Source organism: Acinetobacter sp. ACNIH2 (genome assembly GCF_002934965.1).
Classification (GTDB): Bacteria; Pseudomonadota; Gammaproteobacteria; order Pseudomonadales; family Moraxellaceae; genus Acinetobacter; species Acinetobacter tandoii.
This window is the reverse complement of sequence record NZ_CP026415.1, coordinates 57,672-115,342: the sequence shown is the minus strand read 5'-3', so window position 1 is coordinate 115,342 and position 57,671 is coordinate 57,672. Positions and strand designations below refer to the sequence as shown.

Here is a 57,671-nt window from a genome sequence, read left to right as displayed (position 1 = left end):
ACGTAATATCACTTGACCATGCTTGATTTGGTCTAGTCATTGAGAATTGTTGCTCCAGCAGGTTTTCATAGATCGCTCGATTATGGTCACTATTCGTAGTCCTTTTAAAACGCTTGTGTCGCTTACAATACAGGTGGTTCAGCGCTTTTATCTGACGTACAGCGTACATACTCATTTTTATGCCCTGAGCTTGTAAGTATTTGGTTAATCGAATATAACCATAGCTCTGCCTTGTCTCCTCATGGGCTATTTTCACCAATATCGTCTGTTGATTTCGTTGAATCGTTCTTTTGCTCACGCCTCTCTTGAGCCAATCATAAAAACATGAAACTGAAACATGAAGTAATCGAGCCATTAAGGTAATTGGAAAAGAATATCTTTTTTGTTTCATATAGGCGTACCTTACTGACTTTCTTTGGCAAAGTACGCTGCTGCCTTTTTAAAAATTCACGTTCCATTTCAGCTATTTTGAGCTGTTGTTTGAGTTTTTTATTTTCTTCGAGTAGAGCGTTTAGATCAGGTGAATACTGTTTTGTACCTGCTAAAGTTCCAGCCTTTGCTTTGGTATTCCAATTTGAAAGAGTTTGCATTGAAATGCTAAGTTGTCTAGCTGTTTCCGAGACATTGCCTTGATTGGCTTCAATTAATTTGATGGCTTCAGCTTTAAATTCTGTGGTGTAAGTCTTGTGTTTCTTGCTCATGGTAAACTCCTGATGAGTGTGTTTAGTTTACCAAGTTAAAACCTCCTGTTTTTTCAGCACACATCAGGTACAAGTTAGAGTGAAAAATAGGCTTAAGCAGCACAATATAACTGATGCAGGGTTTGCATAATCGTCAGGATTCTGGGGTCAGATACTTGATAGAAAATCTGTTTACCTTCACGACGAGTGCTGACCATATTATTTTTACGCAGTACAGTCAGTTGTTGGGACAGTGTTGGTTGATGAATATCAGTGCTTTCCTCAATTTTCTGTACATTGAGTTCGCCTTCTACCAAGACACATAAAATTTTTAGGCGGTCAGGATTTGATAAGACTTTTAAGTAGTTTGTGACTATATCGACTTCCGAAAAATCAATTTTAGCCTGATTAGTTCCAGTATTCATTACGATCTCCTTCAGTCCTGCATAGTTAAAAATCATTTATGAAAGAATATCACAGAGTGCTTGATTAATATTATATATTATATATTATATATAAATATATTGTAAAGTTAAGTAGACTCGCTATGCATGATTTCCTGATTGCTTTTCTCGGCGGTTTGATGCTCGGTGTATCGGTCGTTGGTTACCTGTATGTGCATGGTCGTATCGCAGGCATCAGTGGCTTAATCGGACAGGTGCTGAATCCTAAAATGATGTTTAAAACATCTGCGATTTGGTTCATGGCGGGTTTAATCACTGTGCCATTTATCTATGGACTGTTTGTTCAGCCAGAAATTGAATTGAATGCGAGTCCGCTGATGCTGGTGGTTGCGGGTCTCTTGGTCGGCTTTGGTACCCGCTTAGGTTCAGGCTGTACCAGCGGTCATGGCATTTGCGGGATGAGTCGTTTGTCTAAACGTTCCATCGTGGCCACCATGAGTTTCATGTTTGCTGGTTTTGTCACTGTTTATATTGTTCGTCACGTGACTGGAGCATTTTAAAATGAAAAATATTTTAGCTTTTATTTTTGGTGCTCTTTTTTCTGTCGGACTGATGGTTTCAGGCATGTCCAATCCGGAAAAAGTGCTGGATTTCCTGGATCTGTTTGGTGACTGGGATGCAAGTCTGGCCTTTGTGATGATGGGTGCAATTGCCGTGGCATTTATTCCCTTTCAAAAAGCCATGCGTTCTGCAGCACCGAAAACCGTATTTAACGAACCTATTGTATTGCCCACCAGTCAAAAACTTGATCCACGCTTAATCATTGGCAGCCTGTTGTTTGGTATCGGCTGGGGGATTGCTGGGGTATGTCCAGCACCAAGTTTCACCTTGATTGGCCTGGGGCATTACCAGGTCTTCTATTTTATTATCGCGATGTTGATTGGCGTATTGCTGCACCGTAAATGGGCTGGAGAATAACGATGACAAAACACCCACTGGTACAGGATTTTTTTGACGAGGCGACCAATACCTTCAGTTACGTGGTATCCGATCCAATAACAAAGCGCTGTGCCATCATTGACAGTGTGCTGGATTATGATGCGGCATCTGCAACCACTTCAACCACACAGGCAGATCGTATCATTGCCTATGTCAAAGCACAGACTTTAGACGTGGAATGGATTTTGGAAACCCATGTTCATGCAGATCACTTGACTGCAGCCCAGTATTTGAAACAGGAACTGGGCGGAAAAATTGCAATCAGCCAGAAAATCGCTGTGGTGCAGCAGACCTTTGCTGCAATTTATAATCTGGATCTCAAGCAGGTGAATGCTAGTCAGCCATTTGATCATTTATTTGAAGATGGTGAGCATTTCAAAATCGGTGAGCTGGATGTCTATAACATAGCAACACCGGGGCATACGCCTGCTTGCTTGAGCTATGTGGTTGAAGATGCCGTCTTTGTCGGCGACACGCTGTTTATGCCGGACTATGGTACGGCACGTTGTGATTTTCCAAAGGGCAGTGCAGAAACGCTTTTTGATTCGGTACACAGCCTGTATCAGCTACCAGAAGATACTCGGGTCTTCTTGTGTCATGACTATCTGCCTGAGTCACGTCATGCGTATCAGTGTGAAACCACTGTTCAGATGCAGAAACAGCATAATATTCATGTGCATAGCGGGATCAGTAAAGCCGATTTTGTCGCAATGCGTCAGCAGCGTGATGCGGGACTTAGTATGCCGAAGCTGATCCTGCCTTCCATTCAGATCAATATGAAAGGTGGACAGTTTCCAACGCCAGAAGAGAATGGGGTTTCTTATTTAAAACTTCCGCTCAATTACTTCAAATAGACATGTTTCAAGATTAAACAAAAAGTTTGGTCTTTTGTTTAATTGCATTAGCAAAGAGAGGAACAGTGGCTATGTGGGTGTTAATACTGGAAGGGTTGGCCATCGGTGGCTTGCTGGGTTTAACCGGTGCTGGTGGCGGTATCCTGGCTGTACCGGCACTGATGGCGAGTCAGGGCTGGACCGTGGCACAGGCTGCGCCTGTGGGCTTGCTGGCAGTGACTCTGTCTGCCTTGGTCGGAACGTTCGAGGGTTTATTCAAGCGTATTGTACGTTATCGCGCTGCGCTCTGGATCGCCCTGATCAGTATTCCTTCAGCACGCTATGGCGTAAATCTGGCTGGTATTGTTTCTCCGGTCTGGCTGACGATGGCTTTCAGTCTAGTCATGTTGATTGTGGCTTACCGGATCTTCTTTAACAAAGTTAATGACCATGAGAATCCACCGTGTAAGGTCAATCAAACGACCGGTCGCCTGATCTGGAATGTGAAAACGGCCTCGTTCCTCGCCGGTATTGGCGTAGTGGCGGGTTTGCTGACTGGCTTGCTCGGGGTGGGCGGCGGTTTTGTGATTGTCCCGGCACTGCGTAAATTCACCGACCTCGATATGCGCAGTATCGTCGCGACTTCCCTGATGATTATTTTCCTGATTGGCGGTGTCAGTATTACTGCACACGTGCTGGATGGTTTTCAATATCCTGTTTCGGTCACACTGACTTTTGTTCTGGCTTGTATTGTGGGAATGTTGATTGGACGCAGTCTGATGCACCGGATTGAAAGTAACCGGGTACAGAAAATTTTTGCCACGACTGTGATTGGGGTAGCTGTGTATTTAATCTATTCAGCACTCATGGGCTAGTCCCGTGAAGTGCTCTCCGGACGGAGATAGAAAGTCTGCTTCTGGATGACAGATGAATAGCCTGTTTTTCTGTCATTTGAATGAATATCCAACCGGTGTAGAGTCTGAAATGGCTTTAACAAATAGATGGTTTGCAATAGCAGTGATCACTGCAACAGTGCTGAAACAGCCGCGGTGGTAGCTACAACAAAGCGCTTTTAAGCTGCTGAACTGGCATTTATAACAAATGAAGCTGATTTTGATGAGCGAGGAAGAATGAAAATGATGAAAACTGCAGAGCAATTGATCCGGAATGCGAAAAGCCGGATTCAGGAAGTGAGCGTAGATGAATTGTTTGAGGCAATGAAAAACCATAAAACCATACTGATTGATGTCAGAGAACCAGATGAATTTCAGGCAGCAGCAATAGATCGAGCAATCAATTATCCTCGTGGTGTTTTAGAAATGAGGATTCACCAGCATCCTTTAGCCAGCCATCATTGTGATACCTTGCAAGCACTGGAACATCTTAAAGATCAGCCGATCTATTTGATCTGTGGCACGGGTGGACGTTCCGCATTGGCAACCGATACCTTACAGAATATGGGATTTACCCAGGTGAAGTCGGTTCAAGGTGGCTATCAGGCTTGGCTGGAACAGGGCTACCCGGTAGAAAAATAAGCTGTTGAATATAAAAACTTGATTGTTGATTTTTAATTTGAGAAAAAGTTATGAAATACAAAGAATTAACCAAAAATATTTCAGGCAGTTTAAGAACTCTAAGCCAGGATTCACCGGATTTAATGAAAAGTTTTAATCAGCTGTCCCAGACTGCTATGCGTGATGGCGTAATTGATCCGAAAACCAAGGAGCTGATTGCCTTGGCGATTGGTGTGGCGGCACGTTGTGATGGCTGTATCGGTTTTCATGTCAGAACGCTGGTCAAAATGGGCATGACCCTGCAGGAACTGGAAGAAGTGCTAGGCGTTGCAGTCTATATGGGTGGTGGACCTTCATTGATGTATGCCGCAAATGCCCTGGAGGCATTTAAAGAGTTTTCCAGCTGATTTGATTGTAGTAAATGGAGAGATGAAATGAGTCAGCACTGGAATGAATTGTATGCCCAGACGCAGGACCTATACGGCACAGCAGCAAACCTGTTTATCCAGGAGATTGCAGAAAAAATCCGGATAGAAGGTAAAACACTGGCAATTGCTGAAGGAGAAGGACGGAATATCCTGTACCTGGCTGAGCAGGCAAGACAGCATAATTATCCTTTTTCGGCGGAAGTTTGGGATTATTCCGATGTTGCTTTGAAGCATCTGTCCAGCAAAGCCGAAGCCACAGGGATAAATCTTGAACTCAGACATGTTGATTTAACAGCAGCTAAATGGCCGTCCGAGCGTTATCAAAACGTGATTTGTGTATTTGGTCATTTCGATACAGAAACACAAACAAAGGTTTTAGAAGGCATAAGAGAATCTTTGCTAAACGGTGGATGGTTTATCGGTGAGCTGTATTCCAAGGAGCAGATCAACTATAAAACTGGTGGCCCTAAAAATATCGAATATTTATACTATCCGTGGGATATTTTGCAGGTTTTCAAGCAGGATCATATCCATCATTTTTATGTTGGAGAGCAAGAAAGACAGGAGGGAGAATTACATTGTGGTAAATGCCATGTTATTCAATTTGCGATACAAGTGAAGAAGTAAAAACAAGTGAATTCTTAAATGTGATGCAAATATTCAGCATTGCAGCACTTTAAAAAAAGAGATTTTATTATGTCAAATCGGTTCAAAAATAAAGTTGCCCTAGTTACTGGTGCGGGTTCTGGAATTGGGAAAAGCACAGCTATGCTTTTAGCGAAGCAGGGTGCAAGTGTCGTAGTCTCGGATATTAACTTTGAAGCAGCACAGAAAGTTGCTGAGGAAATTGTATCTTTAGGTGGTAAAGCGGCTGCGAATAAAGCCAATACGGCTGAACCTGAAGACATGAAAGCAGCGGTTGAATTTTCAATTAGCACGTATGGTGCCCTTCATTTAGCTTTTAACAATGCTGGAATATTGGGTGATGTTCAGCCAATTGCAGATTTAAGTATTGAAGCTTGGCGTCATGTGATTGATATTAATTTGAATGCGGTCTTTTATGGCTTACATTATCAAATCCCTGCAATATTGGCAGCCGGCGGTGGTGCAATTGTGAATACAGCATCAATTTTAGGTTTAGTTGGGACTGAAAATATTTCTGGTTATGTTGCAGCTAAGCATGGTGTAACCGGGCTTACTAAAACAGCCTCGCTAGAATATGCTAAAAAGGGTATTCGTATTAATTCAGTACATCCTGGTTATATTAAAACGCCTTTAATTGGTGAGTTTGATGAAGCTGAACTGATAAAATTGCATCCAGTTGGTCGTTTAGGAAATCCGGAAGAAGTTGCACAGGTCGTTGCTTTCTTACTCTCTGATGATGCATCTTTTGTAACGGGCAGCCAGTATGTAGTAGATGGTTCATATACTTCACAATAGTTAATTTTAGGAAAGGCTTTCATTTGATTAAGAAGGTTTTCCTTTTGGAATTTATTAGAAGCATCTGTTTTACAAATAAAAAATGCCTGATGAAATTCGTCAGGCATTTATATGAAATATAGTGTCAATTTGTTCAAACCTAGGCAATTTAATGTTTTGATCAAATATCAGTTAAGTAAGATGTATTTTATCAGCGAAAGTTCCCATTAACTTTTAATGGAAACTTTAACTCTGGTTTCAGATTTTATTCAAGCGTACACAGAAAATAATCTAAAGCATTTAACGAAAGCATATAGGTAGGCGAGTTAAACTAAACTGTTAATAAAGTTATCAGGATCAATTTCGCCAGTCACAATAACATGTACGCCAATATTTTTGAGTTTTTCTCGTAATCTGTCCCCCATCCCTGTAGTTACGAAAATATCCATAGGTAACAGTTTTTCTAGCACCTCACCCGACTGAGAAAATGATGCTTCTTTCTCCACCTCAATGAGCTGTTTGTCCATAACTTTCCCATCTTTGAGCTCATATTTCCAGAATTTTCGGCATTTTCCAGCATGCGGAGTAATGTGACGTCGGTTCTGTGATGTAATTACAATTATCATAAAGATTTCTCCCAAATGATACAGCCACTCTTTATAGGCATGTATCGGTTCATGATGATTCATAAGTTAAGCTTGTAGCGACAGAAGCTATTCAAAAACATAACTAATACTATTCAAGCAAGATTTTCTAAAACAAAATGAGGTGACTTGATAAAAAGTTTTAGCAAAGCTTGGGCTGCGCTTGAGGGATTACGAACTCCACGTTCCCAGCTTTCTAGGGTACGGGAAGAAATACACAGCTTGGCCGCCAGTTCTGTCTGTGAAATATTGAGAGCTTGCCGGATCCTTACAATTTGTTGTGCTAAATCCAGACAACAGCTGTTATTAAAATCACTTTTTAGGTGATGTGCCTGATCATGCTGAAGTAGATTCATCATTGTGTCCTCCTTATCGATATACTAAAAAGTTGTAATAACACTTTGAAAAATTAGAAAGTCATTGAGACTGTGATAGTTGGACTTCAAAAAGATTTAGATACAGACAAATCAAAAGTCATATTCACTATTACGGATAGGATTACGGTGACTGAAGATGTCGATTGTGAGCTGCCTACATATTCTGGATAGATGAATATTTTCGACCATATCGCAAACTAGGAAGACTGCTCAGCGATATCACATCTGCTGATTTAATGGATGAATGTTAGAGGAGGAGCACGGCTCTGAGGAATAAGGAACCAGGGAGTAGGTGGGGACAGCATATGCAAGACAACTGTACTGAAGAACAGTAACAAGGTCTGATTTCTGACCAGTACCAGTCTGAGTTTAGTATCCAGTAGCGGTAAGGTATAGCTATACACCAAGCAAAACTGACAGTCATCCTGCTGTTGATGTTCATGTCGATCCTGCACATGTGCGAGGATATGTGCATTGCTTTGGTCTGCTCTACTGGCTTGATTGCTATGCGGGTGTGATGTTGCGAAGCTATGTTGTGGGTGAGCGCTAGTAACTTCTAGATCTAATGCTACAGCAACAGTTTTACATACCAGAAAAACACTATGTTTTTCTGGAAATAAAGGCTGCAGGAATACAACGATCTGTAACAAGATTGCTGATAGCCCCAACAATCTTCCCAACATCATGAGCACTTCATTAAGTTGACAAAAACAACTAAACATGCGAAAAGACATTTTTGGTTAACCGATGTTTGCACATGCCACGGATTGTTACCGTCCCACTCAGCTTAGAACAGCGTGCACAACTAATTCTCCTGACCAAGCATGCAGCACATTGGCGTGAAAGACAACGTGCCCAAACCATTCTCTGGCTTTCCGAAGGTAAAACTGTTGCCGAAGTTGCTGCGTTACAAGAGCGTATCCCAGAAACCATAAGGCTACAACGCCGACATTGGGAGCTACATCAGTTTGAATCGATTCAAGAAGGTCATCGCTCAGGCCGTCCCAATACACTGACCTCAAACTATCAGGCTCAAATCTTAGAGTGGGTCAACACAAGTCCACTCAATGCAGAACAAATCCGAGTCAAACTGCATGAAAAACACGGTGTATCCGTGTCTGTTGAAACTCTTCGCAAGTTTTTGCGAGATTCAGGCATGGTCTTCAAACGCACCCGCCACAGCTTGAAAAAAAAGAGACCCGACCGCATTTGGACAAGCGCAACAGCAGATTGAAGCATTACGTGAGCAAGCGGCACGTGGTGAAATTGTATTGGGCTATGTGGACGAAACAGGATTTTCGGCTACGCCAGATAATCGTTATGCATGGACAAAGATAGGCGATGTTCATGCGGTTGATGCTGTAAGACTAAAGCGAGTTAATGTGATGGGTTGTCTGCTGTCAACGGGTCATCTGATCACCAGTTGCCTACAGGAGTCCGTTAACAGTCGCTGGTTTTATGCCTATTTGATGGGTGTAGCAGCACAGGTGAAACGCAGCTATCAAGTTCCTTTGGTGTTGATTGTTGACAATGCCTCGATTCATCGCAGCAAACAGATGGTAGATTGGCGCAAGCTTCTTGTACAAGAGTATTCAACGACTTTGTATTTTCTACCTGCGTATAGTCCTGAGCTGAATAGAATTGAGATGGTTTGGAAGCAGATGAAGTATAACTGGCGGGATTTTAAGGTGATGAAGGCAGATCAAATAGAGCGTTGGGTTGGGCAGATTTCAAAGGGTTTTGGTAATGAATACATGTTTACTTTTTAGTTGATACTTACACTTTTATGAACATTACATAAGTTATAATATAACAAAATATAAAATTTATAATTGAAAAAATAGATGATTAAATCGATTTAAATCTGCTACTCAACATAATTTTATTTTTTCTTTATATAACAGGAAACGTAAGATTCTAAAGCCAATGAGGTCTTACACAGTAAGGTTATATTAAAGAATCGATTATTGAAAAATCATCATATTCTATGAAACAGATTTGAAGTTTAACCTGAGATTGACTTATATTAATTTTACTGCTGATTTTTATTTTAAACTCTTATAAATATAGGTCACGGATAACCACTGTTCTAATAGAGGAAAATCATGTTTAACATTCTGATGTATCTACCTTGGGGCAAGGTGCCTGAAACTACCTGTCAGGAATTATGGCAGAAACGGGAAATTGTACAGATTGTTGATGTCCGAAGTGCTCAAGAGTTTAAACATAGTCATATAGAAGGTGCTGTCAATTTACCTATTACACAGTTGAACGAATCTACAATACAGTCATTAGGGCTTGATCCGGATCAGCCTGTGGTGACCATTTGTCTATCGGCACACCGGAGTATTCCTGCAACACGCAGATTGGCCAAGATGGGTTATTCAGTCACACAGTTAAAAGGTGGTATGAAATCCTGGTGGAAAAACAACCTACCTTGCATCAAAAACTAAGTTTTAAATGTGCTCTGTGAGCTTCTAAATTTTAAAAAGGAGTAAGACTATGTCGACTCAACCAAATGTAAAAGATTTTTTTGATCCTAAAACAAATACATTCAGTTATGTAGTTTCAGATCCAGCCACAAAACAATGTGCGATTATCGACAGTGTTCTCGATTATGACTCTGCTTCAGCAGTGACATCTACCACGCATGCCGATCAAATCATCGCGTATGTCAAAGAGCAGGGCTTACAGGTTGAGTGGATTTTGGAAACGCATGTACATGCACATCATTTAACAGCAGCACAGTATTTAAAACAGCAACTCGGTGGAAAAACAGCGATGAGCGAACGAATTTCACTGGTACAGGACACCTTTAGCTAAATCTATAACATTGATATCAAACAATTCAATGCTTACCAGACATTTGATCATGTATTTCAGGATCACGAAGAATTTCATATTGGCAACCTGAAAGCCTATAATATTCCTACTCCTGGCCATACACCTGCATGCTTGAGTTATGTGATTGGGGATGCTGTTTTTGTGGGTGATACCTTGTTTATGCCTGATTATGGAACGGCACGATGTGATTTTCCTAAGGGCAGTGCTGCGACTTTATTTGATTCTGTACAGACCCTCTATCAGTTGCCTGAAGACACTCGTGTTTTCCTATGTCATGACTATTTACCGGAATCACGTCATGACTACATCTGTGAAACGGATATCAAAACTCAGAAACAGTTTAATATTCATATTGGCACAGAAAAAGCGGAGTTTGTTGCAATGCGCCAAAAACGTGATGCAACCTTGAGAATGCCTGAGCTGATTCTGCCATCCATTCAGATTAATATGAATGCGGGACGCTTTCCCCAACCAGAACAAAATGGCGTATCTTACTTAAAATTGCCTCTCAATTATTTCAAGTAAGCAAAGTCTTCTTCTGAACACTCTTTGTACAATACATAACTTTCTCCTGCATCAACTGTAAGAGAAAGTTATTTTATTATCTTAAGTGTTTAATTTAATCAACTTTTTATTTATTTTTTTTGCTTTTCAAAAACGAATATATATTATATATTTATAGAATGAAAAGCTGAGTAAATAAGTAGGAATTTATCTTTAAATTTCATCTTTTTATCCAGCGTATCCCTCTTATTCGATGCCAGTCGAGAGAAAACTTGCTGAAGCGAAGTGGAATCTTTATTGCATTTGCAGCCATACTTTTGCAAATTGCAGTATATTTACAGCCTCTGCTGCCGGAAAAATTTCATATTGCTCCGGTCTGTATGTCGATCACCCATAATCTTCTTTCGCCTGCTGATCATCATCATATCCACTCGGTTCATCATGAGCTGCTACAGGATTTGATGCTTCAACATTCCCACGATCACAATGAACATAACCATCAATGCCAATATTGTAAGGTCTATGGTGATTTGGTGCTGCCATTTAAGTTGGGGATTGATGAAGTTCTGGACCGGATTCAAGTCAGATTAAATTTCTATCAGACTGTTTTCCGGCATGTCTATTTCAGCTTACAGAAGCTGTATTTGCTGCCGCAGGGCAGAGCGCCTCCTTTGGCTCTTTAAGACACGATTTGTCACATCAAACAGTTGATCTGTTTGTACCACACAACATCTTAAAGAGTTTTAATCATGAAAATTAATACTTTGTTGCCTGTTAGCAGCATTATGAGTTATCTCAGCCTTAAAAAAGTAATGTGGGCATGCAAACGTGAAGGCTTACGTATTTACAATACTGTAAATATGTGGACACACTTAAATTTAAATATACATAAAACGATATTTCAGAGTGTTTTGCTGAAATCTTTTCACCCATTAATAGAAGGATAAGGTGACAACATGGACTTAGGGTTAACCGCGCTAGAACTGGCGCGTATCCAGTTTGCATTTACCGTATCGTTTCATATCATTTTTCCTGCCATTTCTATTGGTTTGGCCAGTTTTCTGGCTGTTCTGGAATGGCGTTGGCTTAAAACTAACGATCCAGTATACCGAGACTTATTTAAGTTCTGGATCAAAGTCTTTGCCCTGTCCTTTGGTATGGGCGTGGTCTCTGGCGTGGTGATGAGCTATCAGTTTGGTACCAACTGGAGTGAGTTTTCACGGATTTCCGGCAGTGTGACTGGACCATTATTAGCTTATGAGGTTTTAAGTGCTTTCTTCCTTGAAGCTGGTTTTCTGGGGATTATGCTATTTGGTTGGGGCAGAGTGGGACCCAAAACCCATTTTTTCGCAACGCTGATGGTGGCTGTCGGTACCTGTATATCCATGTTCTGGATTCTGTCCTCAAACAGTTGGATGCAGACGCCACAAGGCTTCACCATTGAAAATGGGATCATCATCCCGCAAGACTGGTTTGCGATTGTCTTTAATCCATCTTTCCCTTATCGATTGGCACATATGGCAATGGCTTCCTTTCTGGTCTCTGCTTTGCTAGTAGCTGCCACAGCCGCATTTCATTTATTAAAAGGCCGTCGTGATGCCTTGGTGAAAAAATCATTTTCCATGGCCATGTGGATGATTCTCGCATTGGCACCATTGCAAATGTTTGTCGGAGATCTACATGGCTTGAATACCCTAGAACACCAACCGGCCAAACTGGCAGCTATGGAAGGACACTGGGAAACCAATAAAGATCATGGCATGCCACTGTATTTATTTGGTATTCCAGATATGGAAGCTGAAGAAACCAAGTATGCGATCGGAATTCCGAATCTAGGTAGCCTGATCATGACACATACCTTAGATGGTGAAGTCAAAGGCTTAAAGGAATTTGCACCTGAAGACCGTCCAAACTCGCTGGTCGTGTTCTGGAGTTTCCGGATTATGGTCGGACTTGGTGTACTGATGATTTTAATGGCGGTGCTAGGTGCATGGCTAAGAAAAACTGACAAGTTCTATGACTCGGTATGGTTGCATAGATTTGCGCTATACATGGGACCTTCAGGATTTATCGCTTTACTTGCAGGTTGGTTTACCACTGAAGTCGGTCGTCAACCATGGGTTGTTTATGGTGTATTGCGTACCAAAGATACACTTTCTCCAGTTTCAGCGGAACAGGTAGGTTTAACCCTTATTATTTTTGTGATGGTCTACTTTATTGTGTTTGGAGTCGGCATTTTCTACATGTTGAAATTGATGCGCAAAGGTCCAGAATTTATACATTCGGCACCACATAGTGAGCAGGCAGTTATACAGGCATCAAAACGTCCATTAAGTACGATTGATGATGAGAACGACCTAAATAAAGAAAATCCTAAACAGGATCAGGAGAACCAAAAATGATCGATTTATCATTGATTTGGATTCTAATTATTGGATTAGGTGTGCTGATCTATGTCGTGCTAGATGGTTTTGACCTCGGCATCGGTATTCTATTTCCCTTTATTTCCGATCGTCAGGAACGTGATGTCATGATGAATACCGTCGCGCCAGTCTGGGATGGCAATGAAACATGGATGGTACTTGGAGGTGCGGGATTATTTGCAGCATTTCCCTTAGTGTATTCCACTGTACTGTCCGCCCTGTATATGCCGATTATTCTGATGGTGATCGCGTTGATCTTCCGTGGTGTTGCGTTCGAGTTCCGATTTAAGGCCAATAAAACTAAACATCTATGGGATCAAGCTTTTATATGGGGTTCCATTCTGAGTTCATTTTTACAAGGCGTAATTTTAGGTGCCTATATTCAGGGAATTGAAACCACCAATGGGATATATACTGGCGGTGGTCTTGACTGGTTAACACCTTTTTCACTCTTTACTGGTATTAGTGTTGTTGTTCTGTATGCAACGCTAGGATGTGGCTGGTTGATCTTTAAAACCGAAAAAATGCTGCAGAACCGCATGTTTGAATTGATGCCAAAACTGCTGATTTCATTACTGATGATTTTTGTTTGTGTCAGCATCTATACGCCTTTGGCTCATCCTCAAATTGCAGAACGCTGGTTCAGCCAACCACAACTCTTTTATTTTAGTCCAGTGCCAGTATTGGTTCTGCTGTTTACTTTCCTGGCAATCAAAGCCTGTAAGCAGCGCAAAGAGTTCCTGCCATTCATTTATACCTTGGCTTTGGTAATTTTGGCCTATACGGGCTTTCTAATCAGTCTATGGCCTTACGTCATTCCACCATCAGTCACCATTTGGGAGGCTGCGGCACCTGCTAGTAGTCAATTGTTTGCCCTCATTGGAGCGTTGATCTTAATTCCGATCATTCTTATTTATACAGGATTATCCTATTGGATTTTCCGAGATAAAGTGCGTGTGGGTGATGAGGGTTATCATTAAGGAGGCAGAATGAAAATTTCTGAATTGAAATGGTTTATTGGCTTATGGCTGGCTGGTTTTTTAAGTTTGGCATTGGTCGCAGGACTATTTAGATTTCTGTTAAAATTGGCTTATTAAGTTTTAAACACAGGTCAGTGAGGTTTTCCTTACTGACCTATTTTCTATAGAGGTTCAGTTTTTTAGATGTTAAAAGTTGCTGGATCTGAATAAGTTTGATGAGAGATTTGGACTAAAAATAAATGAGGAGTAAATGATGAAAAACCATCTTTTTTGTGTAGGCATTGAATTTAAAAAAGCATTGGATCCATCGGAATCCTATGCGTATGTGACAGCTTATTTAGGCGCAAAAAACATTGATGAAGCAATTCAACGGGTAGAAAAACAGCTGGAGCAAGAAGGAAATGAAATCCTATTTGTCCGCGGCTGCTGGGTCGTCGATTCAGACTGTGATGATGGTTTCTGTCCAACAGATGAGAGTAGGACGCTAGCAAACAATGATTTGCTTTTTAATGACCAGATCAAGTTTGGAAAATTACAAGAATGGTCAATCAATAATAACTACGAATACTAATTTCGTAAGTGATGCATCAGTTGGTTTTTTCTTTCTGATGCTGTAGTACTGTTTTCAATTTAATATATTAATCTAGGCTCTTAGCACATACTAACCAAGCATCAAAAAAGTGATTTAATGAGATAAATTTGTATATAATTTAATCTGCTTGTAAATAAAAATATAACAGGCTAAAAGAACCTATACAAAAAATCAGCATCAGGATTGATCAATTATAGTGCTTTGGTCGGCTATAAAAAATTTTGTTTTTTAAGCAAAATCAACTAGGGTGTGTTGACACTTTTAGCTTAAAAAATAGCGAAGTAGTAAAATCAAATCGCCAAACCCAATTTTACTATTCGCTATGCCTCGTACCATGCTGACAGATCAACACTGGCAAAAGTTGAAAGCTATTCTGCGTAATTTATCCATTCACCACAACTCAAATTTACGCAATTTTATTGAAGCTATTCTCTATAGAATTAGAACAGGCTGTCCGTGGCGAGATATTCCTTCTTGTTTTGGTCATTCAAACTCTATTTTCAAACGTTTTAATCGTTGGTCAAGCAGCGGTAAGTTACTTAGATTATTCAAATTGCTAGCCTCATGCCCCGATATGTGATCCTAGCCAAAATAATGGACAGCACGTCCCTCTAAAGATAACGTAACTTTAATCTTTGGAGATTCAAGAAATGGCTAAACGTTTTAGTCCTGAATTTAAACAGCAAGCGATTGATTATGCACTTTCAAACTCCCACGAGCCTATAGCTGCAATCGCCCATAAATTAGGTGTGGGTTATTCAACCTTAGATAAATGGATTCGTGAAGCCAACCCAGTAGGTTCAAGCAAACGTCAACTTTCACCAGAACAACAGCGGATCTTAGAATTAGAGAAAGAAGTCAAACAGCTCAGGGAAGCCAATGACATCTTAAAAAAAGCGCATGTGTACTTTCTGACAGATCATGCCAAGAAAAGTACACGGTAATTCAAGATCTGGATGTGAATGAAGTCACTGTATCTTCTGCCTGTAAATGCCTGGGTGTCAGCACTTCAGGCTATTGTGCCTGGCGAAAACGCCAGGCCAATCTAGCGCAGAAATATAATGATTTAAAAGCCGTATATTGGCAGCATCATGCACGATTGGGTGCACCTTCATTGGTACATGACATGCATGATTTAGGTTACAGCATGAGCGAACGAACCGTTGGAAGAATGCTTAAAAAGCTTGGTTTACGTAGCAGGATTGCACGTAAATACAAGCATACGACTGATTCAAACCATCGTTTGCCTACAGCGCCTAACTTGTTGGATCGTCAATTTACGGTCAATGAACCCAATAAGATCTGGACAACGGATATTACCTATATCCGTACTAAGCAAGGTTGGCTGTATTTATGTGTGATGCTGGATCTATTCAGCCGTCGTATTGTCGGTTGGCAAACCAGCCATCGAATAGACCGTCAATTGGTGTGTGATGCGTTTCATTATGCAATGGCTCGTCAGGGGTATCCAATGGGTGTCATGGTGCATTCACTTGCGAAGCAGTGCTTCTCAGGCTCACAGTACTGTAGTCGTGATTTTAGGGCGCTATTATTTACGAATAACTGCGTTCAAAGTATGTCACGCAGCCTTGCGCAGTACACTGCTCATGTTGGGATAATGCAGTGACCGAAAGCTTCTTTCATACATTGAAAGGTCATGTGGTCCATGGCAGTGTGTTTGCCACTCGAAAAGAAGCGAATACTGTCTTGTTTGACTATATTGAGATTTATTACAATCGGGTCAGAAGGCATTCCGCAAACGGCTGGTTAAGCCCAGAAGCCTTTGAACAGAAATATTTTAAGAATTTAGAGGGATTTGTTGTCCACGATACTGTCTAGGATCAATGGAGTGGATTTTTATTGATGGCTCTCATGTACGTGCTCATCAACATTCTGCTGGCATAGCGAATCAATCTATTTCTAAAAGTGTAGGAGGAAACTCCTCAAAAATACATTTGATTGTTGATGCACATGGCAATCCTATTGATTTCATAATTACCGATGGAACCACACATGATGTTAAAGTTGCACCTGATTTAACACATCAACATTAGATTTAAAAGAGACAAAAGTGGTATGCGCAGATAAAGGCTATGATTCAGAACCACTGCGTGAACAGATCAGGAAAACAGGGACTAAAGCGAATATACCAAAGAAAACGAATAGCCAATCTAACAATGACCATATGGACTGGTATTTATATAAAATCAGGCATTTAGTTGAAAATATGTTTTGTAGATTAAAGCAATTTAGAGGAATAGCTACTCGATATGACAAGCTCAAAAGAAATTATCAAAGTTCTGTTGCTTTAGCCTGTATATTTTTATGGCTACCTTTATAGGGTTAATTATGAACAGTAAGTGTCAACAGACCCTAGATAAAATACTTTAAATTTCTACGCTTTTAGAAACTACGACCCTCTCCTTTTTCTTCATACGTTATTCCCTCACGAATATGATATAGTCGCTGGAAAGTCGGAATAATTTTATCGTCATGTGTAACAACAATAATTGCTGTTTGAAATTTTTCCGCCATTTCGTGCAACAAACGAATTACAGTCATGGCACGAACGCTGTCTAAAGGTGCCGTTGGCTCATCTGCCAAAATGACAGGTGGCTTATTAATCAAGCCGCGTGCAATAGCTACACGTTGTTGTTCACCACCTGATAATTGCCCAGGCATGGCATGAATACGATGCTGAACATCTAAAGCCGTTAAAATTTCTAAAGCACTTGCACGTGCAGTGTCATTAGGAACACCTGCAAGCATAGGTAATAGCGCAACATTATCTAAAACATTCAAAAAAGGAATCAAATAAGGTGTTTGGAACATAAAACCAATTTTGTCACGTCGCAATGCACTTAAATCTTTTACCAACCAGTGTTGATCAAAAATCACTTCACTCCCTAAAGTCATACGTCCTTCAGTGGGATCAATCACAGCGCCTAAACATTTTAATAAGGTACTTTTACCTGAACCTGACGGACCAATCAGTCCAACAACTTCTCCTGGATCCACCCACATATTGACATCTTTTAATGCATAAAAAGCATTATCACCTTGCCCAAAACGTTTTTTTAAACCCTCAATTAAAATTCCGTGGGTCATGTGTTATCCTCCAATTGCTTCGGCTGGATCAATACGTAATGCCATACGAATAGCTACTAGACTTGCCAACATACAAATCAACATCACAGCAATAAATCCAAGAATAGAATCCTGAGGAATCAATAATACATACTTTGGAAAATATGGCGCAGCAAAGGTTGAAGTGATTTTACCTATAGTAAATCCAATTAGACCAAGTGCGAGCGCTTGCTGTAAGATCATCCAGGCAATCGTTCGGTTGCGTGTTCCAATTAGTTTCAGAACTGCAATTTCTCGAATTTTATCCATGGTTAGGGTATAAATAATAAATGCCACAATTGCCGCGCTCACCAAAGCCAAAATTACTAAAAACATCGCAATCTGCCTTGCTGACGTTGCAATCATCTTGCTAATTAAAATATGTTCCATTTGAAGACGCGTGTAGACAGTCAGTTGCTGCCAACGTTGGATGTGTTCAGCAGTATCTTCTGCGGAAGTACCAGTTTTAAGACGGACTAAAATTGCATTTACATAACGATTGCTGGTTTGAGCACTCAGAACACTGTCTAATAAATCTGGATAAGCAGGCCGATTGTAAATTGGATTTTGTGCGGTACGTCGGCGGTCTTGTAAAATTGCCGCATTATCTTTTTGAAATTGGGCTTGTTGTGCATCTTTAATCGGAATAAAAATCATCGGGTCACCACCTGATGACACCATTCGTCGAGTCAATCCTACTACAGTAAAATAATTACGACGGATTTTGATGCGATCACCTAATTTAAGTCCTGAAGTGATGTCTACAACAGCTTCATAGTGCCCTCGAGTCAATTGACGTCCCGCTAAAAGGTAAGGTGGCCAGCCTAAATTATTCCAGGCATGTTCACCTGTATGGATTCCAACCACCATCGCACGGATATCTTTATCTTTATAATGAACTTGTGTGGTCAGATAAGTAATATTTGAGGCATGTTCTACTTCAGGTGTAGTCATGACACTACGATATAAATCATCACGCACACTAGAAGGTTCAGCATATGGACCAAGCGTATCTTGTTGTACTACCCATAAATCTGCACCGCTATTATTTAATAAAGCCTTGGCATCATCCACCATACCACGGTAGACACCCGCCATAATTAGAGTCACGCCGATCAACAAGCCAAGTCCAAAACCAGTAAAAACAAACTTACCCCATGAATGGAATATATCCCGACCGGCTAAGCTAATCATTCAGATGTTCCTGCAAGATTTTTTACAATACGCAAACGGTTTTTCGCATTAAGTGGTTTTTCACTATATAAAACGATTTGATCATTTTCTGATAGACCATCGAGTACTTGAACATCACCCTCTAAATTAGAGCGACCTAGTTTAATTTCAATAAATTGTAGTTTTTGATCTGTCACTTTCCAGACACCGACTTGGTTATTGATGCGGTGAATAGCAGCATTTGGAATAGCAAGGCTGCGAGACAGTGGTGCTAGTTTAATTGTCACTTCTGCTAATTCACCTAAAGGGGGTAGAGGGTTAGGTTGTTGACTAAAGACTACTTTGGCTAAGATTTCTTCGGTAATAACATCTGCACGAGGCTCTACCCATAAGACTTGACCTGAAAGCGTGTTACTTTGACGCGAACGTAAATGAATTTGTGCAGGTAAACCTGAGGCTAAGCCAATCGCACTAGATTGATCGAAGCGTGTATTCAACCAAATAGACTTCGGGTCTACAATTTCCAATACGGTTTGCCCTGCAACTACAGTAGAGCCAGGTTCTGCATAACGGGCTGTGACTATACCTGGTGCTGTTGCCATTAAATTTAAATTGTCGCGCTGGGCTTGTAGTGTATTGAGGTCTGCACGGGCTTTATTAAGTTCTTGCTGCATTGAGCCAAGTGCCGTTGTAGCAAGATCAAGTTCCTGCTGCTTAATGGCGAGTGACTCTTGACTGGTGGCATTGATTTTGGTGAGTTGCTGATAGCGTTGAACTTGTTGCTGTGCAAACTTTTGACGAATTTGAGTATCTTGTTGCTGAGAGATGATTTTTTGGATAATGGCACGTTGCGCAAGTATTTTTTCTTCTAAATCAACGGGATCCATTTCCCCTAAAAGTTGTCCAGCTTGTACAGCATCTCCTATATCGACTCGAAGGTTTTTAAGACGACCTGCCGTTGTGGGACCAATCTTGTAATTATGACGAGCTTCAACAGTCGCTATACCAAATAGACTAGGCTGAATGGATTTATACTGAACTTGTATCAGAGTGACCTTGACAGGTGCAAAAGGTCCTGTACGCAATAGGACATAAACCAAAAATAAGATTAATGTAATAAGCACTACAAGAACGGAAAGAGCCCTCTTTCCTAATAAAAATGTTTGCATCTGTATTTTGCTTATCTTATTTAATTAAGAATAATATAATATATTTTTAAGTATTATGTAAAACAATTCCTTCCTAATTTAGATACCTAATCGGTTCGGACTGCCACTATCTAAGCTCATTCCACTGAATCATCACTTTCTAATGAACTAATTCTTTCCCCAAAAAGGATTGTAGCAACCTCTCTAGTGAACACACTTTACCAAGCTATCCGATAAGCCTTAATTAAGTTCCCACTTAAAAATAAATGGGGACTTAATTCATGACTACAAATACCCATGCATGGGACGTAAAAACTGGCTGTTTTCAGGATCACTACGCAATGGCTAATGAGCTGTGAACATATGACGCTTACAGTCAGCGAAACTGAATGGACTGTATCCGTATCGTATGCCTATATGAGTGATTTATTCAGTATTGATGATGAAAAAATGACTTTATTGCACCAAACATCAACGTGACTGAACTGGATGAAGGCGCAAAACGATTTGATATCGTACTTGAAAAACGTGATGCAAAATTGAATACTGTGATGAGTAACAGTTTCGGTTTTGGCGGTGTAAATGCCTGTCTTCTTGTTTTCAAAAAATAGGAAGGCTAAGCTAAGAAGTGTTGATCATTCAGCCATGGATGATCAACTTCTGCCACACTGCCCTTTAAAAGGGTGAATGGATGGATGCTCCTTCTGATGCTTTCTTGTGGGTAAAAGCATTACATATTATTGCAGTCGTTTGTTGGTTCGCGGCATTGTTCTACCTGCCACGTTTATATGTTTATCATGCGATGAGTGAAGATGGCACGAGTCATCAGCGTTTCCAGATTATGGAACGAAAGTTGTACCGCGGCATCATGTGGCCGTCAATGCTTGCCACTCTCATCACAGCGCATTTTTTAGTGGATTGGGGTGATGCAACTCGGCATTACCATGAAGCACTCTGGTTTTACCTGAAAGTTGGATTAGTGGGCTTACTGGTGATTTACCATTTTGTTTGTGGTTATTACCGTAAAAAACTGATGGAAAACCCGCATTACAAATCACATAAGTTTTGGCGTTTCTTCAATGAAATGCCAACGCTTATTTTACTCGCAGTAGTGATTTTAGTGGTGGTTAAACCGCAGTTTTAATCCAGTTGATTTTAAAAAACCTCCTTAAGGAGGTTTTTTGGCACTGTTGCAAATAGTGATTTGAGTCGATGAAGTTCCCTTTAAAAAGTGCTTAGAGACCGAAAACCCTGTTGATTAGACACACTTCACCCTGAGGCTGACCATAATAAAATGACGATGCTTGTCCTTTACGTAGTGCACGCATGACTTCAATACCTTTAATTGTGGCATAAGCAGTCTTCATAGATTTGAATCCTAATGTGGCCCTGATGATTCGCTTTAACTTACCATGATCACATTCAATGACATTATTTTTATACTTAATCTGCCTGTGCTCAATATCTACTGGACATTTTCCTTCTCGCTTTAATCGTGATAAAGCATGGCCATAGGTCGCTGCTTTATCTGTATTGATGACCCGTGGAATTTGCCATTTTTTCACCGTATTGAAGATCTTTCCTAGAAAACTATAGGCTGATTTACTGTTCCGTCTAGCGGAAAGGTAAAAGTCAATCGTATGACCCCGTTGATCAACTGCACGATACAGGTAAGTCCATCGCCCCTTCACTTTGATATAAGTCTCATCCATATGCCATGAATGTAAATCTGTAGGATTACGCCAATACCAGCGTAACCGTTTTTCCATTTCTGGAGCATAACGCTGAACCCAACGATAAATTGTACTGTGATCCACATTTATGCCTCGTTCAGCGAGCATTTCTTGAAGTTCACGATAGCTGATGCCATATTTACAATACCAACGAACAGCCCAAAGAATGATTTCACCTTGAAAGTGCCGACCGTGGAAGGGATTCATCTGCTGTATCTCGAAATAAATAAGATATTTAGCTTATCATGTCAGCCTATTTGCAACAGTGCCTTCTGGAATGTGTTCCATACTTATCAATCATGATAGAGCTGGCTTCATTTAAGCCACGCACAGTAACCTTAATCCCGTTTTTCTGGAATTTGCTGACAACAGAGTCAAGCATGGCGACTGATGTTACATCCCAAATGTGAGAATGGGTCAAATCAATAATCACATCCTTTACATCCTCTTTAAAGTCAAAACCTTGCATGAATTTTTCAGAAGAACTAAAGAAGATCTGACCTCTCAAATCATATAAACGGGCTGTTCCTTCAAAAGATGCTGTTACCTGGATATCATTTTCAAGTTTATTCGCCAAGAATAAGGCTGAAAGCAATACGCCCGTTAATACACCTAGAGCCAGGTTATGCGTAGCAACAACTACAATTACGGTCGCAATCATGACGATATTACTGCTCTTAGGATTATCTTTTAACTGAGTGACAGAACTCCATTCAAAGGTACTGATCGAGACCATGATCATCACCGCTACCAATGCAGCCATTGGAATCACTTTGAGCCAGTCACTAATAAATACAACCAGAATAAGAAGAAAAATACCCGCAGAGAATGTTGATAAGCGTGTAAGGCCGCCTGATTTTACGTTAATCATAGATTGACCAATCATGGCACAACCGGCCATGCCACCCATAAAGCCAGAAGCAATATTCGCAATCCCTTGTCCCTTACATTCCTGATATTTATCACTTGGCGTATCTGTCATTTCATCCACGATGGTTGCTGTCATCATCGATTCAAGTAAACCTACAGCCGCCAGTGCTACTGAGTAAGGCAAAATAATCATCAATGTTTCAATATTCAAAGGAATATTTGGAATCAAAAACATTGGAAGTGTGTCAGGTAAAGACCCCATATCACCCACAGTCCGTACATCAATTCCTAAAGCGATTGCCAGTAATGTGATCGCAATGATGCAGACAAGTGGAGAGGGGAGTAATTTTCCTAATTTGGGAACCAAAGGAAAGAGATAAATAATCGCCAGACCTAAAGCAACCAGAGCATATACATGCCAGGTCACATTAATCAGTTCTGGTAACTGAGCCATGAAAATTAAGATCGCTAACGCATTTACGAATCCAATAACTACAGATTTAGATACGAACCGCATTAACTTGGCGAGCTTTAAATAGCCTGCCAATATCTGAATCATGCCTGTCAGAATTGTTGCTGCCAGCAGATATTCAAGCCCATGCTCTTTGACCAATGTGACCATAAGCAGTGCCATAGCCCCTGTAGCAGCTGAAATCATTGCTGGACGACCACCTACGAAAGAAATCACGACAGCAATACAGAAGGATGCGTATAGACCGACTTTAGGATCTACACCTGCAATAATTGAAAATGCGATGGCTTCAGGGATGAGTGCAAGACCGACGACTAATCCGGCAAGTACATCCCCACGGATGTTAGAGAACCACTGTTCTCGGACATTAGATAACATAAACATAGCCTGTTTTTTAATTTTTCAGATAGGCCAGTGATGTGATATATACAACACACAAGCGACTACACCACATCACTAGACAGTGATGAGTTATTTACAGATTTAAGAGGGTAAATAAACTTAAGGTGGCGTAAGCGTCATAAGATGGAGGAACTTTTTAGAGTAAAAAATCAGGACAAGGGTAACAGCTAGGTACTTTTTTATAAAGCCTGGGTGTTATACCAAGCTTTGTTTAATCGGTATTTTATGAAGCTTTTAGCTCCCCAAGTAATTGACCTATTTCCAAACGTGTATAGCCACGTTCTTTAAAGATCAAAACAATAGCCTGTTTATAATCTTCAGAAGTGGCCGTTTTATATTTATTAAGGCTCTAGACTAGCAGATTTATACTTAATTTTATCTAATGATGTTCCACAACTCAGTTGCTAACTCATTAGGTTCTCTCATCCAACGCCATTCAGACTCCTTCAGATGGTAGTCAAAATAATCTTTTGAGATACCATTGAACTTGGATAATCTTCGTTTACAGAAACTCCAAAATGATTCTATTCCATTTATGTGACATTGTCCTCTAGCAAACTCATTTGCTCCGTGATTTACCCTGAAATGCTTTGAATAACCAACATCAACTAGACCATTATAGCCTCGCCATCCATCACTATAAATGACACTTTCTAGTGCCACCTTACCTAAGATAACCTTTTGTAAAGTCTTCATTTTACAGTCAGGAACGATTTCAGTATAAACACGCCCATCCCGTTCAAATATTCCAAATACGGGTTGTTTTAAAGTGCCACGACCACGTTTTAACTTCCCATGAAAACCACGTTGTCGTTTAGCGCCAAAATAGCTTTCATCCACTTCAATAGAACCTACAAATTTAGTTCTTAAATCTGTTTGATGATCATAAATAGCTTCCCTAAAAAGCATGTACCAATAGTTGATCGTATTACGATTTAAATTGAGTAATAATGCAGTTTTAGAAGCGGGTATATCAATGCAAAAGCATTGAATGATTTTTTTAATCTTGTAGTGGCTTAATTTACTGTTTTTAATCATGATTACAGACCAACATAACTAGTCTGCTAGTCTAGAGCCTTATTAATTAATTGCAGCTCAGCATTAAGCTGAAGGTCATTTTTGATGGTCAATACTTCTGCAGAGACTTTATTAAAAATCTTGAAATTAAACATACAGGCGCTCTTTATCAGTATTGTAGCGGCCCGACTACAACAAACACCTGTCTTAGCCTAGCTAGACACCCTTAGTAACAAGGATTACAAATTTTAAAAGGGTCTGCAAGTTTTTCTAAATGGGGAGTATAAATGATCTACTAATTTTTATAGGCTCATAAATAACTACCCCATAAAATTTAAGCTAAAAATTTAGTAATTTCTTCAGCTGTTGCTTTTGCTGTCCTTGAAACGCCCACTAAAGTTGCTGAACCAGGTCCAGTCCATTCACCATATCCCACTAACCACAGGTTAGGTTGTTTGACTGACCTTGTCCCTGTAACCAGTACCGTATTGTTTTCCTCTACGACCTCAAGCGGTTTTAAATGATCTAGAGCCGCTTTAAACCCAGTACACCAAATCACGGCATCGATCTTTTGAGCTGATCCATCTTCCCAAATCACGCCATCTTCCGTGAATGCTGTAAATGGTCGCTCGCTATGCAGCACACCACGTGCACGTGCATCTTTGACCGAATCAATCATAACAATATCGCCTAGGCCGCCAATCGGCTGATCTACAGTACGACCTTCGAGTTGTGCCTTTAAACGCTCCGTGGCGCGTAAAAACAAGATACGTCCATCAACATCATCAGCTAGAAATTGAGGAGGTGTCGGCGTGATCCAAAGTGTATTTGCCACTTGAGAAACTTCAGCCAGAATTTGTGCTCCAGAATTTCCACCACCCACAATCATGACGTTCTTATCTTTGAAGTTTTCTGCATTTTGGTAATGTGCGGAATGTAATTGTAGTCCTTTAAAATTTTCCTGACCTGGATAAGCTGGCATATAAGGATGACTCCAGGTACCGGTTGCACTCACCACAGCCTTGGCTTTCCATGACTGTTCACCCGCATAGACGTTTAACATGTCTTCCTCAGCCTCAACACGATCAACATGCACAGGACGGACAACCGGAAAATGATAACGTTGCTCATATTGTTGTATGTATTCAATCACTTCATGACGAGTTGGATAGGTTTGTTCGGTCCCTGGCATCATCCAGCCTGGTAAGGAACTCCAGCTATTCGGTGAAAACAGTCGCAAAGAATCCCAAGCATGTAGCCAGGCACCGCCTGCCTGCGGCTGTTCATCTAAAATGATAAAAGACAGACCATTGCGCTTTAAAAAGTAAGATGTAGCTAATGCTGCTTGCCCCCCACCAATGATGATCACGTCTGTTTCTGTTGTTATTGACATTTTTCTTTCCCATAACTTCATTATTATCAAAAGTATATATCTATCTTGATCATTGTGCCCAATAAAAACCCAATATCAGGATGAACTGATATTGGGCATGGGCAGCACTATCTCTCTATATTAGAGGGTAGATAAAATGAGAGTATTACTTCTACAAATTATCAAGGTACTTTTCAGCATCCAATGCAGCCATACAGCCTGAACCAGCCGAAGTAATGGCTTGACGGTATACGCTATCTGCAACATCACCAGCAGCGAAAACACCCGGTACGGAAGTGGCTGTAGCATTGCCTGCAGTACCGCTTTGTACCTGGATATAGCCATTTCGTAACTCAAGCTGGCCTTCAAACATACTGGTATTTGGTTTATGACCAATTGCAATGAATACACCTTGAACATCAACGTCCTGAATGGAATCATCCTGTGTCGATTTTAAACGTACACCTGTAACACCGGTATTGTCACCCAATACATCATCCACTTGATGATTCCAGATGATACTGATCTTACCTTCTTTTTCTTTTTCGAAGAGATGATCTTGCAGGATCTTTTCTGAACGCAGGAAGTCACGACGGTGCACCAATGTCACATGCTCCGCGATGTTGGACAAATACAGGGCTTCTTCAACCGCTGTATTACCACCACCGACTACCATAACTTTCTGGTTCTTATAAAAGAAACCGTCACAGGTTGCACAGGCACTTACGCCTTGACCCATGAATGCCTGTTCGGATTCCAGGCCGAGATATTGTGCGGTTGCACCTGTTGCCACAATCAGGGCATCACAGGTGTATTCTTCCATATCACCTTTAAGGACAAATGGACGCGTGTTCAAATCAACTTCATTGATATGGTCATAGACCAGTTCAGTACCAAAACGTTCGGCATGCGCCTGCATACGTTCCATTAATGCCGGACCGGTTAAGCCTTCAGGATCACCTGGCCAGTTATCGACTTCAGTCGTGGTGGTCAACTGGCCGCCGAGTTGCATACCTGCAATCAGCATAGGTTTTAAGTTGGCACGTGCCGCATATACCGCTGCACTATAACCGGCAGGACCAGAACCTAAAATGATGAGTTTTGAATGGCGTGTTGACATTTTTATATTCTCTAACAGATTAGATGTTACGTTGATTGACACGCTTAGACAGCTCTTCAGCCGATTCCTTACGCTCCGAGTAACGATCCGTGAGGTACGCGCTTTGTCCGCGGGTCAGCAAGGTGAACTTATACAGTTCCTCCATCACATCGACAATCCGATCATATAAGGACGAAGGTTTCATGCGTCCCTCTTCATCAAATTCCAAAAAGGCCTTGGGAATAGAAGACTGATTCGGAATCGTGATCATCCGCATCCAGCGCCCCAAGATTCGCATCTGGTTGACGCTATTGAAAGACTGTGAGCCACCACTGACCTGCATCAGTGCCAGGGTTTTGCCCTGAGTCGCACGAATGGCTCCCGCTGCTAGTGGAATCCAGTCAATTTGCGCTTTAAAGATCGAACTCATCGAACCATGCCGCTCAGGTGAACACCAGACCATGCCTTCAGACCATGCTAGCAATTCATGCAGTTCCTTGACTTTAGGATGTTCCAGATCACCATCTTCCGGCAAAGGTAAACCTTTGGGATGAAAGATTTTTACTTCACAGCCAAACCGCTCCAAAATACGACCTGCTTCCGTCACTGCAAGACGACTGTACGAGCGTTCTCGGTTTGAGCCATACAGCAATAACATCCGTGGGGGATGGGTCAGTTCTTTGGCTTGTACCTCAGCAAATGTAGGCGTCGGCAAAAGATCAGATTCAAGATTTGGGAGTGTCATATTCTGCCTCTTAACTATTTGGATAATATTTTTTCTTCAGCCATAAAGATACGCTCACCAAGGCAATTAACACCGGTACTTCAACCAATGGACCAATAATGGTGGTAAAGGCAATCGGAGAAGCCAGACCAAACGTGGCGATTGCAACAGCCAAAGCCAACTCGAAGTTATTGCCCGCAGCAGTAAAGGAAATCGCGGTGGTTTTTGGATAATCATTGCCCATCCATTTACTCATAAAGAAGCTGACAAAGAACATCAGTACAAAGTAAATCGTTAGTGGAATCGCAATACGCAATACATCTAAAGGCAAGCTCACTACATCAGCGCCTTTTAAACTAAACATCGCCACGATGGTGAACAATAAAGCCAGCAAGCTGAGTGGGCCAATTTTTGGCAGGAATTTCGTCTGATACCAATCCAGACCTTTGGCTTTGACCAATGAAATACGCGTCAGGAAACCCATCAGGAAAGGAATACCCAGGTAGATCAAGACGGCATTGGCAATGGTCCAGAAATCCACATTAATCACATGACCTTCTACCCCAAAAAATGGTGGCAAATAAGTCAGGAAGAACCAGGCATAACTACTAAAGAAAACAATCTGGAAGATACTGTTAAACGCCACCAGTGCGGCACCGTATTGGTTATCACCACAAGCCAGGCCGTTCCAGATCAGTACCATCGCAATACAGCGTGCCAAACCGATCAGGATCAGGCCGGTCATGTATTCCGGATAATCACTGAGAAAGACGATGGCCAGCACAAACATCAGTACCGGTGCAATCAGCCAGTTTTGTACCAGTGATAAAGTCAGAGTCTTTTTATCGTGAAAAACCTGTGGCAGGGTCGCGTAGTCCACTTTGGCCAACGGGGGGTACATCATCAGAATCAGACCAATCGCAATCGGCAGATTGACCGAGTTCACACTCATGGCATCCAGTGCTGTCGATGCTTGCGGAAAAAACACCCCAATCGCAACACCCAATGCCATGGCCACAAAAATCCATAGCGTCAGGTTGCGATCTAAAAAGGATAATCCTTGTTTAGACATAATGTGCTCGATTAAATATGAGAAATTTTATTGATTTCAGCAATGAGCTCTGGACGGCTCAAGTTTTTTGCATCTAAAGCGAAGAACGCATCTAAACGCTTGTTGATGTGATCCACAGTGGTCAAGAACGCCTGTAATTTTTCTTCTTCAGGTAAGTCCAGATGTGAAGGATCAGACAAGCCCCAATGTGCCTTGATTGCGCCACCCAAATACAATGGGCAGGCTTCCTGTGCAGCTGAATCGCATACCGTAATCACGACTTCTGGCTCATATTGCTCGCAGGCATCAATGGTTTTGCTCGATAAGCCTTCGGTAGATAAACCCAGATTCTGCAAGGTTTTAATCGTTAAAGGATGCACCTGACCTGATGGTTTGCTGCCCGCACTGTAAGCGATCCAGCCTTCAGGCGCACGGCTGTTAAACAGAACTTCAGAGAGAATGCTGCGGCAACTGTTACCGGTGCACAAAAATAAAAACTTCATAAAAACTTACTCGCAATGGCTCTGAATCGGCAGAGCAGATGTGGAAAGGGAAATCGGAGATTGGCTGTGTTTGAGAGCATCCAGAATTTCAAAACACCACGCCGGTAATTGCGGATTGATGCTGTAATACACCCACTGACTTTGACGACGGTCATTCAACAAACCACTAGAGCGCAACAAAGCCAAATGCCGTGAAATCTTGGGTTGGCTCACTTGCAATTTGTCCGTCAGATCACAGACGCATTGCTCTTCATTTTCAGCAATCAACATGACAATACTGAGACGTGTCTCATCGGATAAACATTTAAAAAACTGAACGTGGTCCATAGCTGCTCCCATTCTATTATGCAAATATATACATATCCGCATATACAGTAAATAGTATAAGTTAAAAATGATAAAGGAAGGATTATAATGTGGTTTGAAAGAGGTCAATTTAAAAAATTGTCCGCTTTTCTCGGCTGTGTTATGAATAAAGAAAATTTTAACGATTAGAAAATTTAAGGAATATCGAATGACTGATAAAAATATTTTAGTGCCGATTGACGGTTCTGATCAGGCACTTGCAGCAGTCAGAGAGGCCGCCATTATGGCAAATGCCCTGGACAGCAAGCTGATTGTCATCAGTATTGTCGAAGAAAATCCGTTTGCCAATACCGATTTTTATTACTTTGGTGCAGATGCAACAACGATGAAAAAGTTTTTTGATGAAGCGTGTGGTAATGCAACAAAGGCCTTGGCCGATGCACAAAAACTCTCGGTCGATTCAGGTGCACGTGAGGTTGAAACCAAACTCGTCAAAGCTGAAGTGTCTGCGCAAACTATTGTCAGTCTCTCTGAAGAACTGGCTGCTTCACTGATTGTGATGGGATCGCATGGACGAAAAGGCATTCAGAAACTGGCTTTAGGTAGTGTGGCTGAAGAGGTATTAAAGTTGTCCTAAGTACCCGTATTAATCGTTAAGCAATAACTGACATAATTTCAGTTCACGCCATAAAAAACCCAGTAGTCTGAGCTACTGGTTTTTTTAAAGAAAATGCATTTTGGGCTTATTTATTTTTCTCAATCAGCTCCGCTACGGCTTGAGCTTCCAGCACCTTACCGCTAGAAACGATTTTATTATCAATAATCAGACCTGGCGTGCTTAACAGGCCTGTTTCCGCAATTTTCATCATATCCGTGACATATTCAATGTCCGCTTGCACACCCGTGCTTTGGACTGCTTCTTCTGTTGCCGCCAAGAGCGCCTTACATTTACGGCAGCCTGTACCTACGACTTTAATTTGCATGTTTTATTCTCCAAACGTTTTATAAAAACCAGTAACCAAAACTATTTAAACTGTAGCCGATGACCAAAATCCCGACAAATACGATACCAACAAACAGGCTAAGTAAAGGAAGTTTCACCACCTGTTTTAACAGGATCAAGGAAGGCAAGGAAAGCGCGGTCACCGCCATCATAAAGGCCAAGACCGTACCCAACCCTACACCTTTGCCTACCAACGCTTCCGCAATCGGCAGGGTACCAAAGATATCCGCGTACATCGGTATACCAACGACCGTAGCGATTAACACAGAATACCAGTGTTCCTGGCCGAGTAAGGCGGTAATCCATTGTTCAGGAATCCAGTTATGAATCGCCGCACCAATACCTACCCCGATCAGTACATACAACCAGACCTTTTTAAAAATTTCTACTACTTGCTCCCAAGCGAACTCGCGTCGCTGTTTAGCCGTCATACTAAAATCTTCTTCTCCCTGAATGGCACCATTATGGGTGACAAACTCAGCCACATACTTTTCCATTTTTAAAAAGCTAATCAATGAGCCGCCCAGTACCGCCAGCACTAAACCCAGTAGCACATAGATCATGGCGATTTTCCAGTTAAAAATACTGGCCAATAAAATAATTGAAGCTAGATCGACTAACGGAGATGAAATCAGAAATGAAAAGGTCACCCCCACAGGCAATCCGGCACGGGTAAAACCGATAAACAGCGGAATCGAGGAACAGGAACAAAATGGGGTAATGGTGCCGAGTAAGGCCCCCATTATATTGGCTTTAATCCCGGTCATTCGGCCTAAAATCTGCTTGGTACGTTCAGGCGGAAAATAACTCTGGATATATGACAGAGTATAGATCAGGACCGAGAGCAGAATAAAGATCTTGAAGACATCATAGATAAAGAAGTGAATACTGCCACCAAGCCGGGTCGCGACCGATAAACCGAAGACATTTTCGACCAGCCAGCGTACACCATCCGAGAGCCAGGTCATTTTAAGCAGCACATCATTCAGCCAAGCAAAGAGGGCAATTATTTGATCCATTTAAATCTCCTGGTCTTGGGGGAATAATAGTGCTTGTGTAAATAGAGACAGTTCTTCAGCACGGATGGGATTCAGTGAATAGCGTATCCAGCGTCCGTCTTTTCTTCCTTTGACCAGACCCGATTCAGTCAAACACTTCATGTGATGCGATAAAGTAGACTGGGTAATGGCAAGATTTTGCAACAATTCGCATGCGCAACATTCCCCTGTCTGTAGCATCTGTAAGATCTTGAGACGGGTAGCATCCGTCAAAACTTTATAAAGAGAAGTCGCTTGTTCATGATCCAATTAAGATTTTCCGTAACATACTTATAATATTGAGTATCTAAATTATATTGATGGCTGTCAATGTGTTTTTTTCTGTAAAAAAAAAGCCCAACAGAGTTGAGCTTTTCTTCAGTGAATAATGCTTTATTTTACGCGATTGCCCTGTTCATCAATGATGACTTCACCATCTTCTTTGGCAAAAGCTTTTAATTGTGGCAAAGGCAGGATGTCCAGCACTACTTCCGATGGACGGCATAAACGTGTTCCGAGATCCGTAACTACCAGTGGACGGTTAATCAGGATCGGATGTTCAAGCATGGCATCAATGAGTTTTTCATCGGTCCAACTTGCATCATCCAGATTCAACTCGGTATAAGGATCCACATTCTTACGTAACACTTCACGAACGCTTAAGCCAGAATCCTGAATCAGTTTGATCAACTGATCTTTTGAAGGGGGGGTGACCAGATATTCAATCACTTCAGGTTCAATGCCCGCATTACGAATTAAAGCCAGGGTATTACGTGAAGTGCCACAGGCAGGGTTATGATAAATTTGCACTTTCGGCATTTGATCCATGAGAGTTATCCTTAAAAGAATAGCTTGGTTATATATGAATATCCGAATATGCGCAATATGAAATATATGATTCTGAGACTTTATTTCAACAAGGATTGGCTAGAAGTATAATGTGGTTTAAGTTTCATTTCACAACCTTCAGCATAAGCGATCGATTCCAGCTGCACCGTCACATGTTTGAGATCAAAATGATGATGTAAAGCTTCGGTAATTTCTGCAAGTAAGGTATTCGCAGTTTGTAAGTTGTCATCATAAACCACATGCACCGTGAGTGCATTTTCCAGGGTACTCATACTCCAGATGTGTAAATCATGCAGATCCACAACGCTCGGAATATTGAGTAAGCAGTTCCTGACTTCTAAAAGGTTAATCTGATCGGGCACACCATCAAAGAGCAAGTGTAAGGATTGGCGGAACAAGGAAAATGTTCCCAAAATAATAATAATGGCGATAATCAAACCTACCACAGCGTCAATCCATAACCAGCCCTGCCATAAATATAAGGCCCCCGCGACCACTACGCCGACCGAAACAACGGCATCTGCCGCCATATGTAGAAAGGCACCTTTGATATTCAAATCATGCTGACTGTTTTTAAGAAACAAAAGGGCGGTGCTCAAATTCACTACCACACCGATTGCAGCGACGATCATAACGGTGACTGCCGCTACAGGGCTGGGAGACTGAATCCGTTGTATAGATTCCCAGCCTAGAGAAAACATCGCAAAGAGGATCAGCACGGCATTAGTAAAACTGGCCAGAATCGAGGCTTTTTGCCAACCATAAGTATGTCGACGATTGGAGTGAATACGCGCTACGCTATAGGCTGCCCATGCCAGAAGTAATCCACCGACATCGGTTAAGTTATGGCCCGCATCAGCCAGCAAGGCCATGGAGTCGGTTTGCCAGCCATAGAATGCTTCAATTAAAACAAAGCCCAAGTTCAATACAATACCGATAGCAAAGGCCGTACCGTAATGTGATGTCTCATGTGTGTGGGAATGAGCCATGGTCAATAAAAATCCAGATAAGGTCTGTTGTACTAATTAAAGCATTTCTAATGCTAAAGCAATTCCTTGCGGCACTGTTGCAAATAGGCTGACATGATAAGCTAAATATCTTATTTATTTCGAGATACAGCAGATGAATCCCTTCCACGGTCGGCACTTTCAAGGTGAAATCATTCTTTGGGCTGTTCGTTGGTATTGTAAATATGGCATCAGCTATCGTGAACTTCAAGAAATGCTCGCTGAACGAGGCATAAATGTGGATCACAGTACAATTTATCGTTGGGTTCAGCGTTATGCTCCAGAAATGGAAAAACGGTTACGCTGGTATTGGCGTAATCCTACAGATTTACATTCATGGCATATGGATGAGACTTATATCAAAGTGAAGGGGCGATGGACTTACCTGTATCGTGCAGTTGATCAACGGGGTCATACGATTGACTTTTACCTTTCCGCTAGACGGAACAGTAAATCAGCCTATAGTTTTCTAGGAAAGATCTTCAATACGGTGAAAAAATGGCAAATTCCACGGGTCATCAATACAGATAAAGCAGCGACCTATGGCCATGCTTTATCACGATTAAAGCGAGAAGGAAAATGTCCAGTAGATATTGAGCACAGGCAGATTAAGTATAAAAATAATGTCATTGAATGTGATCATGGTAAGTTAAAGCGAATCATCAGGGCCACATTAGGATTCAAATCTATGAAGACTGCTTATGCCACAATTAAAGGTATTGAAGTCATGCGTGCACTACGTAAAGGACAAGCATCGTCATTTTATTATGGTCAGCCTCAGGGTGAAGTGTGTCTAATCAACAGGGTTTTCGGTCTCTAAGTACTTTTTAAAGGGAACTTCATCGACTCAAATCACTATTTGCAACAGTGCCCTGAAAACTCCTTACCATTATCAAAAGTCACACTATAAGCATGACTGCTACGCAAACATTCTAAAGGACACGAGATCGTTTTAGTTGAGGTTCTCATTTGCCACAAATGAACGATATGTACATATAGACTCTTACGTTTCACATTCGAGTAGTTCTAAATTATTTTGGCTGTGATTCATGCAGGAATAATGAAGAGCATTCGACAGCCGTGGGAATTGATCGGCATAGCGTTGGTAAATACTGATTTCGTGATTGAGTTGAACAATACTGTTTTCTACACGTTCCAGTTCGATTTGCAGCTGGTCTTTCGTTTCACAAGATTCTTGCTGTGTTGGAAGATGGATGGTGCTGGACTGTGTGATTGGCTGATAGTTTTGATGTGACCATCTCTGATTTTTTAAAAACAGCTTAGTATCTACATAGACGTAATATTCTATATCGTGTTTGAAAAAAATATTCCAGTGAAAATCTATTGTCTATAGCACCTCTAACACCTGCGATAATAGGAATTTAAATATTTCAATTAGAATTTAAACTTTTCTTGAAAACAAAGAATATTTCTTATGTGATCTAAATTCTGATAAAATATATGAAAAGTTTAGAGTCTAAGTATAAGTAATGATAAAGAATAATATTCGACGTGAAAGCTACCTGAAATTTCTGAATACATGGCAAGACCGTGATGTCATTAAAGTACTTTCAGGTGTGCGTCGCTCTGGAAAATCCACCTTATTGGCGATGTTTCAACAAGACCTAAAAGCACAGGGTATACAAGCCGAAAACATCATTGCCATCAACTTCGAATTTATGGAATTTGAAGAACTCACCGATTACCGTAAACTACATGATTATGTATTGTCTAAAGTTGATAAAAGTAAAAAAAACTATGTTTTTTTAGATGAAATACAACATGTTACAAATTTTGAGAAAGTAGTCGACTCTTTATATGTTCGGGATTATATCGATTTATATATTACAGGCTCAAATGCATTCTTTCTAAGTGGAGAACTTGCGACTTTACTTACAGGACGCTATATCGAGCAACACGTTCTACCTCTGTCATTCCAAGAATTTAAACAGTGGCATATTGAAAATAATCCGATCATCCAACAATTATCCAATCGTGATTTGTATGCCATGTATACGCGCAGTAGTTTCCCTTATACGCTTGCCATGACTAGCCAGCAGGAAACTTATGATTACTTGCAAGCGGTCTATGCCAGTGTAATGTTTAAAGATGTTATTCCCCGTTTGAATACTGCCGATATTAACTCTCTCGAGCGTGTCGCAAGATATTTGGCAAGCGTGACAGGCTCACCTATTTCCATCAATAAAATTAAAAATACCTTTGTTTCAAGTGGGGTTAAGATTTCATTTGAAACAGTAAAACGCTATATTCAGGGCTTACAGGACAGTTTGTTATTTTATAGTGCCGCACAATTTAAAGTACGCGGGCGTGAGTTATTACAATCCTCTGAAAAATACTATTTAGTTGATGTCGGATTGCGCCGGATTATGTTGCCTGATGCTAATGCTGATCAAGGTCATATCTTAGAAAATGTGATTTATCTTGAGCTTGTCAGACGAGGTTATACGGTCTATGTAGGGCGGGTTGATGAATATGAAATTGATTTTGTTGCTGTCGATACTTTACAGAATTTAACTTATTATCAGGTGGCATTAGAAACGCTCAATGAGGAGACACTCAGCCGAGAGTTACGTCCATTACAGAAAATTTCTGATTCGTATCCCAAGTATTTGCTTACCTTAGACACGATAGGGACTGAAGCGAATTATAATGGTATTGTAAAAATGAGTGCTCTCGATTGGTTGCTATCTGAAAATAAGTAAAGTTGAGGGTAGACATGGATACTCTTATTTATTAATTAAAACTCAAAGACTTTTCAGCATTAACCAAGAGTGTGATCAAGCATAATTTCTGCTCCATTTGTGATGGATTGATTTACCTCGACTCGATTGAGTCAGATCATCATGATTGAGCCAGAGTCGCTTACTGAAAGTAGCGAGAATTGCGCTGGAGTTTCTGAAGGATATTAATTCCTTAGTTTGCCCATTCATCCATCTGGGCATTTTTTTTGATTAAAATACAATGCTGTTCTTGCTAAAAAATGACGGCACCCACCATAAAACACAATATTCCAAAAATAATCCAAGGCCAGATCTTTGTCTTCGGTTGTTCTAAATTCTGAGGATTATATTCCGTGTGTTCTAGCGATGTCGGTTGTGGAACACGGGTCTTTTTAGAGTAAGGTTGGTGTTTAGAGTAAGATAGTCCCGTACCTGGAATGCCGACACTGGTTCGCGTACCTTTTTTCCCAATATTTAGAGAAGCACCAGGTTTGCCAATGCTGGCACTGCTGATGCCTTTATGGGTTAGATTAATTTTAAAACCCGGGAATAATTTAATACTTTTACGAAATCTAAAACCCATATTTCTCTCATTCTAAAACTTAGCTCAATTCACGCGCTATACCAGGATCCATGATCTGCTAGAGATCGTACTTTGACGGCTATCATCAGGATACTAGTATATTTTTTATCTGGTGATTGCAATACTACCTTTAAATACCGTCAAAAATGTTTACTGTATATTTGCTGTAGGGTAATCTTAAAGCTGCTATTTATTGACTGATTGGTATATGACGACAGATAAGCATGAAGTCCTGCTACGAATGCGAGCCATCGAGCTGCTTGCTTACTGGGAAGGTCGTTTGGTTACCAATCGTTTGATGAGCTGGTTTGGGCTGAGTCGACAGCAGGCTTCTGCGGATATCAAGCGTTACAATACGCTGTATAACCCCGATGCCTTGATTCATGACCCCTCCGTAAAAGGCTATGTGCCTAAAGCCACGTTTCAACCGGTGCTGACTACCGTACATATCAATGAATATCTCAATATGCTCTCGGGCTTGGTCAGTGAATCGCATGCGCTGATTGCGATGCCAGAACCGAATCTTGCAGCAGTTCAATTACCTGATCGCAGTGTACGTCCTGAAGTGATTCGGGAAGTTTTGCGTGCCTGCCGCAACCAAAGTACTTTAAAAATGATTTATGCCTCGATGCAGAATCCGCAGTGGCATGAACGCATGATTTCCCCACATACCCTGGTGTATACCGGTTTTCGCTGGCATGTCCGTGCCTATTGCCATCAGAGCAAGCAGTTTAAGGACTTTTTACTCTCCAGAATTGATCGCACACCTGTTGTGGTGGCGATTGAGTCAGTAGACCCTGCTCAGGATCAGCAATGGCATGAAGAAATTCTACTGACGCTGATCCCTAATCCAAAATTGAATGAAGCTCAAAAAGCGCTGGTCGAAAAAGACTTCGGCATGCCTGATGGCAGATTACAGATTCCGGTGAAAAAAGCCCTGGCTCACTATACCTTGCAGCGATATCAGGCCGCGATCACGCTGGCTGAGGCGGATGATGCCTTGAAATATCCCTTGGTACTACAACGCTCAGATATCGAAAAGCTGTCGTCTTACCTGTTTGATCAGGCCTCATAGGAGATTGACCATGTTAGAACAATTTCATTATGACAGTGACCTGATTGGTGGCTCCCTGATGGTGCGTGAAAGCCGGCTGATCGCGGATCTGTTATTACGAGAAGCGACTCCAGAACAATGGCATCAGGCAATTCAGATTGACAATATTCTGCAAAAAAGAACGCCTGCTTCAGCCCAACGTAACGCCACTGCCATTCGTAAGCGTCTTGAGCGCTTAGAGCCTGATTTCTGGAAAGCACTACGTGATGGGGATGATGAGCTGGCGACCCAGGTGGCTTTTTGTGGTGCACTGGAACGCAACCTGTTGCTGCTTGAGTTTATGGAAACGGTGATGAGGGATGCCTATATCTCTCAGGCGCAACACTTGGACAGTTATATCTGGTCAGATTTTTTGGATGAACGCTCACAACGTGATCCGGATATCTGTGATTGGAAAGAGTCCAGCAAGAAAAAAATGGGGCAGGTGGTGTTTCGCATGCTGGCAGAAGCCGGTTACTTAAAAAGTACCCGTAAGCTGGAGTTGCAGAGCGTGATCGTCAGAGCAGAGCTGCGTAGCCTGTTGGAAGAACATTATAAACAACGCATTAAAAGATCTATGGAAGTGTCGCTATGGACGCGGTAGTTGTAGAGGGGCAGCAATGAGTCAAACAATACATGAGCGTCTGAACCAGATTCCAGAGCGAATTCTTTCCACTGAGTTTCTCACTGGACAAGGATTGGGCAATGAAATTGGCTTCTGGATTTTTGATTATGCGCCTGAAGATGAGTTGAAAGTGCGCGAATATTTGCATTTTCTCGAAGGGATGCTGGAGAAAAAACACAGTCAGCTGAAGGTGGTGAATATCAACCTGCTGCAAGCCGTGGTGGATTATCTGGCTGAGCGTAACTTCATCGATAAAGCCATTCAAATGCAAAAAGCCAAAGGCGATGAAGCGCTGCTCAAAGCCTTAAAGGGCCCACTGCATATGGATAAGTTCGCGCCGTATCTGGTGAGTAAATATGCCACCAATGCGCAAGATATTGTGTTGATGACTGGGGTTGGGTCGGTTTGGCCACTGTTACGTGCCCATCACTTATTGAACAGTTTGCATTCGTTACTGGGGCATAAGCCAGTGGTGCTGTTTTACCCGGGCTATTACGACGGTCAAGCGATGAGTTTATTTGGAAAAATTCCAAGCAACAATTACTACAGAGCATTCAGATTAGTGCCTTAAACACGGCAAATAGAAATAAGAATTCGGGGGAATGGATTGAGATGAACATTAAAGAACTTTTTTACAAGCCATTAGATCGTGCAATTAACGGGGTGGTGAAGGCAGATCAGGATGATAATGCCACGGTTTACCAGGAGCTGGATGAGTACGTGGTCACCAATGAGCTGGAAAAGCATTTTCGTGACTTTTTCCAGTCTTATGGCACAGACCTGAGCGATCCTTCGATTGCCAATCGTGTCGGCGTGTGGATTTCAGGCTTCTTTGGCTCAGGTAAATCACATTTCCTGAAAACCTTGTCGTATATTCTGGCCAATAAAGTGGCACGTGACGCGGAAGGTAAGGAACGCAGTGCTGCAGAATTCTTTGATGAAAGCAAAATCCGGGATGCGTTTATCCGTGCGGATATTGGTAAAGCGGTTAGTCATCATGCCGATGTCATCCTATTTAATATAGACAGTAAAGCCAGCTCCAATGATGATGGTAATCCGATTCTGAATGTGTTTTTACGCGTGTTTAACGAATATCAAGGTTTTAGTGCTGACCATCCACATATTGCACATATGGAACGTCACCTGAGCCAGAAAGGGGTGTATGAGCGCTTTAAACAGGCTTTTGAAGAATCTAGCGGCATGTCTTGGCTAGAAGAACGTGACGGCTATCAGTTCTATCAGGATGATGTCGAAACCGCAATTTCCCAAGCCCTCAACTTATCTGCTGAAGCTGCGCATAAATGGTTTGAGGATTCTGAGCAGACCTTTAGTGTTTCGGTCGAAAACTTCTGTCAGTGGGTGAAAGAATACCTAGACAGCAAAGGACCCCAGCAACGCATATTGTTTCTGGTGGATGAGGTGGGGCAGTTTATTGGCAGTGATACCCGCTTGATGCTGACATTGCAAACCATTACTGAAAACCTAGGTACGATCTGTAAAGGCCGCGCTTGGATTATCGTGACCTCACAGGCAGACATCGATGCTGTTTTAGGTGAGATGTCTTCTTCCAAAGCCAATGACTTCTCCAAGATTGCTGGACGTTTTAAAACCCGGTTATCACTGTCCAGTTCAAATACCGATGAAGTCATCCAGAAACGTTTATTACGTAAAACCCCGGAAGCTGAAGCACTGCTCAGATCAGTGTTTGAGCAAAAGGGCGATATCTTAAAAAACCAGATCACCTTTGACCGTTCAGGCCCAACACTCAAGAACTATGAGGGTCCAGACAGCTTTATCAATAACTATCCTTTTGCGCCGTACCACTTTCAGCTGGTACAAAAAGTATTTGAAGAAATCCGTAAAGTCGGTGCGACCGGTGCACACTTGGCCTATGGTGAACGGTCCATGCTGGATGCGTTCCAGATGGCCGCGAATGCGATTGCTACAGATGAAGTCGGTGCCCTGGTTCCTTTCCACCGCTTCTATACTTCAGTCGAAGGCTTCCTGGATACTGCAGTGAAGCGTACCATCGACCAGGCAGGGCAGAATAAGACCCTGGATGGTTTTGATGTGCAGATGCTGCGTACCCTGTTCATGATCCGCTATGTCGATATCATCAAAGGTACCTTGGATAACTTGGTGACTTTGTCGATTGAGAAAATTGATGAAGATAAGCTGGCATTGCGCAAGCGGATTGAAGAGAGCTTGCAGCGTCTGGAAAAAGAGAGCCTGATTACGAGGAATGGCGATGAGTTCCTGTTCCTGACCAATGAAGAGCGGGACATTACCCGCAAAATTAAAGCCACTGACTTAGCAGCTTCAGAAGAAAATAAAGAGTTAGCCAATCTGATCTTTAAAGATTTACTGCGCGATCAGAACAAATACCGCCATCAAGCCAACAAGATGGACTATCAGATTGGTCGTTTCCTAGATAGCCATAGCCTGGATGGCAAGTATGAGAGCGATTTGAAAGTTGAAATCATTTCTCCGCTGGATACGGAATACAACCTCTACACTGAAGCTTACTGTATTGGTAAAAGTACTCAGGCCGAAGGACAAGTGCTGTTTAAACTGGCAGACGATAAACAGTTCTTTAATGAACTGCGCACCTGGCTGAAAACCAATAAATTCATCCGCTTAAATGATGATGGCACTCAGTCCGATATTTCCCGTATTCTGGCAGACCGTGGTCGTGAGAATCAGGAGCGTAAAAAACGCCTGCGTGCCCGGGTCGAAGAAATGTTGCTGGACGCGGAAAGTTATGCCTTGGGTCAACATCTACAACTTTCATCTTCAAGTCCAACCACCAAGCTGGATGAGGCTTGTCGTTATTTGCTGGAAAACACCTATACCAAACTGAGCTATTTGCAGGTCTATCAGCAGGATGCCTGGCGTGAACTGAACGCCGTCTTGACTGTGGATGATATGGCGCAGCTCGGATTGTCTCTGGATGGCGGACAGAGCAATCCGAAAGCCCTACAGGAAGTGGAGCAGTACATTGCACTACGGGCCACTGGTACAGAGCGTATTCTAGTCTCAGATGTGATAGATCGTTTTGCCAAACGTCCTTATGGCTGGCCGGATGCCGAGATTTTACTGCTGGTGGGGCAGTTGGCGGCAATGGGGCGGATTTCACTGCAGTTAAATGGCGGCAGCTTGCAGCTGAAAGATGCCTTTGAGCCTTTACAAAACAGCCGCCGTCGCCGTGATGTGTCGATCATTAAAAAACGCCAGACTGATGATCAGGTGTTGAAACAGGCACGCCAACTGACTCAAGGGCTGTTCTCGGCCATGGGACCCTCGACCGAAAAAGAGCTGTTTGAATTCTATACCCAGAATTTTAAGACATGGTTAGGTAACTTTAAGTCGTATAAGAGTAAAACTGATGTTGGGCAGTTCCCGGGCAAGAAAGTGATTGAAAAGTCGATTCTGACTTTGGAACGTCTGCTGCCGAATAGCGACAGCTTCGATTTCTTTAAAGCGGTGGTTGAGAACAAGGACGACTATCTTGATCTGGAAGAAGATTATCGTGACATTCATGAATTCTTTAGCAACCAGATGCCAAGCTGGCAACAACTGCAACAGGCCTTACGTCATTTTGAGAAAAACAAACAGGCGCTGGGCAGTGATGAGGTGGCAAAAAAAGCCCTCTCTGAATTACATCGCATTTCGACCATTGAATCACCATATGGTTTACTCAATAAAATCGCTGATTTGGTTCGCACTGTGGAAAGCGTCAATGAGCGACTGTTGAGTGAGAAGCGCAATCAGGCGATAGAACACATTGATGACAAGATCAAACAGTTAGAAGCCGAGATTAAAAACAGTGGCATCGCTACCGCTGAGCTGAGTAACAAGCTATTACGCCCACTACAACTGCTGAAAACGGATATTGAAGTGGAAACTAGCCTGTCCACCATCTATATGTTGCAAACTCAAACCGCCGTGGAGCGTTTTGATGAAGCCTTGTATGAGTTGGAAAGCGAAGTTCAGACGGAAATCCAGCGTCAGGCCAAAGCGGCACAACTGGCTCAGAGCAAAGCAGAGAGTGTAACCAACACTGCAACCACCTCCAGCCCAGTTACATCAACACCTGCTGTGAGTCCGGTACAGCCTGCGACAGCCGTAGTGCCACCGAAACCAGTGGTAGAAGTTGATGTCGCTAGCATTTACAGCAAAACCTCCAGCAGTGTCTATCTGGAAACAGAAGAGTCAGTGGATCAGTTTGTAGATGCACTCAAAGCTGAACTGAAAAAAATTGTGAGTGACAAAAAGCGTGTGCGTATCCGCTAACAGGGCTTAGGGATATCAGCATCAGTAATTCATTTAAGGTTGAACTATGAACACCAGCAATATTAAAAAATACGCACCGCAAGCACGTAACGATTTTATCGCAGCCATGCGCAAGCAGGCCGCCAAATACGGCATCACCGCAGACAGCATTTTACCAGCAGAACAGAAAGGGGACTTGCTGCTGATTGGCGATCAGGTTTTTCCGCTATCAGTCATGAAACCACGTGAGAAGCTGATCAAACGCATTCAAACCAGCAGTTTTGAGCAGACGATTGATTATATCGCTTACAGCTGGTTTAACCGTCTCTGTGCGATTCGCTACATGGAATGCAAAGGCTTACTGGATCATGGCCGTCGTGTACTCAGTAGTGCCGATGGTAGTGCAGGCTTGCCACAGATTTTGGAAGAATGTCTGGACATTGAGCTACCGAATTTAGATGCAAGCCGTGTGGCTGAGTTAAAGCTGGATGGCAACAAAGACGAAGAGCTGTATCGGGAACTGTTACTGGCTCAGTGTCATGCGTTGAATCAGGTCATGCCACTCCTGTTCGAACAGGTGTCTGATGAATCTGAACTACTATTACCGGATAATCTTACCAAAACCGACTCTTTGATACGTGATTTAGTGACCAGTATTCCGGAAGAAGATTGGTCGGATGTACAGATTATTGGCTGGCTGTATCAGTTCTATATTTCTGAAAAGAAAGACCAGGTGATTGGTAAAGTCGTCAAAAGTGAAGACATTCCTGCAGCGACACAACTCTTCACCCCAAACTGGATTGTGAAATATCTAGTACAGAACAGTGTTGGTCGTCTATGGATGATGGCACAGCCGGACAGTACGCTAGCGAGCAGTTGGGAATATTATATTCAGCCGGCGGAACAGACGGATGAGGTGAATGCACAGTTAAAACAGCTGATTGATGTCCGTATCAGTGAAGATGGCGATACCTTAAATCCTGAAAGCATTACGGTACTCGATCCGGCTTGTGGTTCGGGGCATATTCTGGTGGAAGCCTATGACTGCTTAAAAGCGATTTACTTAGAACGTGGTTACCGTAGCCGTGATATTCCACGTTTGATTCTGGAAAATAACTTGTACGGCATTGATATTGATACCCGTGCAGCACAGCTCGCTAGCTTTGCACTGCTGATGAAAGCACGTGAGGATGACCGCCGTTTATTTAGCAATCCACCGAAGCTGAATATTATTGCGCTACAAGACAGTCAGCCAGAACGTTTGGATGCATTCAGTCAGGATTTGGCAAGTACTGGTATTGCTCAGACCGATTTAAAAGAACTGCTAGATTTATTTGAATATGCTTCGACTTTTGGTTCTTTGATTCAAATTCCTCAAGCATTCGCTAAGAAACTACCTGATTTAGAAAGCAAGCTGAATACAGCATTAGAATCAGGTGATATTTTTGCACAGCAGTCAGCACAAGAGTTATTGCCTTTACTACAACAAGCTAAATTACTGGCTAAACAATATGATGCCGTGATTGCGAATCCGCCGTATATGGGCAACAAGTACTTAAATCCAAATCTTAAAAACTATTTAAAAAAGAACTATCAGGGTTATGAAAAAGATCTTTTTTCAGCATTTATGATCCGAGATTTGCAGCTAACTAAAGAAAGTGGACAGCTTGGCTTTATGTCACCTTTTGTTTGGATGTTTATTTCATCGTATGAAAATTTGCGTACGCATTTTATTGATCATGCAACAATCACAAGTTTGATTCAGCTTGAATATTCTGGTTTTGATGGAGCAACGGTTCCAATTTGTACATTTACATTAGCAAAAGCACATATTGTAGAATTTACTGGTTCATATATTCGTTTATCTGATTTTAAAGGTTCTGAAAATCAGGCACCTAAAACATTAGAAGCGATTAAAAATCCCAAGTGTGGATGGTTTTATAATACGAAACCAGATGACTTTAAGAAAATCCCTGGTAGTCCAATTGCTTATTGGGCAAATTCTACTATTAAAGAAATATTTTCAAATACTTCTGTTTCAAAATATTCTGTACAAGAAAGTAGCCAATGTTTAACAGGTGATAATAATAAATTTCTGAGATTTTTATGGGAAGTCGATGCTAATAGAATTGGCAAAAATAAAAAATGGATTTTCTATGCAAAAGGAGGAGGTTTTAGGAGATGGTATGGAAATTTAGATAATTTAGTGAATTGGAGCCCTGAGGCTATCCATCACTATAGAACCTCGAAAGTACCAAGGATTATTCCTGAATATTTATGGTACAAGGAAGGAATTACTTGGGGGTTTATAACTTCTTCTTTGCCAAGTTTTAGATATTTACCTGAAAATGCTGTTTTTGATGTTGGTGGAAGTTCAATATTTTTTGAAGATGAAAAAGACTTAAACTTTTTTTTAGGTCTCTTTAACACACCAGTTGCAACTAAATTGATAGGGGTTTTTAATCAAACATTAAACTATCAATTGAGAGATATCAGAAATTTACCTGTCTGCGGAAAAGATGGAGGCTATAATCGACTAATTGATGATATTGTTAAAAAATGTTTGCATATTTCAAAGCAAGATTGGGATCATTATGAAACTTCAATCGACTTTCATGAATATCCAATCATTCGTACTCAACAGCCAAATTTAGAACAAGCCTTTAATACGTGGCAGCAACAAAATGCTGACGCCGTGGCTGAAATGAAACGCTTGGAAGAAGAAAATAATAAGCTGTTTATTGATGCTTATGGTTTGCAGGATGAACTGACACCCGATGTACCGGATGAACAAATCACGCTTACTCGTGCCGACCGTGAAAAAGACAGCCAGCGTTTAGTGTCCTATGCACTTGGCTGCATGATGGGACGTTATAGCTTAGACGAACCGGGCTTGATCTATGCCCATGCAGGCAATCAAGACTTTGATGCCAACCGTTATCAACAATTCCCTGCCGATGTAGACGGCATTATTCCATTGACTGAAATGCACTGGTTTGAAGATGATGCTACACATCGTATCCAAGAGTTCTTAACTGCGGTTTGGGGTAAAGATAAGCTAGATGCCAATATGCAATGGCTTGCAGAAAGCTTAGATAAAAAAGCCAGTGAAACAGCTGAAGATACCATTCGCCGTTACCTCGCCAGCAAGTTCTACAAAGACCACATGCAGACCTATAAAAAGCGCCCGATTTACTGGTTATTCAGCAGTGGTAAGCAAGGCGCTTTCCAGGCATTGGTGTACTTGCACCGCTATAACGAAAGTACTTTGGCACGTATGCGTACCGAATACGTCATGCCGCTGATTTCCAAAATGTCCGCTATGGCCAATTCTTTGGAAAGTGAAATAGAAAACAGTGATTCTGCGGCTGAAATCAAACGTATCGAGAAAAAACTGCAAGACTTGCATAAGCAACAGGCTGAACTGAGTAGCTTTGAAGAAAAACTGCGTCACTATGCCGATCAGCGTATTACTTTAGATCTGGATGATGGGGTGAAAGTGAACTACGGCAAGTTTGGGGACTTGTTGGCTGAAGTGAAAGCAGTGACGGGAGATAAATAATGAAATTAAGAAGTTTAAATGAAATTTTTGAAAATCGACTGATTCGGATCCCTGATTATCAAAGAGGATATGCTTGGCGCAAACAGCAGCTTAAAGACTTCTGGGAAGACTTGATTTTGCTTGAAGCAGATCGCGTTCATTATACAGGGGTTATTACCTTAGAAGCAGTAGACCGTAAAACTTGGTCGAAGTGGGAAGACGATGAATGGCTGATTGATGATCTTGATTATAAGCCCTACTTTGTCGTGGATGGTCAGCAGCGATTAACGACAGCGATTATTTTAATACAGGCGATTATTGAAACAGTTCCTGATGGAAAAAGTATCGCAAATCAGTTTGTTTCTGATTTAAAAGCAAAATTTGTTCAAAGAAAGCCAACGGATGGGATTCGTGAAAGCTATATCTTTGGCTATGAAAAAGATAATCCAAGTGATGAGTTTTTAAGAACTAAAATTTTTGGTTTGCAGTCTCATACTAATCAATTGCAGGAAACGCTGTATACACGCAATTTATTCAATGCAAAGAAATTCTTTAAAGAAAAATTAAGGGAACTGAGCTTTGAAGACATCACGGTTTTATACAAAAAATTGACGCAAAAATTTCGTTTTAACTTGTATGAAATTGATGATGAGATCGACGTATTTGTTACGTTTGAAACCATGAATAATCGTGGCAAATCATTAACCAATTTAGAATTGCTGAAAAACCGATTGATTTATCTATCGACTTTATATCGTGAAAATGAAGGGCGTTCTAAACTTAGAAGAAATATTAATGATGCGTGGAAAACTATTTATGAATATTTAGGTAAAAATCCAGAAAAACCTTTACCAGACGATGAGTTCTTAAAAAATCATTGGATTATGTATTTCACATATAGTCGTGATAAAGGCGATGATTATAAAAAATTTCTATTAGATAAAAAATTTAATGCACGTGGTATCACAAGTCCCAAAAAGGGAGAAGCTAGCTTAAAAATCGAAGAGATTCAGGGGTATGTAGCGAGTCTTCAGCAGTCGGCTATGAATTGGTTCTATTTACATAATCCTTACTTTCCAATTGCTAACAGCCTTTCTGATGATGAGCAATTATGGCTAGATCGTCTAGGACGTTTGGGTTTTAATGCGTTTAGACCTTTAATATTAGCTGCTTATAATACCAATACTCCTGCAACCAAGATTGCTGAATTGCTGAAAGTTGCAGAGCGGTTTGCTTTTACTTTATTTAGTTTGAGTCAACGACGTGCCAATACAGGAGACTCAGCAATTTATGGTTTAGCACGTGAGCTTTTAATGGGGAGAAACACAATCGATGCAACGATTAATTCAATAGAGGGATTAATCACACGATTCTTTGATCCACATAACTATTTCACTTATATCGAAGACAAATACAAGTTTAGGGATGGATTCTACTCATGGAAAGGTATTCGTTATTTCCTTTATGAATATGAACATTATCTCAAGGAGAAAGGAAAGAATCCTACAACCAAATTAATGTGGAATGAGTTTACTGAAAGCTTGGAGGGTTATGTAACTTTAGAGCATATCTATCCACAAAAAGATACAGATCCATACTGGGTTAGTAAATTTGGCCATCTTGATGGGCAACAACGAAAATGGCTTACACATTCTTTAGGTAACTTATTGCCATTATCTCGTTCAAAAAATTCTTCATTACAAAATGACAGTTTTGATTTAAAGAAAAATAATGACGAAGGTATTGGATATTACAATGGATCTGTTTCGGAAAATGAAGTCAATCTTAAGAATGATTGGACACCACAAGAAATCTTAGAACGAGGTCTAGAGCTACTTCGTTTTATGGAGGAAAGATGGGACGTTCAATTAGGAGATGAAGCATTTAAACGAAAACTACTTCACCTTAATAGTATCCAGACATTTGTTCCTCAAGATCAAAAAGAGGTAGTTGCATGAATCTGGATCAACTGCAAAAGGGTCTGGAACAAGCCTTTTATACTGAAAATCACCGAATTGTCTTTTGGTATGATGCAGAACAGTCATTTACTGAAGAAATCAAAGCCCTAGAGCTAAATGATGTCCATATTTTAAATATGGCAGAAGAATCCAGCCTTGCGATTAAGCTTAAACTGGAACTACAAGACCAGCAGGGCAAATACTTGCTGTATTTCCCTAGCCCTGAGCCTGAAACCGAACAAGACTGGTTACTGGACATCAAGCTGTATTCACGCAGCTTCTATGCCGATCGTTTCTCGATTATTTTCAATGAGCTGGGTTTACAGCAGCAGAGTCTAAGAGAACATCTGGCCAAACGTGAAGAATTCCTTAAAGCCAAAGCCCGTCTGAGTACATTGAAACGCTATATCCAGTCTGATGCAGATGAACAGGATCTGGATATGGCCATGATTGCGGCTGTGGTCAAGGCTGATAGTGCCGAGCTGATGCATATTGTCCTGGCGTTGGCAGATGAAATGGTACAGCAGAATCTGAGTCTGGAAGTCAATCCGGAATCCTTTGCTGAACTGGAAAAATTCCAACTGGTGCCAACTTTAGTCACAGCATTACAGGCGGAAATTGGTTATCCAGCATCGGTTGAAGAATTGAATGGGGAAGCACCATTCAAGCTCGGTACGTTCTTTATCCGGTTGATGACCACGGGTTTCTGTGAAAGCTTGGGCGATATCCCCGTATGGGCTCAAGAACTGGTGATGTCATCCGTCAGCTCCCGTGCGACGGCTAGAGCCTTTTTGTCGCGCTGGAGAGACAGTTCTAAATACTACCCAACCTTCGATACACTCTCCCAGACCGTGGCAAATGCACTGCGGATCCAAGAAAAGGTCGGGGTCTTTGATCTGGAGCAGCTGCTCGATGTCATGACCTTTGAAGTGATTGAACAAAAGATCATTGTTGATTTGGCCAGTCATATCCCCGCAGCAGCCAAAGCTGAACTGGAACATTTCAGAACGGTTATTTCTACCCGTCTGGATGGCTATTGGGCGTCCAAACATAAGGACGATGCAACCCGCCGTAAATACCGTACCGTCTATACAGCGTTGCAGGCAGCGATTGAGCTGTTCAGTCTGCGATTGCAGTTTGATTCTGGGTTCTATTTCGACTCTAGTGAAGCCTTGTATAAAGCCTACGAGCAGGAGTTGTATCGCTTTGATATGGCCTATCGCCACTACAGTGCTGCTTCTCAACGCGCTCATGTCGATATCCTGAAAAAACTTGATGAAGAAGTTGAAAATTGCTATTCCTACTGGTTTATTGACCACTTGGCACGCAACTGGGGAGAGCGGGTTGAAGCTGAGCAACGCTTGAATGTCTGGAAAGTGGCAGATATCCCAAATCAGCAGAACTTCTATGATACCCATGTCAGCCCCTTACTGGGTTCTGCAACGAAACGCCGTATTGTGGTAATTATCAGTGATGCTTTTCGCTATGAAGCTGCGGTAGAGTTGCGTGATCGTATTAATGAAAAGCGTTATTCTGAAGCGACCTTGTCTTCACAGCTGGGCGTTGTCCCAAGTTACACCACACTTGGCATGGCCTCGTTGTTGCCGCATCAGACTTTGGAGTACAAAGAGGCCGCAGGGGATGATGTTTTAGTAGATGGGCAGTCCAGCAAAGGGACTGCAGGACGATCCAAAATTCTGGCGGCCTATAATGGATTGGCAGTCACCGCTGAAATGGTAAAAGGCTGGTCGCGTGATGAAGGCCGTGAAGCGCTGAAAGACTATGAGCTGATTTACGTTTATCACAACGTGATTGATGCACGCGGTGACAGCGCCTCGACAGAATCAGAAACCTTTATGGCGGTGGAACATGCCATTGAAGAACTGACCGAACTTAGCCGCAAAATTTTAATGCACTTTAATATTTCCACCCTATTGATTACAGCCGACCATGGCTTCTTATTCCAGCAAAGTAAACTGGAATCTGCGGATCGTTCAAGCTTGACTGAAAAACCTGCCAATACATTGAAGAGTAAAAAACGCTATGTGATTGGGCATGGTTTACCAGAGAGCAAGGAAGCATGGAAAGGCTCAACCCAAGCTACGGCAGGCACATTATCTGCGACTGACTTCTGGATTCCAAAAGGGGCGAACCGTTTCCATTTTGTAGGAGGCTCACGTTTCGTGCATGGCGGCATTATGCCTCAGGAAATCGTAGTGCCTGTACTAACGGTAAAACAGCTGCGTGGTGAAAAGGCCGGACAACGAACCAAGCGTAAAGTTGAGGTTATTTCTACCAAATCCACGCTGAAGATGGTCAATAACATCCAGAAGTTTGATTTGATGCAAACTGAAGCTGTCAGTGAGCTGGTCATGCCAGTGACTTTATCCATTGCCATTTATGATGGGGATCTCAAAGTTTCCAGTGAAGAAACCTTGACTTTTGATAGCAGTACCGACTCTGTTGCCGATCGGGTCAAACAGGTCAGGCTGTCATTGTCCGGTACTGATTTTGACCGTAAGAAAGATTACTTTCTGGTACTGAAGGACAAAGACCTGAATATCGAAATGCAACGCTATAAGGTCACCATTGATTTGGCATTTACCGATGACTTCTTCTAATAACGAATTAACGATAGAGCGTAGCCTACATGGAATCTGCTAACGATAAAGAACTGGATCAGCTGCTGAATGAACACTTTGCTGGGCGGGTGGTACGTAAGGATCTAACTAAACTAATCAAAGAAGGGGCCAATGTCCCGGTCTATGTACTTGAATACCTGCTAGGAATGTACTGTGCCTCGGATGATCCTGAGATCATTGAGCAGGGACTACGTAACGTAAAGACCGTGCTGGCAGAGAACTATGTACGACCTGATGAAGCTGAGAAGGTGAAATCCCTGGTTCGTGAACGTGGCAGTTATAAGGTCATTGATCGGGTGACCGTAAAGCTGAATGAGCGTAAAGACAAATACGAAGCATCATTTAGTAATCTAGGCATCAAAGATGCCGAAATCTCGGCAGGCATCGTCAAAGAGTATGAAAAATTACTTGTTGGTGGTATCTGGGTCATTGCTACGCTCAGTTATTATTTTGAAGAAGGACAAACCAATTCTCCATTTGGGGTGAGCTTACTCAAGCCGATTCAAATGCCGAATATGAATATGGAGGAGCTCTTCAATGGACGAGCAGCATTAAGCACTGATCAGTGGCGCGAGAGTTTAATCCGTTCGATCGGCATGGAACCAGCTTCGCTAAAAGAGGACGTGCAATGGCACCTATTAGCGCGTATGGTTCCGTTCGTTGAAAATAACTATAACGTTTGTGAATTGGGACCACGTGGTACCGGGAAAAGCCATATTTACAAAGAGTGTTCACCGAACAGTATTTTAGTCTCGGGTGGGCAAACGACTGTCGCCAATCTGTTCTATAACATGAGTAGCCGCCGTATTGGTCTGGTGGGGTTATGGGATGTAGTGGCCTTTGATGAAGTCGCCGGTATTTCCTTTAAGGACAAAGATGGCGTGCAGATCATGAAAGACTACATGGCCTCGGGATCTTTTGCCCGTGGCCGGGAACAGATGGAAGCCTCAGCTTCAATGGTTTTTGTGGGTAATATCAACCAAAGCGTGGAATCCCTGGTAAAAACCAGCCATCTTTTGGCACCTTTCCCAGAAGCCATGATTGATTCGGCATTCTTCGATCGTTTTCATGCTTATATCCCCGGCTGGGAAATTCCCAAGATGCGCCCGGAGTTCTTCACCAACCGTTATGGATTGATCGTTGATTATCTGGCTGAATTCTTCCGGGAAATGCGCAAGCGTAGCTTTGCGGATGCCATTGAGAAGTACTTCAAGCTCGGTAACAACCTGAATCAGCGTGATGTGATCGCCGTTCGCAAGACGGTTTCTGGATTGATGAAGCTGCTCTACCCACACGGTCAGTTTAATAAAGAAGATGTACGCCAGTGTCTGGAATATGCGCTGCAGGTACGCCGTCGGGTCAAAGAGCAGCTGAAGAAAATTGGTGGTATGGAATTCTATGATGTGCATTTCAGCTATATCGATAATGATACCTTAGAAGAACATTTTGTCTCAGTCAAAGAGCAGGGTGGTGGCGGACTGATTCCCGAAGGTCCAGCCAAGCCAGGTTTCTTATATACCATCGGGCTCAGTAATAAAGGCATGCCAGGCTTATACCGCTTAGAACTTCAAGTCACCAAAGGTTCAGGAAAATTGGCGACATCAGGCTTATGGAATTCAAGCAGTGCCAAAGAACAGGTCAAAATTGCTTTTGATTACTTCAAGGCCAATGCATCCAGAATATCGGGTGGCAGTAAGGTGCTGGAACATGACTTCCACTTACATGTTGTTGAATTACAGAATACCGGGCCGCTCAGCCATCTTGCCTTACCAAGTTTAGTGGCTTTCGCTTCTGGCCTGTTAGGACGATCGGTACAAAGTCAGATGGTGGTACTGGGTGATATGAGCTTGGGTGGTTCAGTGACACCGGTGGAAAGTATTGCCGAATGTCTTCAAGTTGCTTTTGATGCTGGTGCCAAGAAGGTTGCTTTGCCAATGAGTAGTGCGGCAGATATCCCAACGATTCCTGTGGAACTGTTTACCAAGTTCCAGACCAGCTTTTATGCAGATCCGGTAGATGCTGTGTTTAAGGGGCTAGGGGTGGATTAATTTCATATCTGTCTGGAAGAGTTACAGTAGATTGTTTTAAATTCAGTTTCTCAAGTTAAACACCATGTTGTAAAAGCATAATACTGCCTCTTTTAAAGAGCTAGTATTTTAGGGGGGATTACCGTTCCTAATACCCGATTTTGTATATGAGATTTTATATTAATTAGAAGACACAATATGTCGCGTTAAATTGACTATTCATAATTTAATCAACACAATATGTGGTAATTTGATCAAACTTATCACTTCATAACAATAGTTGAAAAATTGTTAATTTTAGTGAATTTATATACATATAGGGTAGACTTACCATAATGGTAACATATACAATTATTAGTAGATACGATGAGCTTGGAGATCTAGATTCTTTAAACACAGATCTAGAAAAACCAGAGCTCATTATTAAGCGAGATAATCCTTTATATGATCCAACAGAAATTTTAACCAAGCTTGACGACCCGTCTTTTAAGCTTTACACGGCCACTGACAAAAGTCGAAAACAGCTAAATTTTCAACTTAATATCAACATACCTGGTGATTTATCTAAGTTGAAAAGTTATATACGTCTAGCATTAACAGAAGGGCGTTATATTAATTCTCAATGGTGCCATACCAAAGGTATTGCTTGGGCCGCATGTGATTCTTATGTGTTCAAGCATAGCGAGTACAATGAATATTCTTATTCATTGAATACATGTGATATTTATTTAAAGGTTGCCTTAAATAAAAAGGGGCAGGCTCTTTTAATTATCTCTGCTCATCTTGGTACCTATTGATTTTTACTTAGTCATGGAAAGGGGCTTACCATGTCGAATAGAACTTGTGAAATGTGTGATCAAGGGCTACTTATAAAAACAAACGTGATCGATAATGTTGATTTCAAAGACAAAGTTTTACGTGTTCATAGTGCTTTTTTACAATGCAATTTTTGTGGATGTATTGAATTAAGTGATGAATATGCTAAACAGAACAACAGAGCTTTAAACTTAGCTAAGAAAGAAGCGTTAGGTTTACTAGTTGGTGAAAAAATTCGTCTAGTTCGAGAAAAATTAAATCTTACTCAATCTGAAGCTAGTATTTTATTTGGTGGAGGTAAATTGGCTTTCACTAAATATGAACATGATGATGTTATACAGTCCAAAGCAATGAATACCTTGATTGAAGCAGCAGATCAAGTTCCGGAGTTTTTTAAGTATTTAGTATCAAAGTCAGAATTGTCAGCTTCATCTAAAGAGAAGTTTCAAGATAATTATGTCGATATACATCTAAATGTTGATTATAGAGAAAGACCAAGTTTATATGTTATGAGTAATTCACATAACTTTGAGACAGATGCTAATGGTTATATTGAATTAAAAGAAGAAGTTGCATGAGTAAAGCAAAATCTCCAATTAATGAAGCTCTCGAAAATATTTTCCTAAAAAATATTTTATTGAAGTCTATTAGAGCAGAAAATCACCACTTTGATGTAGAGCTGAATCCAGATATTAAATATAAAGTGTTATTAAAGCATAAGGTTATTCAATCTTCTTTATTAGAAAGCACTGATCATTCGCAACATTTATTACGTGTATCATTAAGCTATGGTGTGAAATGGGTAGCAGAAGAAGATGCTTCTAAAGAATTAGCAATAATTGAAGCTGATTATATGGCTGAATATAAGCTTAAAAAAGTTATATCTGATGAAGCTGTTGATGCTTTCTGTCTGAAAAATACAGGACACAACGTTTGGCCCTATTGGCGAGAATTAGTCTCGACTACTACTCAAAGATTGGGACTGCCTAATTTAACACTCCCTCTACAAAAACCTGTTAAAGAAAGTTAATTTTTTAAAGTTAAGAGATTAAATTAAATGCGTTTTTAAATATAAATAAAGCCTGAATCCATGATCTAGGCTTTATTTATATTTTGTATAACAACGATTATATTAAATAGCGGTGAAAGTCTATGGTTATATAAGCCAATAAATAGAAAATAACGGAACTAATGTTTATAATAAATTTTTTAATAGAAGAAATAGACATCATTGGAATATTTATCAATAATTTGGGGATGGCTTGATCAACATTTTAGGCCAGTGATAGCGTTAATAGCTTCTATTTTTGCTGTTTTCTTTGCTTGGAGAAAAATAGGAAATAAAGTAAATGATCTAGACGATTGGCTGAAATTCTATAATACTGAACGAACTCATCAAGGAAAAATGTGCTGTGGTCGTACACCACTTGAAACTTTACTTGATGGAAAATGGATTTGGGCTGAGAAAAATTTAGCTCAAATTTAACCTGACAGGCACAATAAAAAATGGGTAACTGTCAGATCAGGTTTGAGCTAGTACATTTTAGGAAATCTTAATCAAATTCCATTCTTTGTTTCCTGAATATCCAATAAATTAATTTTATTCATTTTTTCAGAGTGAATAACAATAGTTAATTTAGCAGGATGTTTAAATCTCATTTCGCTAATTCTGAATGTCCAAATCATAATTTTTAGTAAGTCCTCATCACTAATTCCCCTATGCTCTTTAATCCTTGTAATACCTGAACCAAATATAGGGACAGAAACACTGCGCTGCCCATAAACTATATTTACTTTGTCCCAGAATGTTATTAGAAATCCTAGATACTCAGGCATGGTTAAATTAGCTCTATTAGAGGAGTCAAATTTAGAAAAAGCAGTCAAAATATAGTCATTATGCTTTGTACACGACAAAAAAAGACAACTCATTGAAATAATGGCATAATACTTGTTTTCTGACGACGAATATGATGACACATTTCAATGAGTTACATCTCATCTTAAACAAATATCTAAAGTGGAACAAGTCACGTGTAAAATGTTTTACACTGATTATGCTGGCATTAATTGTAAAACAGACATGTAATCTTTCTTCTGCATCTAAAGCCTTACCCATCACGTGCTTACCACAATCATTTTATCGACGTATACAACGCTTCTTTGCAGATCAGTATTTCGATTATCGTCAAATTTCTCAGTTAATTTTCAATATATTTTCATTCGATAAAGTCCAATTAACTTTGGATAGAACCAACTGGAAATGGGGAAAACGAGATATCAATATCTTGATGTTAGCCATCGTCTATCGTGGAATAGCGATACCTATTGTTTGGACATTGCTCAATAAACGTGGAAATTCAGATACAAAAGAGCGTATTGCTTTGATTCAACGCTTTATCTCCATTTTTGGTAAAGATCGTATTGTGAATGTGTTCGCAGACAGAGAATTTATCGGTGAGAAATGGTTTACATGGTTAATTGAAAATGACATTAACTTCTGTATACGTGTTAAAAAAACTTTATTGTGACCAATCACTTAGCCAAGAATCATAAAATTAGTGATTTATTTCGTCATCTTCAAGTTGGTCAAACAGAATGTCGTAAACGACGTATTTGGGTTGGTCGAGTGAAACTGTATATTAGTGCGCTACGATTAGAAGATGGAGAACTTTTACTTGTTGTTTCTCCTATGTTTAATGCTTCTGCTATTGGTGATTATGCATTACGCTGGGAAATCGAAACCTTATTTAGTTGTCTCAAAGGACGTGGATTCAATCTTGAAAATACTCGTTTAACAGACCCTAGACGAGTCAAGAAATTGATAGCAGTGCTAGCGATCGGTTTCTGTTGGTGCTATTTAACAGGTGAATGGCAACATGATCGAAAAAAAGCGATAAAACTAAAGAAGCATGGACGACTTTCAGTAAGTTTATTTCGCTACGGTTTGGACTATGTTCAGATGGCTATTCTACGTTTGATTGGTTTTGGAAAAAAAGAAGAATTTAAGAAAGTGCTAGCAATTTTAAGAAAGAAAAAGCCTGATAGGACAAGGGCCCTATGAAATTTGTCGTGTACAGAGGTCATTATGAACAAATATAGTTCCTATTTTAAACTTCTTTTTCTTTCCAACTAAACGATCTACGTTTTCCTCTAATATTTCATTATCCTCAAAAGGATAGTTATCAATCTCTTGATCAAGAGCACTTATTTCTATATCTAATTTTTTTTGTAAAAAAATTCCATTTAGAGAAACTTCATTAATAATTTTATTATCAACTAAAGTGTCAAAATATTCATTAAAAGCAATTACCTTCAATCCATCTTCTTCAAAAATATCGCCTTCCTTAATACAAACTGTAGTACCTTCAATATCAATTTCAACTGAATTTAATTTATTTGCTTTTCTCCAATCATAGATATAAATAATCACTAAAAATACTAAGAATACTCCACCTAATAAGCCTTGTATCTTTGATGGTATGGGAACAAAAGCAAGTAATAATGTTGCAAAGGCACTGAATAGAGATATTTTTAAAAAAAAGGAATCTCTCAACTTTTTATTAAATATTTTAACTTTCATTATAATTTATAGTCTTTAGATTCTAGAGGTGACTGTACTGTAAATCCTTTGTTTAATAGTGCGTTATGAAGTAAGGACTTATTTAAGGGAACATGTAAAACAGGAATATTTTTTTTAGAGTCCCTGAAAATTGGTAAATTATCCCACAATTGAGTCACTTCATTTTTAAATTGTCCATTTACTGATAAAAGTTCACTGTATGTCGTAAATTCTGGATAAACAACAATAATTGGTAGTTTAAGTACATTCACGCCATAATC

General features: G+C 41.0%; 56 protein-coding genes and 9 pseudogenes (2 of these 65 cut by a window edge). 38 read left to right on the top strand and 27 right to left on the bottom strand.

What is annotated here, in order from left to right; all coding sequences use genetic code 11:
- Together C3F34_RS18960 and C3F34_RS18955 are read right to left on the bottom strand one after the other, a co-directional pair.
- Positions 1-701 (bottom strand): IS3-like element ISAba22 family transposase gene (locus C3F34_RS18960; RefSeq protein ID WP_087537534.1). Its coding sequence is split into 2 segments (ribosomal slippage): positions 1-440 and positions 439-701, totalling 1,167 coding nucleotides; it reaches 464 nt to the left of the window's first position; the frame shifts between segments, so codons are not numbered across the junction.
- A 92-nt stretch (positions 702-793) separates the two neighbouring features.
- On the bottom strand, positions 794-1,105 hold the full coding sequence (locus tag C3F34_RS18955; protein ID WP_016165477.1) for an ArsR/SmtB family transcription factor: 312 nt from the start codon (positions 1,103-1,105) through the stop codon (positions 794-796).
- A gap of 122 nt (positions 1,106-1,227) precedes the next feature.
- Here C3F34_RS18955 and C3F34_RS18950 point away from each other — a divergent pair, with 122 nt between their 5' ends.
- The 8 genes from C3F34_RS18950 to C3F34_RS18915 all read left to right on the top strand — a co-directional run bounded on the left by C3F34_RS18950 (position 1,228) and on the right by C3F34_RS18915 (position 6,298).
- Positions 1,228-1,644, top strand: a complete 417-nt coding sequence (locus C3F34_RS18950; protein ID WP_016165476.1) for a YeeE/YedE family protein — start codon at positions 1,228-1,230, stop codon at positions 1,642-1,644.
- Position 1,645: 1 nt separating this feature from the next.
- A complete protein-coding gene (locus C3F34_RS18945) occupies positions 1,646-2,062 on the top strand; it encodes a YeeE/YedE family protein (protein WP_016165475.1) in 417 nt (138 codons plus the stop codon).
- A gap of 2 nt (positions 2,063-2,064) precedes the next feature.
- Complete coding sequence (locus tag C3F34_RS18940) at positions 2,065-2,937, top strand: MBL fold metallo-hydrolase (protein ID WP_016165474.1); 873 nt, start codon at positions 2,065-2,067, stop codon at positions 2,935-2,937.
- A gap of 71 nt (positions 2,938-3,008) precedes the next feature.
- Complete coding sequence (locus C3F34_RS18935) at positions 3,009-3,791, top strand: sulfite exporter TauE/SafE family protein (protein ID WP_016165473.1); 783 nt, start codon at positions 3,009-3,011, stop codon at positions 3,789-3,791.
- Between the two features lie 264 nt (positions 3,792-4,055).
- Complete coding sequence (locus tag C3F34_RS18930; protein ID WP_026441234.1) at positions 4,056-4,451, top strand: rhodanese-like domain-containing protein; 396 nt, start codon at positions 4,056-4,058, stop codon at positions 4,449-4,451.
- Between the two features lie 50 nt (positions 4,452-4,501).
- Entirely contained in the window at positions 4,502-4,837 is a 336-nt protein-coding gene (locus C3F34_RS18925; protein ID WP_016165471.1) for a carboxymuconolactone decarboxylase family protein, read from the top strand.
- 27 nt (positions 4,838-4,864) lie between these two features.
- Positions 4,865-5,485 carry a class I SAM-dependent methyltransferase gene (locus tag C3F34_RS18920; protein WP_016165470.1) on the top strand — a complete coding sequence of 207 codons (621 nt, stop codon included), beginning with the start codon at positions 4,865-4,867 and terminating at the stop codon, positions 5,483-5,485.
- Between the two features lie 69 nt (positions 5,486-5,554).
- Complete coding sequence (locus tag C3F34_RS18915) at positions 5,555-6,298, top strand: SDR family NAD(P)-dependent oxidoreductase (protein ID WP_016165469.1); 744 nt, start codon at positions 5,555-5,557, stop codon at positions 6,296-6,298.
- Between the two features lie 305 nt (positions 6,299-6,603).
- Here the strand turns inward: C3F34_RS18915 and C3F34_RS18910 are convergent, their stop codons facing one another.
- The 3 genes from C3F34_RS18910 to C3F34_RS18900 all read right to left on the bottom strand — a co-directional run bounded on the left by C3F34_RS18910 (position 6,604) and on the right by C3F34_RS18900 (position 7,984).
- Positions 6,604-6,903: a NifB/NifX family molybdenum-iron cluster-binding protein gene (locus tag C3F34_RS18910; RefSeq protein WP_016165468.1), complete on the bottom strand. Its 300-nt coding sequence runs from the start codon at positions 6,901-6,903 to the stop codon at positions 6,604-6,606.
- Between the two features lie 113 nt (positions 6,904-7,016).
- Entirely contained in the window at positions 7,017-7,277 is a 261-nt protein-coding gene (locus C3F34_RS18905) for a helix-turn-helix domain-containing protein (RefSeq protein ID WP_026441235.1), read from the bottom strand.
- A 254-nt stretch (positions 7,278-7,531) separates the two neighbouring features.
- Positions 7,532-7,984 (bottom strand): hypothetical protein, encoded by a 453-nt coding sequence (locus tag C3F34_RS18900; protein WP_016165466.1) that lies wholly within the window; start codon positions 7,982-7,984, stop codon positions 7,532-7,534.
- Positions 7,985-8,055: 71 nt separating this feature from the next.
- On the opposite strand from C3F34_RS18900, the gene C3F34_RS18895 reads away from it, so the two are divergent.
- The 11 genes and pseudogenes from C3F34_RS18895 to C3F34_RS18845 all read left to right on the top strand — a co-directional run.
- Positions 8,056-8,532 (top strand): helix-turn-helix domain-containing protein, encoded by a 477-nt coding sequence (locus C3F34_RS18895; RefSeq protein WP_004677047.1) that lies wholly within the window; start codon positions 8,056-8,058, stop codon positions 8,530-8,532.
- Positions 8,528-9,067, top strand: a complete 540-nt coding sequence (locus C3F34_RS18890; RefSeq protein ID WP_126038012.1) for an IS630 family transposase — start codon at positions 8,528-8,530, stop codon at positions 9,065-9,067. The genes C3F34_RS18895 and C3F34_RS18890 overlap by 5 nt, the downstream gene beginning before the upstream one ends.
- A 336-nt stretch (positions 9,068-9,403) precedes the next feature.
- Positions 9,404-9,751, top strand: a complete 348-nt coding sequence (locus tag C3F34_RS18885) for a rhodanese-like domain-containing protein (protein WP_074947813.1) — start codon at positions 9,404-9,406, stop codon at positions 9,749-9,751.
- Positions 9,752-9,800: 49 nt separating this feature from the next.
- A pseudogene (locus C3F34_RS18880) lies at positions 9,801-10,667 on the top strand (MBL fold metallo-hydrolase).
- Between the two features lie 251 nt (positions 10,668-10,918).
- On the top strand, positions 10,919-11,329 hold the full coding sequence (locus tag C3F34_RS18875; RefSeq protein WP_081401333.1) for a DUF2946 family protein: 411 nt from the start codon (positions 10,919-10,921) through the stop codon (positions 11,327-11,329).
- A 273-nt stretch (positions 11,330-11,602) separates the two neighbouring features.
- Positions 11,603-13,048, top strand: coding sequence for a cytochrome ubiquinol oxidase subunit I (locus C3F34_RS18870; RefSeq protein WP_016165460.1), 1,446 nt, complete (start codon positions 11,603-11,605; stop codon positions 13,046-13,048).
- Positions 13,045-14,049 (top strand): cytochrome d ubiquinol oxidase subunit II, encoded by a 1,005-nt coding sequence (gene cydB / locus C3F34_RS18865; protein ID WP_016165459.1) that lies wholly within the window; start codon positions 13,045-13,047, stop codon positions 14,047-14,049. Before C3F34_RS18870 ends, cydB begins: the two co-directional genes overlap by 4 nt.
- Before the next feature lie 250 nt (positions 14,050-14,299).
- Positions 14,300-14,620, top strand: a complete 321-nt coding sequence (locus C3F34_RS18860; protein WP_026441236.1) for a hypothetical protein — start codon at positions 14,300-14,302, stop codon at positions 14,618-14,620.
- A 343-nt stretch (positions 14,621-14,963) separates the two neighbouring features.
- A pseudogene (locus C3F34_RS18855) lies at positions 14,964-15,218 on the top strand (transposase); the annotation flags it as partial.
- Between the two features lie 73 nt (positions 15,219-15,291).
- Positions 15,292-16,480 (top strand): annotated as a pseudogene (locus tag C3F34_RS18850) (IS3 family transposase).
- 5 nt (positions 16,481-16,485) lie between these two features.
- Positions 16,486-17,001, top strand: a pseudogene (locus C3F34_RS18845) (IS5-like element ISAba31 family transposase); the annotation flags it as partial.
- Positions 17,002-17,044: 43 nt separating this feature from the next.
- Here C3F34_RS18845 and C3F34_RS18840 read toward each other — a convergent pair.
- From C3F34_RS18840 to C3F34_RS18830, 3 genes are read right to left on the bottom strand one after another with little or no spacing between them, the layout of a single operon-like run.
- The gene (locus C3F34_RS18840; protein WP_016165454.1) at positions 17,045-17,749 is read right to left on the bottom strand and encodes an ABC transporter ATP-binding protein; all 705 of its coding nucleotides are present in this window, start codon (positions 17,747-17,749) and stop codon (positions 17,045-17,047) included.
- Between the two features lie 3 nt (positions 17,750-17,752).
- Positions 17,753-18,961, bottom strand: coding sequence for an ABC transporter permease (locus C3F34_RS18835; RefSeq protein ID WP_016165453.1), 1,209 nt, complete (start codon positions 18,959-18,961; stop codon positions 17,753-17,755).
- Positions 18,958-20,109 carry an efflux RND transporter periplasmic adaptor subunit gene (locus C3F34_RS18830; protein WP_016165452.1) on the bottom strand — a complete coding sequence of 384 codons (1,152 nt, stop codon included), beginning with the start codon at positions 20,107-20,109 and terminating at the stop codon, positions 18,958-18,960. The genes C3F34_RS18835 and C3F34_RS18830 overlap by 4 nt, the downstream gene beginning before the upstream one ends.
- A gap of 403 nt (positions 20,110-20,512) precedes the next feature.
- Between C3F34_RS18830 and C3F34_RS18825 the strand changes: the two are divergent.
- Together C3F34_RS18825 and hemJ are read left to right on the top strand one after the other, a co-directional pair.
- Positions 20,513-20,699 (top strand): annotated as a pseudogene (locus C3F34_RS18825) (beta-ketoacyl-ACP synthase I); the annotation flags it as partial.
- Positions 20,700-20,779: 80 nt separating this feature from the next.
- Positions 20,780-21,232 (top strand): protoporphyrinogen oxidase HemJ, encoded by a 453-nt coding sequence (gene hemJ, locus C3F34_RS18820; RefSeq protein ID WP_016165450.1) that lies wholly within the window; start codon positions 20,780-20,782, stop codon positions 21,230-21,232.
- 91 nt (positions 21,233-21,323) lie between these two features.
- Here hemJ and C3F34_RS18815 read toward each other — a convergent pair whose 3' ends face one another.
- The 9 genes from C3F34_RS18815 to C3F34_RS18775 all read right to left on the bottom strand — a co-directional run bounded on the left by C3F34_RS18815 (position 21,324) and on the right by C3F34_RS18775 (position 29,658).
- Positions 21,324-22,028, bottom strand: coding sequence for an IS6-like element IS1008 family transposase (locus tag C3F34_RS18815; RefSeq protein WP_001067783.1), 705 nt, complete (start codon positions 22,026-22,028; stop codon positions 21,324-21,326).
- 46 nt (positions 22,029-22,074) lie between these two features.
- A complete protein-coding gene (locus C3F34_RS18810) occupies positions 22,075-23,541 on the bottom strand; it encodes a SulP family inorganic anion transporter (RefSeq protein WP_104442415.1) in 1,467 nt (488 codons plus the stop codon).
- A 399-nt stretch (positions 23,542-23,940) separates the two neighbouring features.
- Positions 23,941-24,603 carry an IS1595 family transposase gene (locus tag C3F34_RS18805; protein WP_104440784.1) on the bottom strand — a complete coding sequence of 221 codons (663 nt, stop codon included), beginning with the start codon at positions 24,601-24,603 and terminating at the stop codon, positions 23,941-23,943.
- A gap of 313 nt (positions 24,604-24,916) precedes the next feature.
- The gene (locus C3F34_RS18800) at positions 24,917-25,975 is read right to left on the bottom strand and encodes an ArsO family NAD(P)H-dependent flavin-containing monooxygenase (RefSeq protein WP_016165438.1); all 1,059 of its coding nucleotides are present in this window, start codon (positions 25,973-25,975) and stop codon (positions 24,917-24,919) included.
- Between the two features lie 151 nt (positions 25,976-26,126).
- Positions 26,127-27,074, bottom strand: a complete 948-nt coding sequence (gene trxB / locus C3F34_RS18795; protein WP_016165437.1) for a thioredoxin-disulfide reductase — start codon at positions 27,072-27,074, stop codon at positions 26,127-26,129.
- Positions 27,075-27,093: 19 nt separating this feature from the next.
- Positions 27,094-27,798: an arsenical resistance protein ArsH gene (gene arsH / locus C3F34_RS18790; protein ID WP_016165436.1), complete on the bottom strand. Its 705-nt coding sequence runs from the start codon at positions 27,796-27,798 to the stop codon at positions 27,094-27,096.
- Positions 27,799-27,808: 10 nt separating this feature from the next.
- Positions 27,809-28,849, bottom strand: a complete 1,041-nt coding sequence (gene arsB / locus C3F34_RS18785; RefSeq protein WP_016165435.1) for an ACR3 family arsenite efflux transporter — start codon at positions 28,847-28,849, stop codon at positions 27,809-27,811.
- A gap of 11 nt (positions 28,850-28,860) precedes the next feature.
- Entirely contained in the window at positions 28,861-29,331 is a 471-nt protein-coding gene (locus C3F34_RS18780) for an arsenate reductase ArsC (RefSeq protein ID WP_016165434.1), read from the bottom strand.
- 6 nt (positions 29,332-29,337) lie between these two features.
- Positions 29,338-29,658, bottom strand: a complete 321-nt coding sequence (locus C3F34_RS18775; RefSeq protein ID WP_016165433.1) for a metalloregulator ArsR/SmtB family transcription factor — start codon at positions 29,656-29,658, stop codon at positions 29,338-29,340.
- Positions 29,659-29,845: 187 nt separating this feature from the next.
- Here C3F34_RS18775 and C3F34_RS18770 point away from each other — a divergent pair, with 187 nt between their 5' ends.
- Positions 29,846-30,274: a universal stress protein gene (locus C3F34_RS18770; protein WP_016165432.1), complete on the top strand. Its 429-nt coding sequence runs from the start codon at positions 29,846-29,848 to the stop codon at positions 30,272-30,274.
- Between the two features lie 106 nt (positions 30,275-30,380).
- Here C3F34_RS18770 and C3F34_RS18765 read toward each other — a convergent pair whose 3' ends face one another.
- The 5 genes from C3F34_RS18765 to C3F34_RS18745 form a co-directional block, all read right to left on the bottom strand.
- Entirely contained in the window at positions 30,381-30,620 is a 240-nt protein-coding gene (locus C3F34_RS18765) for a thioredoxin family protein (protein WP_016165431.1), read from the bottom strand.
- 19 nt (positions 30,621-30,639) lie between these two features.
- On the bottom strand, positions 30,640-31,659 hold the full coding sequence (locus C3F34_RS18760; protein ID WP_016165430.1) for a permease: 1,020 nt from the start codon (positions 31,657-31,659) through the stop codon (positions 30,640-30,642).
- Complete coding sequence (locus C3F34_RS18755) at positions 31,660-31,947, bottom strand: ArsR/SmtB family transcription factor (protein WP_016165429.1); 288 nt, start codon at positions 31,945-31,947, stop codon at positions 31,660-31,662.
- A gap of 123 nt (positions 31,948-32,070) precedes the next feature.
- Positions 32,071-32,505, bottom strand: a complete 435-nt coding sequence (gene arsC / locus C3F34_RS18750) for an arsenate reductase (glutaredoxin) (RefSeq protein WP_016165428.1) — start codon at positions 32,503-32,505, stop codon at positions 32,071-32,073.
- A gap of 80 nt (positions 32,506-32,585) precedes the next feature.
- The gene (locus tag C3F34_RS18745) at positions 32,586-33,515 is read right to left on the bottom strand and encodes a cation diffusion facilitator family transporter (RefSeq protein ID WP_005253541.1); all 930 of its coding nucleotides are present in this window, start codon (positions 33,513-33,515) and stop codon (positions 32,586-32,588) included.
- A gap of 133 nt (positions 33,516-33,648) precedes the next feature.
- On the opposite strand from C3F34_RS18745, the gene C3F34_RS18735 reads away from it, so the two are divergent.
- Positions 33,649-34,353, top strand: a complete 705-nt coding sequence (locus tag C3F34_RS18735) for an IS6-like element IS1008 family transposase (protein ID WP_001067783.1) — start codon at positions 33,649-33,651, stop codon at positions 34,351-34,353.
- A gap of 47 nt (positions 34,354-34,400) precedes the next feature.
- Here C3F34_RS18735 and C3F34_RS18730 read toward each other — a convergent pair.
- Positions 34,401-34,547: pseudogene (locus C3F34_RS18730) on the bottom strand (IS30 family transposase); the annotation flags it as partial.
- A gap of 476 nt (positions 34,548-35,023) precedes the next feature.
- On the opposite strand from C3F34_RS18730, the gene C3F34_RS18720 reads away from it, so the two are divergent.
- Together C3F34_RS18720 and C3F34_RS20780 are read left to right on the top strand one after the other, a co-directional pair.
- Entirely contained in the window at positions 35,024-36,256 is a 1,233-nt protein-coding gene (locus C3F34_RS18720) for an ATP-binding protein (RefSeq protein WP_104442413.1), read from the top strand.
- A 38-nt stretch (positions 36,257-36,294) separates the two neighbouring features.
- Positions 36,295-36,396, top strand: a pseudogene (locus C3F34_RS20780) (HNH endonuclease); the annotation flags it as partial.
- A gap of 131 nt (positions 36,397-36,527) precedes the next feature.
- Here C3F34_RS20780 and C3F34_RS18710 read toward each other — a convergent pair.
- Positions 36,528-36,857 carry a DUF4236 domain-containing protein gene (locus C3F34_RS18710; RefSeq protein WP_000506885.1) on the bottom strand — a complete coding sequence of 110 codons (330 nt, stop codon included), beginning with the start codon at positions 36,855-36,857 and terminating at the stop codon, positions 36,528-36,530.
- A gap of 208 nt (positions 36,858-37,065) precedes the next feature.
- Here C3F34_RS18710 and C3F34_RS18705 point away from each other — a divergent pair, with 208 nt between their 5' ends.
- The 12 genes and pseudogenes from C3F34_RS18705 to C3F34_RS18650 form a co-directional block, all read left to right on the top strand.
- Positions 37,066-37,932 carry a WYL domain-containing protein gene (locus C3F34_RS18705; protein WP_004781048.1) on the top strand — a complete coding sequence of 289 codons (867 nt, stop codon included), beginning with the start codon at positions 37,066-37,068 and terminating at the stop codon, positions 37,930-37,932.
- Between the two features lie 10 nt (positions 37,933-37,942).
- Positions 37,943-38,554, top strand: a complete 612-nt coding sequence (locus C3F34_RS18700; RefSeq protein WP_104442412.1) for a DUF1819 family protein — start codon at positions 37,943-37,945, stop codon at positions 38,552-38,554.
- Positions 38,555-38,570: 16 nt separating this feature from the next.
- On the top strand, positions 38,571-39,146 hold the full coding sequence (locus tag C3F34_RS18695; RefSeq protein WP_005403808.1) for a DUF1788 domain-containing protein: 576 nt from the start codon (positions 38,571-38,573) through the stop codon (positions 39,144-39,146).
- A gap of 41 nt (positions 39,147-39,187) precedes the next feature.
- Positions 39,188-42,868, top strand: a complete 3,681-nt coding sequence (gene brxC / locus C3F34_RS18690) for a BREX system P-loop protein BrxC (protein ID WP_104442411.1) — start codon at positions 39,188-39,190, stop codon at positions 42,866-42,868.
- A 46-nt stretch (positions 42,869-42,914) separates the two neighbouring features.
- The gene (gene pglX / locus C3F34_RS18685) at positions 42,915-46,409 is read left to right on the top strand and encodes a BREX-1 system adenine-specific DNA-methyltransferase PglX (protein WP_104442410.1); all 3,495 of its coding nucleotides are present in this window, start codon (positions 42,915-42,917) and stop codon (positions 46,407-46,409) included.
- Positions 46,409-48,346 (top strand): DUF262 domain-containing protein, encoded by a 1,938-nt coding sequence (locus C3F34_RS18680; RefSeq protein ID WP_104442409.1) that lies wholly within the window; start codon positions 46,409-46,411, stop codon positions 48,344-48,346. The genes pglX and C3F34_RS18680 overlap by 1 nt, the downstream gene beginning before the upstream one ends.
- Positions 48,343-50,967: a BREX-1 system phosphatase PglZ type A gene (pglZ, locus tag C3F34_RS18675; RefSeq protein ID WP_104442408.1), complete on the top strand. Its 2,625-nt coding sequence runs from the start codon at positions 48,343-48,345 to the stop codon at positions 50,965-50,967. Before C3F34_RS18680 ends, pglZ begins: the two co-directional genes overlap by 4 nt.
- A gap of 29 nt (positions 50,968-50,996) precedes the next feature.
- Positions 50,997-53,036: a protease Lon-related BREX system protein BrxL gene (gene brxL / locus C3F34_RS18670; RefSeq protein ID WP_104442407.1), complete on the top strand. Its 2,040-nt coding sequence runs from the start codon at positions 50,997-50,999 to the stop codon at positions 53,034-53,036.
- A gap of 314 nt (positions 53,037-53,350) precedes the next feature.
- Entirely contained in the window at positions 53,351-53,812 is a 462-nt protein-coding gene (locus C3F34_RS18665) for a hypothetical protein (RefSeq protein ID WP_019383556.1), read from the top strand.
- 30 nt (positions 53,813-53,842) lie between these two features.
- Complete coding sequence (locus C3F34_RS18660; RefSeq protein WP_019383557.1) at positions 53,843-54,409, top strand: type II TA system antitoxin MqsA family protein; 567 nt, start codon at positions 53,843-53,845, stop codon at positions 54,407-54,409.
- Complete coding sequence (locus tag C3F34_RS18655) at positions 54,406-54,861, top strand: protein-export chaperone SecB (RefSeq protein WP_019383558.1); 456 nt, start codon at positions 54,406-54,408, stop codon at positions 54,859-54,861. The genes C3F34_RS18660 and C3F34_RS18655 overlap by 4 nt, the downstream gene beginning before the upstream one ends.
- 321 nt (positions 54,862-55,182) lie before the next feature.
- A pseudogene (locus tag C3F34_RS18650) lies at positions 55,183-55,317 on the top strand (IS481 family transposase); the annotation flags it as partial.
- A 71-nt stretch (positions 55,318-55,388) separates the two neighbouring features.
- On the opposite strand, the pseudogene C3F34_RS18645 reads toward C3F34_RS18650, so the two are convergent.
- Positions 55,389-55,730 (bottom strand): annotated as a pseudogene (locus C3F34_RS18645) (macro domain-containing protein); the annotation flags it as partial.
- 71 nt (positions 55,731-55,801) lie between these two features.
- On the opposite strand from C3F34_RS18645, the gene C3F34_RS18640 reads away from it, so the two are divergent.
- Positions 55,802-56,892 (top strand): IS4 family transposase gene (locus C3F34_RS18640; RefSeq protein ID WP_104442269.1). Its coding sequence is split into 2 segments (ribosomal slippage): positions 55,802-56,342 and positions 56,342-56,892, totalling 1,092 coding nucleotides; the frame shifts between segments, so codons are not numbered across the junction.
- Here C3F34_RS18640 and C3F34_RS18635 read toward each other — a convergent pair.
- Together C3F34_RS18635 and C3F34_RS18630 are read right to left on the bottom strand one after the other, a co-directional pair.
- A complete protein-coding gene (locus C3F34_RS18635; protein WP_228155377.1) occupies positions 56,887-57,411 on the bottom strand; it encodes a macro domain-containing protein in 525 nt (174 codons plus the stop codon). The genes C3F34_RS18640 and C3F34_RS18635 overlap by 6 nt on opposite strands.
- Positions 57,411-57,671, bottom strand: the 3' portion of a protein-coding gene (locus C3F34_RS18630) for a TIR domain-containing protein (protein WP_019383562.1). 198 nt of this gene lie beyond the right edge of the window; only the last 261 of its 459 coding nucleotides appear in the window; its start codon lies off the right edge, out of view; it ends in the stop codon at positions 57,411-57,413. Before C3F34_RS18630 ends, C3F34_RS18635 begins: the two co-directional genes overlap by 1 nt.

Bases quoted from the DNA above. Each gene is read 5' to 3' on its own strand.
- C3F34_RS18955 (WP_016165477.1), bottom strand. From the start codon at position 1,105: ATGAATACTGGAACTAATCAGGCTAAAATTGATTTTTCGGAAGTCGAT.
- C3F34_RS18805 (WP_104440784.1), bottom strand. From the start codon at position 24,603: ATGATTAAAAACAGTAAATTAAGCCACTACAAGATTAAAAAAATCATT.
- C3F34_RS18780 (WP_016165434.1), bottom strand. From the start codon at position 29,331: ATGAAGTTTTTATTTTTGTGCACCGGTAACAGTTGCCGCAGCATTCTC.
- C3F34_RS18840 (WP_016165454.1), bottom strand. From the start codon at position 17,749: ATGACCCACGGAATTTTAATTGAGGGTTTAAAAAAACGTTTTGGGCAA.
- C3F34_RS18695 (WP_005403808.1), top strand. From the start codon at position 38,571: ATGAGTCAAACAATACATGAGCGTCTGAACCAGATTCCAGAGCGAATT.
- C3F34_RS18800 (WP_016165438.1), bottom strand. From the start codon at position 25,975: ATGTCAATAACAACAGAAACAGACGTGATCATCATTGGTGGGGGGCAA.
- C3F34_RS18735 (WP_001067783.1), top strand. From the start codon at position 33,649: ATGAATCCCTTCCACGGTCGGCACTTTCAAGGTGAAATCATTCTTTGG.
- C3F34_RS18870 (WP_016165460.1), top strand. From the start codon at position 11,603: ATGGACTTAGGGTTAACCGCGCTAGAACTGGCGCGTATCCAGTTTGCA.
- C3F34_RS18860 (WP_026441236.1), top strand. From the start codon at position 14,300: ATGATGAAAAACCATCTTTTTTGTGTAGGCATTGAATTTAAAAAAGCA.
- C3F34_RS18705 (WP_004781048.1), top strand. From the start codon at position 37,066: ATGACGACAGATAAGCATGAAGTCCTGCTACGAATGCGAGCCATCGAG.
- arsB (WP_016165435.1), bottom strand. From the start codon at position 28,849: ATGTCTAAACAAGGATTATCCTTTTTAGATCGCAACCTGACGCTATGG.
- C3F34_RS18770 (WP_016165432.1), top strand. From the start codon at position 29,846: ATGACTGATAAAAATATTTTAGTGCCGATTGACGGTTCTGATCAGGCA.
- pglX (WP_104442410.1), top strand. From the start codon at position 42,915: ATGAACACCAGCAATATTAAAAAATACGCACCGCAAGCACGTAACGAT.
- brxL (WP_104442407.1), top strand. From the start codon at position 50,997: ATGGAATCTGCTAACGATAAAGAACTGGATCAGCTGCTGAATGAACAC.
- C3F34_RS18815 (WP_001067783.1), bottom strand. From the start codon at position 22,028: ATGAATCCCTTCCACGGTCGGCACTTTCAAGGTGAAATCATTCTTTGG.
- C3F34_RS18760 (WP_016165430.1), bottom strand. From the start codon at position 31,659: ATGGATCAAATAATTGCCCTCTTTGCTTGGCTGAATGATGTGCTGCTT.
- C3F34_RS18660 (WP_019383557.1), top strand. From the start codon at position 53,843: ATGTCGAATAGAACTTGTGAAATGTGTGATCAAGGGCTACTTATAAAA.
- C3F34_RS18945 (WP_016165475.1), top strand. From the start codon at position 1,646: ATGAAAAATATTTTAGCTTTTATTTTTGGTGCTCTTTTTTCTGTCGGA.
- C3F34_RS18775 (WP_016165433.1), bottom strand. From the start codon at position 29,658: ATGGACCACGTTCAGTTTTTTAAATGTTTATCCGATGAGACACGTCTC.
- C3F34_RS18930 (WP_026441234.1), top strand. From the start codon at position 4,056: ATGAAAACTGCAGAGCAATTGATCCGGAATGCGAAAAGCCGGATTCAG.
- C3F34_RS18895 (WP_004677047.1), top strand. From the start codon at position 8,056: ATGCCACGGATTGTTACCGTCCCACTCAGCTTAGAACAGCGTGCACAA.
- brxC (WP_104442411.1), top strand. From the start codon at position 39,188: ATGAACATTAAAGAACTTTTTTACAAGCCATTAGATCGTGCAATTAAC.
- C3F34_RS18920 (WP_016165470.1), top strand. From the start codon at position 4,865: ATGAGTCAGCACTGGAATGAATTGTATGCCCAGACGCAGGACCTATAC.
- C3F34_RS18635 (WP_228155377.1), bottom strand. From the start codon at position 57,411: ATGAAAGTTAAAATATTTAATAAAAAGTTGAGAGATTCCTTTTTTTTA.
- C3F34_RS18950 (WP_016165476.1), top strand. From the start codon at position 1,228: ATGCATGATTTCCTGATTGCTTTTCTCGGCGGTTTGATGCTCGGTGTA.
- trxB (WP_016165437.1), bottom strand. From the start codon at position 27,074: ATGTCAACACGCCATTCAAAACTCATCATTTTAGGTTCTGGTCCTGCC.
- C3F34_RS18925 (WP_016165471.1), top strand. From the start codon at position 4,502: ATGAAATACAAAGAATTAACCAAAAATATTTCAGGCAGTTTAAGAACT.
- C3F34_RS18835 (WP_016165453.1), bottom strand. From the start codon at position 18,961: ATGATTAGCTTAGCCGGTCGGGATATATTCCATTCATGGGGTAAGTTT.
- C3F34_RS18700 (WP_104442412.1), top strand. From the start codon at position 37,943: ATGTTAGAACAATTTCATTATGACAGTGACCTGATTGGTGGCTCCCTG.
- pglZ (WP_104442408.1), top strand. From the start codon at position 48,343: ATGAATCTGGATCAACTGCAAAAGGGTCTGGAACAAGCCTTTTATACT.
- C3F34_RS18720 (WP_104442413.1), top strand. From the start codon at position 35,024: ATGATAAAGAATAATATTCGACGTGAAAGCTACCTGAAATTTCTGAAT.
- C3F34_RS18910 (WP_016165468.1), bottom strand. From the start codon at position 6,903: ATGATAATTGTAATTACATCACAGAACCGACGTCACATTACTCCGCAT.
- C3F34_RS18915 (WP_016165469.1), top strand. From the start codon at position 5,555: ATGTCAAATCGGTTCAAAAATAAAGTTGCCCTAGTTACTGGTGCGGGT.
- cydB (WP_016165459.1), top strand. From the start codon at position 13,045: ATGATCGATTTATCATTGATTTGGATTCTAATTATTGGATTAGGTGTG.
- C3F34_RS18830 (WP_016165452.1), bottom strand. From the start codon at position 20,109: ATGCAAACATTTTTATTAGGAAAGAGGGCTCTTTCCGTTCTTGTAGTG.
- C3F34_RS18900 (WP_016165466.1), bottom strand. From the start codon at position 7,984: ATGATGTTGGGAAGATTGTTGGGGCTATCAGCAATCTTGTTACAGATC.
- C3F34_RS18710 (WP_000506885.1), bottom strand. From the start codon at position 36,857: ATGGGTTTTAGATTTCGTAAAAGTATTAAATTATTCCCGGGTTTTAAA.
- arsC (WP_016165428.1), bottom strand. From the start codon at position 32,505: ATGGATCAAATGCCGAAAGTGCAAATTTATCATAACCCTGCCTGTGGC.
- C3F34_RS18655 (WP_019383558.1), top strand. From the start codon at position 54,406: ATGAGTAAAGCAAAATCTCCAATTAATGAAGCTCTCGAAAATATTTTC.
- C3F34_RS18680 (WP_104442409.1), top strand. From the start codon at position 46,409: ATGAAATTAAGAAGTTTAAATGAAATTTTTGAAAATCGACTGATTCGG.
- C3F34_RS18810 (WP_104442415.1), bottom strand. From the start codon at position 23,541: ATGTTATCTAATGTCCGAGAACAGTGGTTCTCTAACATCCGTGGGGAT.
- C3F34_RS18885 (WP_074947813.1), top strand. From the start codon at position 9,404: ATGTTTAACATTCTGATGTATCTACCTTGGGGCAAGGTGCCTGAAACT.
- C3F34_RS18765 (WP_016165431.1), bottom strand. From the start codon at position 30,620: ATGCAAATTAAAGTCGTAGGTACAGGCTGCCGTAAATGTAAGGCGCTC.
- C3F34_RS18940 (WP_016165474.1), top strand. From the start codon at position 2,065: ATGACAAAACACCCACTGGTACAGGATTTTTTTGACGAGGCGACCAAT.
- C3F34_RS18935 (WP_016165473.1), top strand. From the start codon at position 3,009: ATGTGGGTGTTAATACTGGAAGGGTTGGCCATCGGTGGCTTGCTGGGT.
- arsH (WP_016165436.1), bottom strand. From the start codon at position 27,798: ATGACACTCCCAAATCTTGAATCTGATCTTTTGCCGACGCCTACATTT.
- hemJ (WP_016165450.1), top strand. From the start codon at position 20,780: ATGGATGCTCCTTCTGATGCTTTCTTGTGGGTAAAAGCATTACATATT.
- C3F34_RS18905 (WP_026441235.1), bottom strand. From the start codon at position 7,277: ATGAATCTACTTCAGCATGATCAGGCACATCACCTAAAAAGTGATTTT.
- C3F34_RS18745 (WP_005253541.1), bottom strand. From the start codon at position 33,515: ATGGCTCATTCCCACACACATGAGACATCACATTACGGTACGGCCTTT.
- C3F34_RS18665 (WP_019383556.1), top strand. From the start codon at position 53,351: ATGGTAACATATACAATTATTAGTAGATACGATGAGCTTGGAGATCTA.